Here is a 57671-nt window from a genome sequence, read left to right on the forward strand (position 1 = left end):
GATCGTTATCACTGTCGTCGTTGCGGCTGACATCCGATTCCCAGTTCACACTCAGGTTGAAATATTTGAAGGTTTGCGACCATGAAGAGACGAAACGGCGGCTATTGTTCTCGCTGTTCCATCTCTCGTTGCGGTAGTAGCTAAGGGAGAAGCGGCCAAGCGTGGTGTTGGACCAGTTAATACCTATGTTGGTGTCGTATTTGGTTTGCGACATATCGTCGTCTTCATCGTAAAGCTCCGTCATTTCACGGTAATCCGGCGTACCGTAGCTGCCGCCCATCGAAATGCCGATGCCCCACGGCAGCGCATAGCCTACATCCAGCGTCGTTTTGTTGCCCTTCGTTTGCGTCTGGTTGTCTAACGACGCCAGAAAACCGAGCGAGGCATACAGGTTCTGCGTCGGCGTGGTATCGAGGTTGCCGGAGAAACCGTAATAGCGGTTATCCGCCATCACCATACCGGCGACGACATTCATGCGCCTGTTGATAGACCAGCCGTTATTGGCCGAGACCACCCACGGTTTTTCGAGGCGCGATTCCATGTCGCTTTCAACACGGCCTACCGCCATGCTAAAGCCCGGTGCGCGCCCCACGTGGCTGCTGCGAAAGGTACTCGCCGCCACGGTAAAGCGGTTTTCGCTGCCGTCGGTCTCGGTCACCGTGACGTTCAGGTCGGTGTTGAGGTTAGCCAGCGGTACGTCGTCTAGGCTAAACGGCCCGGCAGGCACCAGCGTCGAATAAATCAGCTGTCCGCCCTGGCGAATATCGACACGCGCCTGAGGATTTCGGGCGATCCCGTTCACTTCCACGCCCGTCCCCGTCTGAGGCGAAAGCGCGTTATCTGGCATCATCTGTACACCGTAAATAACCGGAATACTGAAGCGACTATTGGCCACGTTAATCTGACCGCCCTGCACCATCACGCCATAATCGGTAAAGGTACGCTGGGCGTAGGTATTGAGTGAGGAAAAGTCAAAGCGCTGATCGCTGCCGTCGCTAATAAACTGCGTGCTGCGTACAATCCAGTCCCCGGCGTTAAAGCCCAGTTCTAACGTAGACTGGAAACGGTCGGAATTATCACCGTCATACTGGTTGTGGGTGCCGAACATGGAATAATTCAGCATTGCCGCACGGCCACCCTGCACTTCTACTAATTGACGTCCGAAATCAGGGTCCAACGCCTCTGGTGGAACCACGACCGATATTTCTTCAATATCCGGGGAAGACTGAAGAGTCGAACCAGACCAGTATTGTTCAATTTTAGGGCAGGTGTCTTGTGTGTCTTTTTTAATCAGCCCCGCATTTTTTAGAAACTCGTCATCAATACAGGGGTTACCTTCTTCATCAAATTTCACCGGCATAAGAATACGCTGCGTACCGTTAACATTCACAGTCACGTTATGGTTGCCGGGAGTAAAACGGGGAGCCATGGAATAATATTCAGCAATGGAGGGGTCAAGACCGTGGGATGTTAACGCTTCAACATCAAATTTCGCCCGGTCTGACGCCATTGGTTCATTCGCTGTCGGATTTATTTCTGCCCGAATACTAAAAGCGAGCGCCGTCAAGCAAAACGCCAGCATTCCCTTTTTACAGGAAACTGTTAACATGACTACTCCATGCGCTATTAAATGAGTGGTTATTCTTGTAGATCTGTCAGATAACTTTGCACTTGATAGCCATAACGGGAGACAGGATATATTTCAATCTGTTTTTCTGCCGAAGTTATTTTCTCTTTCGCACTCGCCGAAATTTTTTCACCCGGCAAAATATACGCCTTAGCGAATTGAACGGTCTTACCTGATGGCAATAATTTTGCTTTTTGCTCCATACGAACAACGTAAGGGGTTTTATTCTCGACAGTGACGTTGCCGTTATTCATTTGCCATTTTAAGTCTTTCCAGGGTTCGAGATTGACTGCCAATCCGGCCGGGCGAATAATAACGGGCAGGTTTTGGCTGAATGCGACTTTTACTTTATTTTTTTCACGCTGCGGGATAGCGGTAAAAATGACGCGCTTGATGTGTTCCACCTTCAGCGGCTCTGCGCTGCTTTTCAGTACAAAGCGCACGCGCTGGGTTTTGCCCGCGTCAACACGTACAACCGGCTGTGTCACAATCAGGCCAGGCTTTGGATCATCGGGTAGGTCAACCAGTTTGGTATACAGCAATTGGGCATCGGCATCCGTGTTTTTGACGTCCATACTGGCACCCTGCTCATCTTCTTTAACGATCAGCAATGGAGTTTCTGGCACCATTCCAGCAGCCAGGGCATTAAACGAGGTTAACAGGCAGGTACAAATCAGCGTTCTTTTCAAAAACAACATAATATTAGTCCATTAATATTTAAATAACACTCCACAGATGTGGAGTGTTTACTTTGAGGCTATTACAGATAAACCAGCTCAATGTTGGTTAAACCGTCCAGCGTTAATTCGTCGCTAATATCCAGCTCACTCGCTGGGTTAATCTGCGCCACGATGCCGATGTTGAAATTAACTTGTTTCAGCACGGCAGGTCGATCATTAACGGTATCGTTGGCGAAACCGTATGTCTCACTTTTATCCGTAACAACTTGCAGATAATGAAGCCCGTTTTTTGCGTGCCAATCCGTAGTCGCGGTAGCATCCTTCGAATATACTGGATGCAGCGACGCACCCGTATCGTCTGTCGCGGTACCCTTATCCCTCTGAATACCCATGGCATAAGCGCCAATCTTCTTACCGTTAAACATGCCCAACCCTGCTGTACTTGCAGGGCTTAATAAAAATTCCAGATCGCTAAACGCGGTAGACAAGTATTCGGTTGGCGCGGAGTCAGCGTGCGCATCGTTAAACGTCACACCAAAACGCGTAGGAGTTTCGCAGGTAATGGAAATAGAGACAACTTTCGTACCCGGAAGAGATGTTACCGTGTTGTAGTTTAACTCAGTTGCTTTAACCGTACCAAAATCAGCATTACCGCTGCCGCCTACAACAGAAGGCGTACAGGAGGATGGAACAACTTTACCGCTCACCTGCAGATCAAGGCTGGTTCCCGCTATTGCCGAAGACGCCGCGACAGCCAGCACGGAGGCCAGCACCCCTTTTTTAAACATCGCGTTCATTTTATTTCCTTATGTGAGTGAAATAGAAAACAAACCAAATAATGAATATCTGGTCTGGATATCAGCACTACAAAATTTGCGTCTGGAAAATAGCACCACAAATTAACGCGAACAATAATTCAAAATGATTTTAGGATTTGCGCCTGAGGAAATCCTAAGAGTTGAACATTACACATATTTTTATTGAATATATAATTGATAAATATATGCAGGGATCTGGTCTGACCCTATATTAAAACTGTGTATTATTATGATTAATTTCAAACAAAAGTAACCAAAGAAGGGAGATTTTTACAGTTATTGTTTCGTTAATAAGAAAATGCCTGGAAGATGTGCGGGAGAATCGAGGAAGGAGTCGTGGGTGTAAACCTGTCCCGGCTCCGAAGAGCAGGGACAGCGGCAATATCACTTATTTGTTCAGTTCGGCGGTCATGTGAACGCGGTTACCCGAGAACGCCTGAGTAATTTTGTAAGATGATGCACCCGCTTCCTGAGCCTGAGCCGCGATTTTCGCTTCTGCGCCGTCAATGGTAGAGGCGGTTGCAGTCACGGTCTGCGCAGCGAAAGAACCGAAAGAAGCAGCCAGAGCGATTACAGCGACAAAAGTTTTGATGCTTTTCATGATTTAAACCCTTTCATTAAGTTGTTTAGATAAGGCACCGTGCCTTGATGTGATAAATACTAGACCTCATCACGAACAACTAAAAGCGGAAGGATTTGCTATTATCATTCAAAATTACTGATCAACTATTAATCGCTGTGGATGGGTATAAATGGTTGCCCTTCCCGGCTTGCAGAAGCCCACCAGCGTCAGGTTGCAGCGCTCCGCCACCTTTACCGCCAGCGTGGTTGCCGCCGATACGGCAAACAGGATCTCCACCCCGCACATCGCCGATTTTTGCACCATCTCATAGCTGGCGCGGCTGGAAACAAGTGCCGCGCCCTGCTGCCAGACCTCACTTTCCCGCGCACGACGACCCAGCAGCTTATCCAGCGCCACGTGGCGGCCAACGTCCTCATGTCCCCCGGCAATATCGCCCGACGGCAATACCCACGCTGCTGCGTGCGTGCAGCCGCTCAGCTGGCCGATGGGCTGAACATCGTTGAGATGCTCAAGCGCATAGTCGAGGTGTGCCAGATTAAAGGTCTGCGTGAACGGCAGAGGTACAACAGGCTTGCCAATATCGTTGAGCTGCTCAACACCACACACGCCGCAGCCGGTGCGCCCGGCCAGTGCGCGACGGCGCTCTTTTAACCCCATAAAGCGGCGGCTGGAGAGTTCGATTTGCACCTCAAGGCCGTTGCATGCCTGCACCACGTCCATGCCGTAGATCTCCTGCGGGTGCTCAATGATGCCTTCCGAAAGGGAGAATCCTGTCGCGAACAGTTCGAGATCTTTTGGCGAAGCCATCATCACCACATGCGAGATGCCGTTGTAAACGAGTGCAACAGGCACCTCTTCCGCCAGATAATCAGGCGTGGCGTGGGCAATGTGGGGCGGCCTGTGTACCGACAATTCCACAATGCCGGCAGGCAGGGGTGATGAATGGGGGGCACGATTTTGTTTAGACACAGCGCTATTCCTGAACAACCACGAAGGTAAGCCTGCTATTGCAGCACAAACCACAGGCTTTACGCATAGTATGGATCAACTATTCGGCAACCATTCTCCTACTCATTCAGAAGGGGTGCAACCTGGCGCCCGCTACACCGCTTTAACATGCAGCGCTGTTAATGTGATCAATATCACACTTTATAATCAGCATGGTGATAATACGTTCACTTTGTATTAACGCCATTAGAACAGCGGTACCAACATTGTGGTATTCTGATGATATCCCTCGTGGAATTGAGGGATTAACGCAAATTTTTTCCTTTGCGGTCCTTCTTCAACCGCGAAGTCAAAACACTATATGTAAGCAATGTCGAAACAAGGAGTGACCCATGCAGGTCAGCAGAAGGCAGTTCTTTAAGATCTGCGCTGGCGGTATGGCAGGCACCACGGCAGCGGCACTGGGCTTTGCGCCCGGCGTAGCGCTGGCGGAAACGCGGCAGTATAAACTGCTACGCACCCGCGAAACCCGTAATACCTGTACGTACTGCTCTGTCGGTTGCGGGCTGTTGATGTATAGCCTCGGCGACGGTGCTAAAAACGCCAAAGCGTCTATTTTCCATATCGAAGGCGACCCGGATCATCCGGTCAACCGCGGCGCGTTGTGCCCGAAAGGGGCGGGTCTGGTGGACTTTATCCACTCCGAAAGCCGCCTGAAATTCCCTGAATATCGCGCGCCTGGCTCCGACAAATGGCAGCAAATCAGCTGGGAAGAGGCGTTCGACCGCATCGCTAAACTGATTAAAGAAGACCGCGATGCCAACTTTATTGAGAAGAACGCCGACGGCGTTACGGTCAACCGCTGGCTCTCCACCGGGATGCTGTGCGCCTCTGCTTCCAGCAACGAAACCGGTTATTTAACCCAGAAATTCACGCGCGCACTCGGTATGCTCGCGGTCGACAACCAGGCGCGTGTCTGACACGGACCAACGGTAGCAAGTCTTGCTCCAACATTTGGTCGCGGTGCGATGACCAACCACTGGGTCGACATCAAGAACGCCAACCTCATTGTGGTGATGGGCGGTAACGCCGCTGAAGCGCACCCTGTCGGGTTCCGCTGGGCGATGGAAGCCAAAATCCACAACGGTGCGAAACTGATTGTGATCGATCCCCGCTTTACGCGTACTGCGTCGGTGGCGGATTTCTACACCCCTATTCGTTCAGGTACTGACATCACTTTCCTGTCAGGCGTCTTGCTGTACCTGATGACCAACGAAAAATATAACCGCGAATACACCGAAGCCTATACCAACGCCAGCCTGATCGTGCGTGAGGATTACCACTTCGAAGATGGTCTGTTCAGCGGTTATGACGCCGAAAAACGCAAATACGACAAAACCAGCTGGAACTACGAGCTGGACGAGAAAGGCTTTGCGAAGCGCGATACTACCCTGCAACACCCGCGCTGCGTGTGGAACCTGCTGAAAGAGCACGTCTCCCGCTACACGCCGGAAGTTGTCGAGAACATCTGTGGTACACCGAAGGCGGACTTCCTGAAGGTGTGCGAGCTTATCGCCGAAACCAGCGCGAAAGATAAAACCGCGTCGTTCCTGTACGCCCTCGGCTGGACGCAACACTCCATCGGCGCACAGAACATCCGTACCATGGCGATGGTTCAATTGCTGCTCGGTAACATGGGGATGGCAGGCGGTGGCGTGAACGCCCTGCGCGGTCACTCCAACATTCAGGGCCTGACCGACCTCGGCCTGCTGTCTCAAAGCCTGCCGGGCTATATGAACCTGCCAAGCGAGAAACAGACCGACCTGCAAACCTACCTGACCGCCAGCACGCCTAAACCGCTGCTCGAAGGCCAGGTGAACTACTGGGGCAACTATCCGAAGTTCTTCGTCTCGATGATGAAAGCCTTCTTCGGCGACAAAGCGACGGCGGAAAACAGCTGGGGCTTTGACTGGCTGCCGAAGTGGGACAAAGGTTACGACGTTCTGCAGTATTTCGAGATGATGCACCAGGGCAAAGTGAACGGCTATCTGTGCCAGGGCTTTAACCCGGTTGCGTCGTTCCCGAACAAGAACAAGGTTGTTGAGTCGCTGTCGAAACTGAAGTTCCTGGTGACGATTGACCCGCTCAATACCGAGACCTCAACGTTCTGGCAGAACCACGGTGAATCGAACGATGTCGACCCATCGAAGATTCAGACCGAAGTGTTCCGCCTGCCATCGACCTGCTTCGCGGAAGAGAACGGCTCTATCGTCAACTCCGGACGCTGGCTGCAGTGGCACTGGAAAGGCGCGGACGCCCCAGGTATCGCCATGAACGACGGCGAAATCCTGGCCGGCATCTTCTTACGCCTGCGTAAGATGTACGCGGCAGAAGGCGGCGCGAACCCGGAACCGGTCCTGAACATGACCTGGAACTACTCAACGCCAGAAAATCCAGCGCCGGAAGAAGTGGCGATGGAGAGCAACGGTAAGGCGCTGGCGGACGTTATCGACCCGGCCACCGGCACCGTGCTGGCGAAGAAAGGCGATCAGCTCAGTACCTTCGCGCACCTGCGTGATGACGGTACCACCTCCAGCGGCTGCTGGATCTTTGCCGGTAGCTGGACGCCGAAAGGCAACCAGATGGCAAACCGCGATAACGCCGACCCGTCGGGCCTGGGCAATACGCTGGGCTGGGCATGGGCATGGCCACTCAACCGCCGTATCCTCTATAACCGCGCATCCGCTGACCCACAGGGCAACCCGTGGGATCCGAAGCGTCAGTTGCTGAAATGGGACGGCGCGAAATGGGGCGGCGTGGATATTCCGGACTACAGCACTGCACCTCCGGGTAGCGATGTCGGGCCGTTTATTATGCAGCCTGAAGGGATGGGACGTCTGTTTGCTATCGATAAGATGGCGGAAGGGCCGTTCCCGGAACACTACGAGCCGTTTGAGACGCCGCTGGGCACCAACCCGCTGCACCCGAACGTGGTCTCTAACCCGGCAGCCCGTATCTTCAAGGGCGATTTCGACGCGCTGGGGAAAAAAGACAAGTTCCCGTATGTGGGCACCACTTATCGTCTGACCGAACACTTCCACTACTGGACCAAGCACGCGCTGCTTAACGCCATCGCGCAGCCGGAACAGTTTGTGGAGATCGGAGAGAAGTTGGCGAACAAGCTCGGCATTGCCCATGGCGATACCGTTAAGGTCTCTTCTAACCGTGGCTACATCAAAGCCAAGGCCGTAGTGACCAAGCGTATTCGCACGCTGAACGTTCACGGCCAGCAGGTGGATACCATCGGTATTCCGATCCACTGGGGTTATGAGGGCGTGGCGAAGAAAGGGTTCATTGCGAACACCCTGACGCCGTTCGTCGGCGATGCGAACACGCAGACGCCGGAGTTTAAGGCCTTCCTCGTGAACGTGGAAAAGGTGTAACGGAGACGACTTATGGCTTATCAATCTCAGGACATTATCCGTCGTTCCGCGACTAACAGTTTCACGCCCGCGCCTCAGGCGCGGGACCACCAGCAGGAAGTGGCTAAGCTCATCGACGTGACCACCTGTATTGGCTGTAAAGCCTGTCAGGTGGCGTGCTCGGAGTGGAACGACATCCGTGACGAAGTGGGTCATAACGTCGGGGTGTACGACAACCCGGCGGATCTGACCGCCAAGTCCTGGACGGTAATGCGTTTCTCTGAAGTGGAGCAGAACGACAAACTGGAATGGCTTATCCGCAAAGATGGCTGTATGCACTGCGCGGATCCAGGCTGCCTGAAGGCGTGCCCGTCAGAAGGGGCTATCATTCAGTATGCGAACGGTATCGTCGACTTCCAGTCTGAGCAGTGCATTGGCTGCGGCTACTGCATCGCGGGCTGTCCGTTCAACGTGCCGCGACTGAACCCGGAAGACAACCGCGTCTACAAATGTACGCTGTGCGTCGACCGCGTTAACGTCGGTCAGGAGCCTGCCTGCGTGAAGACCTGCCCAACCGGCGCTATCCACTTTGGTTCAAAAGAGGATATGAAAACGCTGGCGGCAGAGCGCGTGGGCGAGCTGAAAACCCGTGGTTACGACAACGCAGGCCTGTACGATCCGGCCGGGGTTGGCGGTACACACGTGATGTACGTGCTGCATCACGCCGACAAGCCGAATCTGTATCACGGCCTGCCGGAGAACCCGGAGATCAGCGCCACCGTGAAATTCTGGAAAGGCATCTGGAAACCGCTGGCAGCGGTTGGTTTTGCTGCCACCTTCGCAGCGAGCATCTTCCACTACGTCGGCGTCGGGCCGAACCGCGCGGAAGAGGAAGACGACAACCTGCATGAAGAGAAAGACGAGGTGCGCAAATGAAAAAACGTGACACCATCGTGCGCTACACCGCGCCGGAACGCATCAACCACTGGATCACCGCCTTCTGCTTCATGCTGGCGGCGATAAGCGGGCTGGGGTTCTTCTTCCCCTCCTTCAACTGGCTGATGCAGGTACTGGGAACGCCACAGCTGGCGCGCATCCTTCACCCGTTCGTGGGTGTGGTGATGTTTGCCTCGTTTATCATCATGTTTTTCCGCTACTGGCACCATAACCTAATCAATCGGGATGATATCTTTTGGGCGAAGAATATTCGTAAGATCGTCGTCAACGAGGAAGTAGGTGACACCGGGCGTTATAACTTCGGCCAGAAATGCGTATTCTGGGCGGCGATTATCTTCCTGGTCCTGTTGCTGGTCAGCGGCGTGATCATCTGGCGTCCGTACTTTGCGCCTGCTTTCTCAATCCCGGTGATCCGATTCGCGCTGATGCTGCATTCATTTGCCGCAGTGGCGTTAATTGTGGTTATCATGGTGCATATCTACGCCGCCCTTTGGGTAAAAGGCACCATTACCGCGATGGTGGAAGGCTGGGTAACCAGCACGTGGGCGAAGAAACATCACCCGCGCTGGTACCGAGAAGTTCGCCAGAAACAGGAAAAGTCATCTGAATGAGTATTCGCATAATCCCGCAAGATGAGCTGGGGTCGAGCGAGAAACGCACGGCGGAATATATTCCGCCGTTGTTATTCCCCAGACTCAAGAACCTCTACAACCGCCGCGCAGAGCGTCTGCGCGAGCTGGCCGAGAACAACCCGCTGGGCGATTTTCTGCGTTTTGCCGCGCTGGTTGCCCATGCGCAGGAAGTGGTGCTGTACGACCATCCGCTGCAAATGGATCTGACCGCGCGCATCAAAGAAGCCAACGCGCAGGGCAAGCCGCCGCTCGATATCCACGTCCTGCCGCGCGACAAGCACTGGCATAAGCTGCTGCATTCGCTGATTGCCGAGCTGAAGCCTGAGATGAGCGGTACCGCGCTGGCGGTCATCGAGAATCTGGAGAAAGCGTCCGAGCAGGAGCTGGAAGAGATGGCGAGCGCGCTGTTCGCGTCCGACTTCTCACAGGTCAGCAGCGATAAAGCGCCGTTCATCTGGGCTGCGCTGTCGCTTTACTGGGCGCAAATGGCAAGCCTGATCCCCGGCAAAGCTCGCGCCGAATACGGTGAAGCGCGTCAGTTCTGCCCGGTGTGTGGCTCCATGCCGGTCTCAAGCATGGTACAAATTGGCACCACCCAGGGGCTACGTTACCTGCACTGCAACCTGTGTGAAACCGAGTGGCATGTGGTGCGTGTGAAATGCAGCAACTGCGAGCAGACCCGCGATCTGAACTACTGGTCGCTGGAAAACGAAGACGCGGCGGTGAAAGCCGAAAGCTGCGGTGACTGCGGGACCTACCTGAAGATTCTGTATCAGGAAAAAGACCCGAAAGTTGAAGCGGTCGCTGACGATCTCGCCTCGCTGATTCTGGATGCGAAAATGGAGCAGGAGGGCTTTGCCCGCAGCTCTATCAACCCGTTCCTGTTCCCGGGTGAAGGGGAGTAATTCCCTGTGACAGTGCCGGGCGGCGTGTGCTTGCCCGGCCTACAGTTGATAAGGTAAAACTACTCCGGCGATCCCCTGAAAGTCTTTGGTATTCCGAGTGATTAACGGGCAATTTCTGCTTTGAGCCGTCGCTAAAATAATGGCATCCGGAAGCTTCATGCCATGCCGCTCGCGGAGCATTACGCTTCTTTCTGCGATATCTCGGTTTACCTCAATAATCTCAAAAGCGCCCATTAACGCCGCTGTTTTCGCTTCATGGCCATACTTGCGTGCCCCCACCATGACTTCCATCCAGGTGATGAGACTGATCGCTCGGTGCGATGCAGCGCTTTCGATTGTATTTGCTGCCTCGACACGATTATTGAAAAGGTCGATCAGGATATTGGTATCAAACACCGCCATGTGTTCCATACCTACCACTCCTCACGCAACTTACGTTCATACTCAAGCCCATCTTCCTGCTGGTTTCCCCACAAGCCAAGCGCATCGCGAATAATCGAAGAACTCTGCTGGTCGAGATACTGCTCAATTGCTTCACGCAGTAATTCGGCACGAGGTTGGTTACGTAGCTGTTTGAGGTTATCGAGACGCTGAATAACGTCATCCGACAAATCGATCAGGATCCTGCCCATGTTAAGCTCCGCCAGCAAACTCATATATCACCTTAGTATATCATTATTGTCCATTTTTAAGGCAACATACGCTTTCTGTAATCCGGATTAAAGCACCAGCCAGGCTTTTCCCTGGTATTTGCGAGCCGCTTTCCAGATCAATGAGTTCACAAAATTTGTTGTTTTCATCCGCATGAAACCAGGCTATAAACTGTATATTAATACAGTGAAAAGAACGTTACTATGGCAATCGCCTGGCGGATCAACTCCGCCCGGTGATAACATCGGGGAACCTTACTCCTCCTCGTTCCCACCCTCTTCATACGCGCCAAAAGGCTTCGCCGGAAGAACGATATAGGTGCCTTCAAACACCGCGCCCGGTGTTTTATCGCCAAACAGCTCAACCTGCATCTGTACGCGGGCCTTGCGACCGCGTGCCAGACGGTCCAGATCGCCACCCAGTGAACCCAGATCGGCCACGGCGCTCGGCTTGCCGCTTATCGGAGCGCTATAACGGATGTGCGCATCGGCAAGAATGATCGTGCCGCCCAGATGGCGCTCGCGCAGCATTAGCCAGATAAGCCCCCAGCCGGTGAGCGTGGCGAGCGAAAAGAGGCTGCCGGCAAACAGCGTGTGGTGCGGGTTCTGATTGCCGGTTTCCGGCATGGTGGTAATGAATTTTTGCCCGGTGTACTGCTGAATACGCACGCCCATTTTTTCACTGAGCGGAATGTGCTGATACCAGGCCTGCTGGAGCTGTCCGCACCAGTCGGCGCGATGGAGGATATCGTCCAGCGTGGCGATGGGTTTAATCATCAAAAAATGGCGAATTGGCGTGGTTTGCGGGGTCGTGATCTCCCCCTGATTCACAAAACCGAGCTTGGCAAAGAACTCGACAGCATCTTCACGGGCGCTACAGGTGACGCGCTTAACGCCTTCCTGGCGGGCAACGGACTCCAGGGTCATCGCCATCAGCGTTCCCAGACCTTTGTCCTGCACGGAGGGATGAACCGCCATAAAGCGAATAGAGGCTTCGTTATCGGCGTTGATATACAAACGCCCGACGGCGACGAGGTTCCCCTCTTCGTCCATCACCATCTGATGGTGGGCCATCGCGTCCCAGGCGTCACGTTCAGACCCTTTAGGCTGATGTAATGGCTTGCGCAGCATTTCCCAGCGGAACTGGTAATAAGCTTCTAACTCTTCTTCCGTTTGCGGTACTCGAAGGTGATACATAGCTGTACTCTCTCTTGTTACCCGCGGCCACGCCGCCAGCTGGCTCATACCTGGAGCCAGAATGTGACGGGGCCATCGTTCACCAGCGAAACCTGCATATCTGCAGCGAATCGTCCGGTTTGCGTATTCATTTCCTGCTGGCGACAACGCTCAACAAAGTATTCATAAAGTGCTTCTGCACGATCCGGCGCGGCGCCTTTAGAGAAACTCGGGCGCATGCCGCGCTCGGTATCAGCGGCCAGCGTAAACTGGGAAACCACCAGCACGCTGCCCCCCGCCTGCTGGACGTTCAGGTTCATCTTGCCTTCCGCATCGCTGAAAATACGGTAGCCCAGCACGCGCTCACACAAGCGGTTGGCTTTTTGTTCGTCATCATCCTTTTCGACACCTAACAACACCAAAAGTCCTGGGCCAATTTCACCCGTCACCTCTCCCTCCACGGTGACGCTGGCACGGGTTACGCGCTGTATCAATGCAATCATGGTTGGTCTGCTTCTTGTTGTTTTTCAGCTTCTGCTGCTTTTTTAAGTTCGCGGTATACGCCGAGAGTGACAGTTATTTCCGCACCAAGCAAGACGATACACCAGGTCCAGTAAACCCAGACAAACAAAATAGGGATCACCGCCAGCACGCCATAAATCAGCTGATAGGAGGGAAACATGGTGATGTAAAGGGCGAACCCCTTCTTGCCCAGTTCAAAGAGTACCGCCGCCACCAGCGCCCCGACAACGGCATCACGGTTAGGCACGCGGGTGGTCGGCACCACGCTGTAGAGCAGCCAGAAAGAGAGCCACGATAAAATCAGGGGAAAGATACGCAAGACGTTATCGATGGCACCGTTGAGATCGCTGGCCCAACGCAGTGAAAGCAGATACGAACTGATCGCCAGACTCGCCCCGGCCAGCAACGGCCCAAGCGTAAGGATCATCCAGTACACGGCAAAGGAATACACCTTTGGCCGTGTCTTTTTACTCCGCCAGATAGTGTTCAGCGCGTTATCAATGGCGTACATCAATAACAGTGCCGTCACGATAAGGCCGCACGCCCCCACTGCCGTCATCTTGCTGGAGTTAGCCACAAACTGCTCAATGTAGTTCTGTATGACATCCCCGGTTGCGGGAATGAAATTGGCGAAGACAAAATGGCGAAGCTGCAGGCTGACGTCGGCAAACATCGGAAAAGCGGAAAACAGGGCAAAAATAACCGCCACCAGCGGCACTAACGAGAGCAACGACACGTAGGCGAGGTTACCTGCCAGCGTGGTCATGTTGTCCTCATCAATGCGGTGCCAGAGCAGTTTCAGCCAGGCCCTGAGCGGGCGAGTATGGTGCGTGGCTTTTTGATGAACGGTTTTTAGCATAACTGCTTCGCAAAGTAGTTTGGTATCGTCTCTTTTCCGGTCACCAGAACAGACGTGATACCCAACTGGTTAGCTCCCTCTATATTATCGGCATTGTCGTCGAAAAAGACCGCATCGGCCGCGGTAAATCCTTCCGCCTGGAGAACAGCCTGATAAATTCGCGCTTCAGGTTTACGCATCCCCATCTCCTGAGAGAGGTAGATTTTGTCTGCGGCGGCCTTAACCTCAGGGTACTCCTCAGGCCAGAACGTGGTGTGCAGGCGGTTGGTATTCGACAGCACAACCACCCGGTGGCCCTGCTCGCGCAATTTATGCATGATGTCGATCACCTCAGGCCGTATGGCGACAAAAACCGCCTGCCAGCCGTGGGAAAACTGCTCGTAGCTTAACGGTAGATCCATCTCCTGGCAGAAACGTTCCGCGAATTCTTCATCGCTGATCTCACCGCGCTCATGCTGGTGGAAGGTCTCGCCCATTGTGAAATTCTGCTTTAACGTCGCCAGCGGAACACGGCTAAAATCGCTCCATGCGCCCAGCACCCGATTGAAATCGATATCGACGATTACGTTTCCTAAATCAAAGATATAAAGCATGTTTATCTCCTGCTCGCCGTGGAAAAGTAACTGTAGCGGGAAAGATAAGGTTTGGCTATGAAGTCCACGCCGGGTTGAAAAAGAAAAACCCCGCCACAAGGACGGGGTTTTGTTGACCAGAGAGGAGTGAATTACTCTTCTTTCGCACCGCGCATTGCACGTTTACGATCGTTCTCGGTCAGGTGACGTTTACGGATACGGATAGACAGTGGCGTCACTTCTACCAGTTCGTCGTCGTCGATGAATTCCAGAGCCTGCTCCAGGGTCATCTTGATCGGTGGAACCAGAACCGTTGCTTCGTCAGTACCGGACGCACGCATGTTGGTCAGTTTCTTACCGGTCAGGCAGTTTACAGTCAGGTCGTTAGAACGACTGTGAATACCGATGATCTGGCCTTCATAAACTTCAGCACCGTGACCCAGGAACAGCTTGCCGCGATCCTGCAGACCGAACAGCGCAAACGCAACCGCCTTACCCTGACCGTTGGAGATCAGTACGCCGTTGTTACGCTGGCCAACTTCACCCGGACGCACGTCGTCGTAGTGGCTGAAGGTAGAGTACAGCAGACCGGTACCAGAGGTCATGGTCATGAATTCAGAACGGAAGCCGATCAGGCCACGGCTTGGGATCACGTAGTCGAGACGTACGCGGCCTTTGCCATCTGGATTCATGTTTTTCAGGTCACCTTTACGCTCACCCAGCGCCTGCATCACAGAACCCTGGTGCTGCTCTTCAACGTCCAGCGTCACGTTTTCGAACGGCTCTTGTTTACGGCCGTCGATTTCGCGGAAGATAACTTTCGGACGGGAAACCGCCATTTCGAAACCTTCACGACGCATGTTTTCGATCAGAACAGACAGGTGCAGCTCGCCACGACCAGAAACGCGGAATGCATCAGCGTCTTCGGTTTCTTCAACGCGCAGCGCAACGTTGTGCACCAGCTCTTTGTTCAGGCGGTCAAGGATCTGACGAGAGGTAACGAATTTACCTTCTTTACCACAGAACGGAGAGGTGTTGACGTTGAAGAACATGGTAACGGTTGGTTCATCAACAGACAGGGCTGGCAGCGCTTCCACGTTCTGCGGATCGCAGATGGTGTCAGAGATGTTCAGCTCGCCCAGACCGGTGATAGCGATGATGTCGCCCGCTTCAGCCAGATCGCTGTCGATACGCTCCAGACCCAGGTGAGTCAGCACTTTGCCGACTTTACCGTTACGGGTTTTGCCTTCGCTATCGATGATAGTAACCTGCTGGTTTGGCTTCACTTTACCGCGTTTGATACGGCCGATACCGATGACGCCAACGTAGTTGTTGTAGTCCAGCTGGGAGATCTGCATCTGCAGTGGACCATCCAGATCAACATCCGGTGCCGGTACGTGATCGACAATCGCCTGATACAGCGGGGTCATGTCTTCCGCCATATCTTCGTGATCCAGACCCGCGATACCATTCAGCGCCGAAGCGTAAATGATAGGGAAGTCCAGCTGTTCGTCGGTCGCGTCGAGGTTAACGAACAGGTCGAATACCTGATCAACAACCCAGTCAGGACGTGCGCCAGGACGGTCAACCTTGTTGATAACAACAATAGGTTTCAGGCCATGGGCAAATGCTTTTTTGGTCACGAAGCGCGTTTGCGGCATAGGGCCGTCAAAGGCGTCAACCACCAGCAGCACGGAATCCACCATGGACATCACGCGCTCAACTTCACCACCGAAGTCGGCGTGCCCTGGGGTATCAACGATGTTGATACGGTAGTCATTCCATTTAATAGCGGTGTTTTTCGCGAGGATGGTAATCCCACGCTCTTTCTCCAAATCGTTGGAGTCCATCACACGCTCTTGAGTTTCGGCACGCGCATCAAACGTACCGGATTGCTGCAGCAGCTTATCAACCAGGGTAGTTTTACCATGGTCAACGTGCGCGATGATGGCGATGTTACGCAAATTTTCGATCACAACTTTGCCTCAGGCATTAGAAATAGCGCGTTATTGTACACGGATTAATCGCACTACAAAACAGGATCACAAACATCCTCCGCAAACAAGTATCGCAGAGATGCTTTGTGATCGCTTTCACGGAGCGAAAAAGGACACTTTAACGAAAATTGCACCAATATGGTGCTCGGTGTTCACACTAAAGCACTATACTGGTGCAACATAACCATTGTGGTGCAGCCCTTTTGCACTATGGTGCGCATGATAACGCCTTTTTGGGGTGTTTTAAAAGTTGGCACAGATTTCGCTTTATAAAAAATACATGGCAACAGCCAGTACAAACAGAAACTGAAGACCTCGTTACCACGACGACAATGACCAATCTGGAGAGTTAAGTATGTCCGCTGAACACGTTTTGACGATGCTGAACGAACATGAAGTGAAGTTTGTTGATCTGCGCTTCACCGATACCAAAGGTAAAGAACAGCACGTCACAATCCCTGCTCATCAGGTGAACGCCGAATTCTTCGAAGAAGGCAAAATGTTTGACGGCTCCTCCATTGGTGGCTGGAAAGGCATTAACGAATCCGACATGGTTCTGATGCCAGATGCAACCACTGCGGTCATTGATCCGTTCTTCGAAGAACCAACTCTGATTATCCGTTGCGACATCCTCGAGCCAGGCACCCTGCAGGGCTACGACCGCGACCCACGTTCTATCGCGAAACGCGCTGAAGAGTACCTGCGTTCTACCGGCATCGCAGACACCGTTCTGTTCGGGCCAGAGCCAGAATTCTTCCTGTTCGATGACATCCGTTTCGGCGCGTCTATTTCTGGTTCCCACGTTGCTATCGATGACATCGAAGGCGCATGGAACTCTTCCACCAAATACGAAGGTGGTAACAAAGGTCACCGTCCTGGCGTGAAAGGCGGCTATTTCCCGGTTCCTCCGGTCGACTCTGCACAGGACATTCGTTCCACCATGTGTCTGGTGATGGAAGAGATGGGCCTGGTTGTTGAAGCGCACCACCACGAAGTGGCAACTGCTGGTCAGAACGAAGTGGCTACCCGCTTCAACACCATGACCAAAAAAGCGGACGAAATTCAGATCTACAAATACGTTGTGCACAACGTTGCGCACCGTTTCGGTAAAACCGCGACCTTCATGCCAAAACCGATGTTTGGCGATAACGGTTCCGGTATGCACTGCCACATGTCTCTGTCCAAGAACGGTACCAACCTGTTCTCTGGCGACAAGTATGCCGGTCTGTCTGAGCAGGCGCTGTACTACATTGGCGGCGTAATCAAGCATGCTAAAGCGATCAACGCCCTGGCGAACCCAACCACTAACTCCTACAAGCGTCTGGTCCCGGGCTACGAAGCGCCAGTGATGCTGGCTTACTCTGCGCGTAACCGTTCTGCTTCTATCCGTATCCCGGTGGTGGCGTCTCCTAAAGCGCGTCGTATCGAAGTTCGCTTCCCGGATCCAGCGGCTAACCCATACCTGTGCTTCGCAGCACTGCTGATGGCGGGTCTGGATGGTATTAAGAACAAGATCCACCCAGGCGAAGCGATGGACAAAAACCTGTACGACCTGCCGCCAGAAGAAGCGAAAGAGATCCCACAGGTTGCTGGCTCTCTGGAAGAAGCCCTGCAGGCGCTGGACGCAGACCGCGAGTTCCTGACTGCAGGTGGCGTATTCACTGACGACGCTATCGATGCTTACATCGCCCTGCGTACCGAAGAGAACGACCGCGTGCGCATGACTCCGCATCCGGTTGAGTTCGAACTGTACTACAGCGTTTAATTAAGTTGTTTTACTCGGCGTGACAAGCGCCGGGAGTAGTTGCCGTGGAAACTTTTAGCCCATCTCCGGATGGGCTTTTTTCTCCACCAACAACCTGATCTCACGCGCTTTTTACGCCGAAAACGCTATACTGCACTAAATTAGTGCAAACAACTCCAGGAGACTGCTGAATGGCAACTGGCACGCTGCCCGATGCTGGGCAGATCCTCAATTCTTTGATTAACAGCATTTTGCTGGTCGATGACGAGCTGGCCGTGCATTACGCCAACCCGGCGGCGCAGCAGCTGCTTGCCCAAAGCGCGCGTAAACTGTTTGGCACCCCGCTTCCGGAACTCCTGAGCTATTTTTCACTGAATATTGGCCTGATGCAGGAAAGTTTGCAGGCGGGCCAGGGGTTCACCGATAACGAAGTGACGCTGGTGATCGACGGGCGCTCGCATATTCTGTCGCTTACCGCGCAACGTCTTCCTGAAGGATTGATCCTGCTGGAAATGGCGCCGATGGATAATCAGCGTCGACTGAGCCAGGAACAGCTTCAGCATGCGCAGCAAATTGCCGCCCGCGATCTGGTGCGGGGCCTGGCGCATGAAATCAAAAACCCGCTGGGTGGGTTACGCGGCGCAGCGCAGCTTCTGACCAAGGCGCTGCCCGACCCTGCGCTGGCGGAGTACACCAACGTCATCATTGAGCAGGCAGACCGTCTGCGTAATCTTGTTGATCGTCTTCTCGGGCCGCAACAGCCGGGAATGCATGTCACAGAAAGCATCCATAAAGTGGCTGAACGGGTGGTGAAACTCGTCTCTATGGAGCTGCCTGAGAACGTCACGCTGGTGCGTGATTACGACCCAAGCCTGCCGGAACTGGCGCATGACCCGGACCAGATAGAACAGGTCCTGTTGAACATTGTGCGCAATGCGCTGCAGGCGCTGGGGCCGGAAGGAGGCGAGATTATTTTACGCACCCGCACCGCTTTCCAGTTGACGTTACATGGCGTGCGCTACCGTCTGGCAGCCCGAATCGACGTTGAGGATAACGGGCCCGGTATTCCCTCGCATCTGCAGGATACCCTGTTCTACCCGATGGTCAGCGGGCGCGAAGGCGGGACCGGCCTGGGATTATCCATTGCCCGCAGTTTGATCGACCAACACTCTGGAAAAATTGAATTTACCAGTTGGCCGGGACATACCGAGTTTTCGGTTTTCCTGCCGATTAAAAAATAAAGGTGACGTTTATGCAACGAGGGATAGTCTGGGTAGTCGATGACGATAGCTCCATCCGTTGGGTGCTTGAACGCGCGCTCACAGGGGCAGGATTAAGCTGCACGACGTTTGAGAGCGGCAGCGAAGTGCTCGACGCACTCACCACTAAAACGCCGGACGTGCTGCTTTCGGATATTCGTATGCCGGGTATGGACGGGCTGGCGCTGTTAAAGCAGATCAAACAACGCCACCCCATGCTTCCGGTCATCATCATGACGGCACACTCCGATCTGGATGCTGCGGTGAGCGCCTATCAGCAAGGGGCGTTCGATTACCTGCCCAAACCGTTTGATATCGACGAAGCCGTGGCGCTGGTTGAGCGCGCGATTAGCCATTATCAGGAGCAGCAACAGCCGCGCCATACGCCCGATTTTGGTCCAACGACAGACATCATCGGCGAAGCGCCGGCGATGCAGGATGTGTTTCGCATTATTGGCCGTTTGTCCCGCTCATCCATCAGCGTATTGATTAACGGTGAATCAGGAACCGGTAAAGAGCTTGTAGCGCATGCATTACATCGCCACAGCCCGCGGGCAAAAGCGCCGTTTATTGCTCTGAATATGGCGGCAATCCCGAAGGACCTGATTGAGTCCGAACTGTTCGGCCATGAAAAAGGGGCATTTACCGGTGCGAATACCATTCGCCAGGGGCGCTTCGAACAGGCTGACGGCGGCACGCTGTTCCTGGATGAGATCGGCGATATGCCGCTGGATGTCCAGACCCGTCTGCTGCGCGTGCTGGCCGACGGGCAGTTTTATCGCGTGGGCGGTTATGCGCCGGTGAAGGTGGATGTGCGTATTATTGCCGCGACCCACCAGAACCTGGAGCAGCGGGTGCAGGAAGGTAAATTCCGTGAGGATTTATTCCATCGCCTGAACGTGATTCGCGTTCATCTGCCACCGCTGCGTGAACGTCGTGAAGATATCCCTCGCCTGGCGCGTCATTTCCTGCAGGTGGCCGCCCGTGAGCTGGGCGTGGAGGCCAAACAGCTTCACCCGGAAACCGATGCCGCGCTTACGCGTCTGGCGTGGCCAGGCAACGTACGTCAGCTGGAAAATACCTGCCGCTGGCTCACCGTGATGGCCGCCGGGCAGGAAGTATTGATTCAGGATTTACCGGCTGAGCTGTTTGAAGCCACGGCCCCCGAAAGCAGTACCGGGCACGCGCTGCCGGACAGCTGGGCGACGCTGCTGGCACAGTGGGCCGACCGTGCGCTGCGTTCCGGTCATCAAAACCTGCTTTCTGAAGCTCAGCCAGAGATGGAACGTACGCTGTTAACCACCGCGCTTCGTCATACCCAGGGCCATAAGCAGGAAGCCGCTCGCCTGTTGGGGTGGGGGCGTAATACCCTGACGCGCAAGCTTAAAGAGCTGGGTATGGAATAATATCCGCTCTTGTGTAAAGGTTATTAATTGAGCGCAAATTGCCGTAATTTTGCGCTTTACTGTTTCATTGAGTTTTGTATGATCGTGCCCGGAAATTGGGGGTGAACATCATGCTGGAAACATTGGTGAATATGCTCTCTAGCGGAGCCGCTGAAAGCCACACGCCACAAACCGCCGTTGCGGCTGTGCTGTGTGCGGCGCTGGTTGGGCTGTTTAGCTAACGAGCTGTCAATGAAAAGCCGGGTGGCGGCTACGCCTTACCCGGCTTACCTTTCGTGCTTTTGCCGCTTAAATCACCCGCGAGAACTGCTGCAAACGCGCTTTCTGCCGCAGGTAGGCGTCAAAACACATGCAAATATTACGAATCAACAGACGCCCTTTCGGCGTGACCTCAATCGCACTCTCCGATACCGCCACCAGCCCGTCTTTCGCCAGCGGTGCCAGAAGATTCAGGTCCTCTGCAAAATAATCGCTGAACTGCAGATCCCACTGCGACTCAACATCGCTGAAATCGAGGCGGAAATTGCAGAGCAGTGCCTTAATCACATCACGACGAATGCAGTCGTCACGTGTTAACGCTATACCGCGCCACAGCGCGTTTCCGGTCTCATCCACCTGCTGATAGTACAGCTTCAGCTCTTTCTGGTTCTGCGCGTAACAGTCGCCAATCATGCTGATGGCGGAGACGCCCATCCCCAACAGATCGGTATCGCCCTGGGTCGTATAGCCCTGGAAGTTACGGTGCAGTACCCCGTCGCGCTGAGCAATAGCCAGCTCGTCATCCGGACGGGCAAAGTGATCCATACCAATAAACTGATAGCCGGCCCCGGTCAGCGAGGTGATGGTCTCCTGCAGGATATCCAGCTTCTGTTGGGCGGAAGGGAGATCGGCGTCTTTGATTTTGCGCTGAGCCGCAAAGAGCGTCGGCAGATGCGCATAGTTAAAGACGCTCAGACGGTCCGGGTTGAGTTCTGACACGCGCTTCAGCGTGAAGGCGAAGCTTTCCGGCGTTTGCTTTGGCAGGCCATAAATCAGATCGATATTGGTCGAAGTGAAGCCAATGTCACGCGCATGGTTGAGTAAGGCAAAGATAAATTCTTCGTCCTGCTCGCGGTTGACCAGACGCTGGACCTCTTTGTTGAAGTCCTGCACACCCATACTCAGGCGATTGAAGCCTTCGGCGCGTAAATGATCCAGCACATCCAGCTCAATTTCGCGGGGATCGACCTCGATCGAGATTTCAGCATCATCGTTAAAATGGAAGTGCTCGCGCAGAAGCGTCATCAAACGGCTGATCTGCGCTTTATTCAGATAGGTTGGCGTGCCGCCGCCCCAGTGAAGTTGGCTGACGTGACGACCGGCAAACAGCGGCGCGCGATGCACAATTTCTTGTTCGAGCGCATCAAGGTATTGGTCGGCTTTGTGCTGCTGACGGGTCACAATTTTATTGCAGCCGCAGAAGTAGCAGAGCTTGTGGCAGAACGGAATATGGACGTAGAGCGACAGCGGACGCTCAGGATAGCGCGCGACAGCCTGCTGAAAATCATCCTCGCCGAAGGCGTCGGAAAACTCCAGCGCGGTAGGGTACGACGTATAACGCGGCCCGGAATAGTTATATTTCTGGATCAGGGCCAAATCCCAGTCGATAGATGGTACAGACATGCTCACTCCTTCCGTTGGTGTCGCGTTCGTATACGGCGGCCCGTTCTGACCCCATTGCGGGCCATCAATCGGGTGCGCAGCCACTTCTGTCGCCGCGACAACCGCCGTAGTTTAACGAATAACCACACCAGATAACATACAACCGGAAGGGTTATAAGCAGGACTATCGTTCCTGCCGGGTGCAAATGTTAGTTTCCACCCTTCAGAAGACGCATCATATCTTCCTGCTTTTCTTCTTCTTCATCTTCGTCATCGTCGTATGACAGGCCCAGCTTCTGCATCAGCTCGTCGATGCGATCCAGTTTAGCATCCACCCATGACTGCTCTTCCGCAGTCAGGGTTTCCCCCTCTTCAAGACGTTCCAGCAGCGCGTCCAGGCGCTCATCGTTCTCCAGCAAATCCAGCTCAGCCTGCGGTGAAAGCATAGGTTTCTCGCTCTTTGGTTTGTGCTGCTTAGTAACCGGGGTGTCTGTCACGCCCAGTGGAATGGGAGTTTTACTGCCGATACGTGGATCTTTCTGCGGCTTATTTTTCGCAGAAGCACCTGCTGTACCGCCACCGTTTGCACGGCTACCCGCCGCATGACCGCGATGTTTTTTATCGCGTTTGCGATCGCGCGCTTCCTGGTTCAGTTCTTCGCGCGTTTTGCGGCGTGCTTTGGCAGGGCGTTTAGCGCCCGCTGCGGAGGTCGGTTTTTTCATGATGTTTTATCTTTAAGTCGTTTTCTTCAGTATAGAATTGCGGCGAAATCTAGCAGAAAGCAAGCAAAGAAAAAAGGCGACAGAGCAATCTGTCGCCTTTTTTCCTGACTCACAACCCTTAGCGGGTCAGACATTCCTTGTTTGCCAACAACAAACCCTGTTTATCCCTTGGCTACTACCGTCCGTGATACGGTTCCCTTTCCTGTTAAAACGCCTCCAGGCGTTTGTCATCCTGACAATCCTGCGTCTTCGCCTCCTGGCGCTCCTGACCCTTATCCTTAAGTCATTGTCCTGTTGGCTTCCTCGCCTTGCCGCATACTTTACCGTGTTCGCTTAAACTAACAAGCAACGAAACGGTACAAAAACGGATTTTCAGATAATTACCCGGAAATAAGATTATGATTTAAAACAGTTTGTCTTTTTTTACCCCTGCGATTTCTCTGAAATCTCCCATAGTACTTATAGCCGATCTCTCACAGCGGCCAGGGCTTAAGCCTACAGGCGGAGTGCAATGAAAAAAGTCTTTTGCCCGCATTCAGGTATAATCCCCCGCAGATTACGATTTTTGGAGACGACCACGTGACTACCTGGAACTACCAACAGACGCATTTTGTCACCAGTGCGCCCGATATTCGCCACCTGCCTTCTGATACCGGTATCGAAGTGGCCTTTGCTGGCCGTTCAAACGCGGGAAAATCCAGCGCACTGAATACGCTGACCAATCAGAAGAACCTGGCGCGTACCTCAAAAACACCTGGCCGTACCCAGCTGATTAACCTGTTTGAAGTGGCCGATGGCAAACGCCTGGTCGACTTACCGGGTTACGGTTATGCCCAGGTACCGGAAGAGATGAAGATCAAGTGGCAGCGTGCGCTCGGTGAATACCTGGAAAAACGCATGTGCCTGAAAGGTCTGGTGGTGCTGATGGATATTCGCCATCCGCTGAAAGACCTCGATCAGCAGATGATCGACTGGGCTGTCGCAAGTGATATTGCCGTTCTGGTGCTGCTGACAAAAGCGGATAAGCTGGCGAGCGGTGCGCGCAAAGCGCAGGTGAATATGGTTCGCGAAGCGGTGCTGGCCTTCAACGGTGACGTACAGGTTGAGCCGTTCTCCTCGCTGAAAAAGCAGGGCGTGGACAAGCTGCGTCAGAAGCTCGACACCTGGTTTAGCGAGCTGGAACCCGCGACGGAAGCGGAAGAAGAGTGATACCGGGCGCGGCAATGGCCGCGCTTTTTTTTACCTGAATTTTTCTTTGCCACAATAAAAAACGCCCCAGTCATTACTGACTGGGGCGGCTAAAATATTCAGCCAAATCCGATTACGTGAAGTAAAAGGTCTGAAAGATAGAACATCTTACCTCTGTACCCTACGTCGCTAACTCTACCCCTTTTTTTGCCGCAGAAAAAGCACTTTTTGTAGTTTTTTTTCATTCTTTACATAGGGAATTCTAATGATCGTCACAAAACGCACATCGTTATGTTGCTAACTTACATAAAAAGCGCGTTATTGCCCGAACCGTTAGTGAGCCTGATCCCAGTTTTCACCACTTCCCACTTCCACCAGCAACGGCACGTCAAGTGTCATGCTGCTTTCCATCAGTTCGTGGATCTTCTTCGACACGGTATCAAGATCGTCTTTGTGCACTTCGAATACCAGTTCATCGTGTACCTGCATGATCATTTTCACGCGTGGCTTCTCCTGTTCCAGCCACGCATCCACCGCGATCATGGCGCGCTTGATAATGTCCGCTGCGGTTCCCTGCATCGGGGCGTTGATTGCTGCACGTTCTGCGCCCGCACGACGTGCCGCGTTGCTGGATTTAATGTCCGGTAAATAGAGACGACGGCCATCCAGGGTTTCAACGTAGCCTTTCTCCTTCGCCTGAGCACGGGTGCGTTCCATATAGTCCAGTACGCCCGGATAACGCTCAAAGTAGAGATCCATATACTTCTGCGACTCTTTGCGTGGGATATTAAGCTGGCGAGAAAGACCAAATGCACTCATGCCGTAAATCAGCCCGAAGTTGATCGCTTTCGCGCTGCGGCGCTGTTCGTTTGTCACGCTCTCCAGTGGCAGACCGAAGACTTCCGCCGCGGTCGCCCGGTGGATATCCTTCCCTTCGGCAAACGCCGTCAATAGCCCCTTGTCACGGGACAGGTGCGCCATAATACGCAGCTCAATTTGCGAGTAGTCTGCAGAAACAATCAGATAGTCATCGGGTGCAATAAAGGCCTGGCGAATACGGCGGCCTTCTTCGTTACGTACCGGGATGTTCTGCAGGTTTGGATCGGTTGACGAGAGACGACCCGTTGCCGCGACAGCCTGATGATAGGAGGTGTGTACACGACCCGTTTTCGGGTTGATCATCAGCGGCAGCTTATCAGTGTAGGTCGATTTCAGCTTCGCCAGACCGCGGTACTCCAGAATCACTTTTGGCAGCGGATAATCCAGCGCCAGCTCTTCCAGAACCTCTTCTGAAGTTGATGGCGCGCCACCAGGGGTTTTCTTCAGCGGTTTGATCCCCTGCTTTTCAAACAGAATGGTTTGCAGCTGTTTCGGAGAGGAGAGATTAAACGGCTCACCGGCAAGCTCATGCGCCTTTTGCTCAAGCTCGGTCAGGCGCTGTGCAAGCTCCCCGGAGTGGTTATGCAGTACCGTCGGGTCGATTTTGACACCGTTACGTTCGATGCGTGAAAGCACGGGAACCAGCGGCATCTCAATGTTCTGGAATACGTTCAGCGGCCCTTCATGCTTCTGCAGTTTTGGCCACATCTTCAGGTGTAGCTGCAGCGTGACATCAGCGTCTTCCGCAGCGTAGCGTCCGGCTTCTTCGAGAGCAATCTGGTTAAAGGTAAGCTGATTTTTCCCTTTACCGGCAATCTCTTCAAACGTGATGGTTTTGTGCTTAAGCCAGCGGTCAGACAGGGAATCCATATCGTGGCGGCCCGCGACGCTATCCAGAATGTAGGATTCAAGCATAGTGTCAAAGGCAATTCCACGCAGTTCAATGCCATAGTTTTGCAAAATGCCGCGGTCATACTTGAGGTTCTGCCCGACCTTCAGCGCCTTTTCGTCTTCCAGGATTGGCTTCAGCAACTCAAGCACACGGTCGCGCGAGATTTGCTCCGGCGCATCCAGATAATCATGCGCCACAGGAACATAGGCCGCAACACCCGGCTCTGTCGCAAAGGAGAGGCCCACCATATTGGCAGAGATGTTATCGAGACTGTCCGTTTCGGTGTCAAAGGCGAAGACAGGTGCCTTTTTGAGTTTCTCAATCCAGGCGATAAGCTGCGATTCTTCAAGAATGGTTTCATAGTTGTCGAAGGAAAGCGCCACAGCTTCTTCTTCCGCCTGCTCTTCGGCATCAATAACAATGGTTTCCTTCGGCTTTGCAGCAGGTTTAGCCCCTTTTGCCTGCAGCCATTTACCGGCCTCCACGTCAGTGGTCCAGCGTTTAAATTCGTATTTCTTAAACAGGCTCAGCAGCGCGTCAGCGGAAGGCTGTTGTACCTCCAGCTGTTCACAGCCCAGTTCCAGTTCGACATCGGTTTTGATGGTCGCCAGCTGATAAGAGAGATAAGCCACCTCTTTGTTTTCTTCCAGTTTTCCGGCCATGGTTTTTGCCCCACGGAAGGAGAGCCCGGCGATTTTATCCGACTCCGCGTAGAGCGTATCCAGCCCGCCCAGCCCCTGCAGCAGCGCCTGTGCTGTTTTTTCACCGACGCCCGGCACACCAGGGATGTTATCCGAGGAGTCGCCCATCAACGCGAGGAAATCGATAATCAGCTCTGGCGGCACGCCATACTTTGCGACCACCTCTTCCGGCCCCAGAATGGTGTTGGTCATGGTGTTAATCAGGGTGATCCCTGGCGTCACCAGCTGCGCCATATCTTTATCACCGGTGCTGATCAGTACCGGACGACCCATCTTTTCTGCTTCACGCGCCAGCGTACCGATGACGTCATCCGCTTCAACGCCTGAGACGGCCAGCAGCGGCAGACCCATCGCTTTCACCATGGCGTGCAGCGGCTCAATCTGCGCACGCAGATCGTCAGGCATTGGCGGACGGTGGGATTTGTAATGCTCAAACAACTCATCGCGGAACGTTTTACCTTTCGCATCGAAAACGACGGCCGCATGGGTTGGCTGATACTGAAGGATCAGGCTGCGCAGCATATTCAGCACGCCGTACATTGCGCCGGTAGGTTCCCCTGCGCTGTTGGTCAGAGGAGGAAACGCATGGTACGCCCGATACAGGTAAGAAGAGCCATCGACGAGAATAAGAGGGTTTTCTGGGATCTGAACCATAATGTCCGTGCCTTTAATCAATTTATGCCTAAAGGATGCCACAGAAGGATGAAAACATCAGGTATTAGCGCCAGATACAGGAAAAGATTTTGCGATCGTCAGGATCGCTCGCAAAAATAAAACTGTGGATAAGTTTGTGTATATTTTCACTTCATATGAATAACAGACGCAAAAAAGACATATGCGATGATATTTAGATCTTAATAATCATATTGTTAGTGCGTTGGATCCTATCTATAGGGTCAACTGATGACAATTTAGTCTATGTGGATATAAGCCTTGATAAGCGAAGAATCATAGAGAAATCTTCTGCGGCAGGGTAAAAGCGGCCCATTCCTGACATGAAAGCGCCATTACTTTGTCTGTTTTCTGGTAAAATCAGCGCCCAGCGCCAAATAGCCGGCCGCTCAATTAAAGCTAACTACCTGAAAAGACTCATCATGTCGAGATTGCTCGCTGCAATAACTTTACTGTTAAGCATCATTTTAACTATCCTGGTGACTATCGCCTGCTCTGTGCCGATCATTATCGCCGGGATCATTAAACTGCTGCTGCCTGTCCCTGTGGTGTGGCGAGCCGTATCCGCATTTTGTAACTTCATGATGTACTGCTGGTGCGAAGGTCTGGCGATCCTGCTGCGCCTGAACCCGCATCTGAAGTGGGACGTCGAAGGGCTGGAAAACCTTAATAAAAAGAACTGGTATCTGCTGATCTGTAATCATCACAGTTGGGCTGATATCGTGGTGTTGTGTGTGCTTTTCCGCAAGCACATCCCCATGAACAAATACTTCCTGAAACAGCAGCTCGCGTGGGTGCCTTTTATCGGACTGGCCTGCTGGGCGCTCGATATGCCGTTTATGAAACGCTATTCGCGCAGCTATTTGATTCGTCATCCAGAACGTCGCGGTAAGGACGTGGAGACAACACGCCGTTCCTGTGAAAAATTTCGCGCGCATCCCACCACCATCGTGAACTTCGTTGAAGGCTCCCGGTTTACACAAGAGAAGCGCCAGCAAACGCGCTCCCCTTATCAGAACCTGCTGCCGCCAAAGGCCGCGGGCATAGCGATGGCGCTGAATGTGCTGGGCGCACAGTTCGATAAACTGCTGAACGTCACGCTCTGCTATCCGGAAAACGATAAGACGCCGTTCTTCGATATGCTCAGCGGCAAACTGACGCGCATTGTTGTCCGTGTTGAGCTGGTGCCGATAGACGCTGAACTGCACGGTGACTACGTAAACGATAAGAATTTCAAACGTCGTTTCCAGCAGTGGCTTAATACGCTCTGGAAAGAGAAAGACGAACAGATAGACAATATAAAAACTTCATACAAAAACGCCGGTCAGTGACCGGCGTTTTCACATCAGTGAGATTACTTCTTCTCAACCAGGTATTTCACGGTATCGGCATACTGCTGTACAAAGATATCCATGCTGCTGGTGTCCATGCCCTGCATGTTCAGCTGATATTTGCCGTTAACAAACATCGCCGGAACGCCCTGAAGCTGGAGGTCAGCCGCCGCTTTTTCCTGCTGGGCAACCAGTGATTTCACTACGAAGCTGTTCCATGCAGCATCGTACTCTTCACCTTTCACGCCGGCATCAACGAACACTTTGCGGATATCCGCAGTGGTCTGAACGGTCTGGGTTTTCTGTACGGCTTCAAACATTGGCGACGTGATCTTATCTTCCACGCCCAATGCCATAGCCACCGCCCATGCCTGAGTCAGGTCTTTGCCCAATGGACCCAGGAACTCAACATGGTACTTGGTCATTTTGGTGCCTTCCGGCAGTTTTTTCTTCACGTTGTCAGAAACATGCAGCACCTGCTCAAACTGATAGCAGTGTGGGCAATAGAACGAGAAGAACTCCAGAACCTGTGGCTCGCCAGCGACCGGTTTGTCCAGCGTGATGTACTGTTTGCCGTCGGTAAACTGCGCAGCAGAAGCGCTAAATGCCAGAATCATACCTGCCAGCGCCAGCCAAATTTTTTTCATGATTAACTCTCTCCTGGGTGTGTCCAATTAATACATCGGCGTTAATTGCAGAGGGGGCTCCTGAAGAACCTTGACCTGCTCAGTAAATGTAGATATCTGGCTACGCCAGTAATCCTCTCCGGTAAGCCACGGGAAATTTCGAGGAAATGCGGGATCGTCCCAACGCCTGATTAACCATGCGAGATAATAAACAAAACGCATAGCACGTAAAGGCTCAATCAGGGCAATTTCGTCTGAATTAAATGGGCTAAATTCTTCATAGGCTTCAATAATGGTTTCAAGCTGCATGCGTTGCTCAGCTTTGTCGCCATTGAGCAGCATCCACAGGTCCTGAATCGCAGGCCCCATACGTGCATCATCAAGATCGACAAAGAGCGGGCCATCGCGCCAGAGAATATTTCCGGCGTGACAATCGCCATGCAGGCGCAGGACGGAAATATCGTCACGCCAGCAGGTTTTCACCACAGCAATAAGCTTATCGGTAGCGTTGAGGAAATCATCCTTTAGCGCAGTGGGGATCATGGCAGATGTTTCGAATATGCCACGTGGTTCAAGAAGGTATTCCTGAATGCCGATAGTCGGACGGGCAATAAAGGCTTTTTTACGCCCCGTCTGATGTATGCGCCCCAGATAGCGAGCCACCCACTCCATCTGATCGATATTATCCGCTTCAAACTGACGACCGCCCAGACTCGGGAATATCGCGTAATAAAACCCTTCGTGCGTCAGGAGCGTTTGGTTATTGAATTTTAGCGGTGCGGCAACGGGGACATCGTCATCCAGCAGATCGTGGGCAAACTGATGTTCTTCCTGAATCTGTTCTGCGGACCAGCGTTCAGGACGATAGAACTTTACGACGAAGCGCTGACGATCCTCGTCCTGGAATTGATAGACGCGGTTTTCGTAGCTGTTTAACGGTGTTAGCCCGGAATCCACCCGAATGCCCTGTTCAAACAGGGCATCCATAATGGTGTCCGGGTGTAATGTCTGGAAAGTAAAAGCCTGGTCGTTCATCCGATCATCCGGAAATTATACGAATGATTCAGGATATCATCTTGTGGCGATTTCGGTGCCGCCGCTTACAAGCTTTTACTCTTTAATTACGCCTCGGGCGCGCAACAGCGCAGTCTTAAAATCTTCCTCATAATCTTTCTGAATACCAGGAATAACAGCATCTTTGGCAGAGTCACGCATTTTAAGATGATAGATCAGGATGTCGTCAGAAAGGTCTGCCAGTTCGCCGTCAAAACCTGACTCTTTCGCCAGTTTCTGTAAAAATTGCATCAGATTCAGCTCTGGCTCTTTTTGCCAGGCGGGCTGGAGGAGTTCAATAACTTCATTCAGACGTTTACATTTCATGGTGATGCTCCTTTCATTTAGAGTGACACGTTAGCAGGGTCAATCCCACAATAAAAGAGGCGATATTCGTGAATCTTAACCAGGAAATCATTGGGGTCGTTCTGGCTGGCGGTAGGGCGACACGAATGGGTGGGAAAGATAAGGGGTTACAATGTCTGAACGGCAAACCTCTATGGCAATGTGTCGCAGATATACTCGCAGACCAGGTGACAACAATGGTCATCAGTGCGAACAGGCATATCGACACTTACCAGCGCAGCGGGTATGCCGTTTACCCGGATAACCTGAAAGATTATCCGGGACCGCTGGCCGGTATGCTTTCCGTTATGCAACAATCTCAGGGCGAGTGGTTTATCTTCTGCCCCTGCGATACGCCCTTTATTCCGTCCTGTCTTGTCGAGCGGCTGTTCCGGCTTCGCGGTACAGCACCCGTGGTTTGGGTACACGACGGGGAGCGTGACCATCCTGCTATTGCGTTGATGCACCGATCGCTCGCACCTGCCCTGCAGGAGTACCTCACGGCAGGCGAACGCAGAGTGATGGTCTTTATGCGCGAGTCTGGCGGCCATTCCGTTGATTTTAGCGATGTGAAAGCAGCGTTTGTGAACGTGAATACGTGTGAAGAGTTGCAGATGATGCAGGAGAAAAGATGAGACCTGTTCTGGCTATTTCCGCCTGGAGTGGCACCGGGAAAACCACGTTGTTAAAAAAGCTCATTCCTGCGCTGTGTGCCAGAGGTATCCGCCCCGGACTGATTAAGCACACCCACCATAATATGGATGTCGATAAACCGGGCAAAGATAGCTATGAGTTGCGTAAAGCGGGTGCAGCGCAAACGATGGTGGCAAGTTCTCAGCGCTGGGCATTAATGACAGAAACGCCGGATGAAGCGCCTCTGGATCTCGCGTACCTGGTGAGTCGAATGGATCATTCCACGCTGGATCTGGTGCTGGTTGAGGGGTTTAAGCATGAGGCCGTGCCAAAGATCCTGCTGTTCAGAAGCGACGCCGGGCATGATGTCAGCGAATTAACGCTTGATGAGCATGTGATTGCCGTCGCCAGTGATGTTATGTTGCCGCTTGAGGTTCCGGTACTGAATTTAAATGATGTGGATGGGATTGCGGAATTTATTGTGGCGTGGAGTGCGGCCTGACTAGCCGGGTGGCGGCTTTGCCTTACCCGGCCTACAAAATTCATTGGTTCAGAAACGCAAAAAGGCCATCCTTCGGATGGCCTCTTCACGTGTTTGATGCCTGGCAGTTCCCTACTCTCACATGGGGAGACCCCACACTACCATCGGCGCTACGGCGTTTCACTTCTGAGTTCGGCATGGGGTCAGGTGGGACCACCGCGCTAAAGCCGCCAGGCAAATTCTGTTAATCTGTATCAAAGCTGAAACTTGTGTCGTCTCTTCGCCAAAACATCTTCGGCGTTGTAAGGTTAAGCCTCACGGTTCATTAGTATCGGTTAGCTCAACGCATCGCTGCGCTTACACACCCGACCTATCAACGTCGTCGTCTTCAACGTTCCTTCAGGAGCCTTAAAGGCTCAGGGAGAACTCATCTCGGGGCAAGTTTCGTGCTTAGATGCTTTCAGCACTTATCTCTTCCGCATTTAGCTACCGGGCAGTGCCATTGGCATGACAACCCGAACACCAGTGATGCGTCCACTCCGGTCCTCTCGTACTAGGAGCAGCCCCCCTCAATTCTCCAGCGCCCACGGCAGATAGGGACCGAACTGTCTCACGACGTTCTAAACCCAGCTCGCGTACCACTTTAAATGGCGAACAGCCATACCCTTGGGACCTACTTCAGCCCCAGGATGTGATGAGCCGACATCGAGGTGCCAAACACCGCCGTCGATATGAACTCTTGGGCGGTATCAGCCTGTTATCCCCGGAGTACCTTTTATCCGTTGAGCGATGGCCCTTCCATTCAGAACCACCGGATCACTATGACCTGCTTTCGCACCTGCTCGAGCCGTCACTCTCGCAGTCAAGCTAGCTTATGCCATTGCACTAACCTCCTGATGTCCGACCAGGATTAGCTAACCTTCGTGCTCCTCCGTTACTCTTTGGGAGGAGACCGCCCCAGTCAAACTACCCACCAGACACTGTCCGCAACCCGGATTACGGGTCTACGTTAGAACACCAGCCATTAAAGGGTGGTATTTCAAGGACGGCTCCATGCAGACTGGCGTCCACACTTCAAAGCCTCCCACCTATCCTACACATCAAGGACCAGTGTTCAGTGTCAAGCTATAGTAAAGGTTCACGGGGTCTTTCCGTCTTGCCGCGGGTACACTGCATCTTCACAGCGAGTTCAATTTCACTGAGTCTCGGGTGGAGACAGCCTGGCCATCATTACGCCATTCGTGCAGGTCGGAACTTACCCGACAAGGAATTTCGCTACCTTAGGACCGTTATAGTTACGGCCGCCGTTTACCGGGGCTTCGATCAAGAGCTTCGCGTTACCGCTAACCCCATCAATTAACCTTCCGGCACCGGGCAGGCGTCACACCGTATACGTCCACTTTCGTGTTTGCACAGTGCTGTGTTTTTAATAAACAGTTGCAGCCAGCTGGTATCTTCGACTGATTTCAGCTCCACCCGCAGGGGCTTCACCTACATATCAGCGTGCCTTCTCCCGAAGTTACGGCACCATTTTGCCTAGTTCCTTCACCCGAGTTCTCTCAAGCGCCTTGGTATTCTCTACCTGACCACCTGTGTCGGTTTGGGGTACGATTTGATGTTACCTGATGCTTAGAGGCTTTTCCTGGAAGCAGGGCATTTGTTACTTCAGCACCGTAGTGCCTCGTCATCACACCTCAGCGTTAAAAAGGTACCGGATTTACCTGGAACCTCCGCCTACATGCTTAAACCGGGACAACCGTCGCCCGGCTAACATAGCCTTCTCCGTCCCCCCTTCGCAGTAACACCAAGTACAGGAATATTAACCTGTTTCCCATCGACTACGCCTTTCGGCCTCGCCTTAGGGGTCGACTCACCCTGCCCCGATTAACGTTGGACAGGAACCCTTGGTCTTCCGGCGAGCGGGCTTTTCACCCGCTTTATCGTTACTTATGTCAGCATTCGCACTTCTGATACCTCCAGCAACCCTCACAGGCCACCTTCAACGGCTTACAGAACGCTCCCCTACCCAACAACGCATAAGCGTCGCTGCCGCAGCTTCGGTGCATGGTTTAGCCCCGTTACATCTTCCGCGCAGGCCGACTCGACCAGTGAGCTATTACGCTTTCTTTAAATGATGGCTGCTTCTAAGCCAACATCCTGGCTGTCTGTGCCTTCCCACATCGTTTCCCACTTAACCATGACTTTGGGACCTTAGCTGGCGGTCTGGGTTGTTTCCCTCTTCACGACGGACGTTAGCACCCGCCGTGTGTCTCCCGTGATAACATTCTTCGGTATTCGTAGTTTGCATCGGGTTGGTAAGCCGGGATGGCCCCCTAGCCGAAACAGTGCTCTACCCCCGAAGATGAGTTCACGAGGCGCTACCTAAATAGCTTTCGGGGAGAACCAGCTATCTCCCGGTTTGATTGGCCTTTCACCCCCAGCCACAAGTCATCCGCTAATTTTTCAACATTAGTCGGTTCGGTCCTCCAGTTAGTGTTACCCAACCTTCAACCTGCCCATGGCTAGATCACCGGGTTTCGGGTCTATACCCTGCAACTTAACGCCCAGTTAAGACTCGGTTTCCCTTCGGCTCCCCTATACGGTTAACCTTGCTACAGAATATAAGTCGCTGACCCATTATACAAAAGGTACGCAGTCACACCCGAAGGTGCTCCCACTGCTTGTACGTACACGGTTTCAGGTTCTTTTTCACTCCCCTCGCCGGGGTTCTTTTCGCCTTTCCCTCACGGTACTGGTTCACTATCGGTCAGTCAGGAGTATTTAGCCTTGGAGGATGGTCCCCCCATATTCAGACAGGATACCACGTGTCCCGCCCTACTCTTCGAGTTCACAGCCTGTGTGTTTTCGTGTACGGGACTATCACCCTGTACCGTCGGACTTTCCAGACCGTTCCACTAACACACAAGCTGATTCAGACTCTGGGCTGCTCCCCGTTCGCTCGCCGCTACTGGGGGAATCTCGGTTGATTTCTTTTCCTCGGGGTACTTAGATGTTTCAGTTCCCCCGGTTCGCCTCGTTAACCTATGTATTCAGTTAACGATAGTGTGTCGGAACACACTGGGTTTCCCCATTCGGACATCGCCGGGTCAAAGGTTCATATCACCTCGCCGGCGCTTTTCGCAGATTAGCACGTCCTTCATCGCCTCTGACTGCCAGGGCATCCACCGTGTACGCTTAGTCGCTTAACCTCACAACCCGAAGATGTTTCACTTCTGATTGCGAAAATTTGAGAGACTCGAACACACATAACATGTGTGTCGTTTCAATTTTCAGCTTGATCCAGATTTTTAAAGAGCAAATATCTCAAACATGACTCGTAAGTCAGTTTTGAGATATGACGGCAGGTGACTTTCACTCACGAACCAGCAAGTGGCGTCCCCTAGGGGATTCGAACCCCTGTTACCGCCGTGAAAGGGCGGTGTCCTGGGCCTCTAGACGAAGGGGACGTGTCAGTCTCAATCGCAAGACGCCTTGCTTTTTACTTTTCATCAGACAATCTGTGTGAGCACTACAAAGGCAGGTTCTTTAAGGTAAGGAGGTGATCCAACCGCAGGTTCCCCTACGGTTACCTTGTTACGACTTCACCCCAGTCATGAATCACAAAGTGGTAAGCGCCCTCCCGAAGGTTAAGCTACCTACTTCTTTTGCAACCCACTCCCATGGTGTGACGGGCGGTGTGTACAAGGCCCGGGAACGTATTCACCGTAGCATTCTGATCTACGATTACTAGCGATTCCGACTTCATGGAGTCGAGTTGCAGACTCCAATCCGGACTACGACGCACTTTATGAGGTCCGCTTGCTCTCGCGAGGTCGCTTCTCTTTGTATGCGCCATTGTAGCACGTGTGTAGCCCTACTCGTAAGGGCCATGATGACTTGACGTCATCCCCACCTTCCTCCAGTTTATCACTGGCAGTCTCCTTTGAGTTCCCGGCCTAACCGCTGGCAACAAAGGATAAGGGTTGCGCTCGTTGCGGGACTTAACCCAACATTTCACAACACGAGCTGACGACAGCCATGCAGCACCTGTCTCAGAGTTCCCGAAGGCACCAATCCATCTCTGGAAAGTTCTCTGGATGTCAAGAGTAGGTAAGGTTCTTCGCGTTGCATCGAATTAAACCACATGCTCCACCGCTTGTGCGGGCCCCCGTCAATTCATTTGAGTTTTAACCTTGCGGCCGTACTCCCCAGGCGGTCGACTTAACGCGTTAGCTCCGGAAGCCACGCCTCAAGGGCACAACCTCCAAGTCGACATCGTTTACGGCGTGGACTACCAGGGTATCTAATCCTGTTTGCTCCCCACGCTTTCGCACCTGAGCGTCAGTCTTTGTCCAGGGGGCCGCCTTCGCCACCGGTATTCCTCCAGATCTCTACGCATTTCACCGCTACACCTGGAATTCTACCCCCCTCTACAAGACTCTAGCCTGCCAGTTTCGAATGCAGTTCCCAGGTTGAGCCCGGGGATTTCACATCCGACTTGACAGACCGCCTGCGTGCGCTTTACGCCCAGTAATTCCGATTAACGCTTGCACCCTCCGTATTACCGCGGCTGCTGGCACGGAGTTAGCCGGTGCTTCTTCTGCGGGTAACGTCAATCGCTGTGGTTATTAACCACAACGCCTTCCTCCCCGCTGAAAGTACTTTACAACCCGAAGGCCTTCTTCATACACGCGGCATGGCTGCATCAGGCTTGCGCCCATTGTGCAATATTCCCCACTGCTGCCTCCCGTAGGAGTCTGGACCGTGTCTCAGTTCCAGTGTGGCTGGTCATCCTCTCAGACCAGCTAGGGATCGTCGCCTAGGTGAGCCGTTACCCCACCTACTAGCTAATCCCATCTGGGCACATCTGATGGCAAGAGGCCCGAAGGTCCCCCTCTTTGGTCTTGCGACGTTATGCGGTATTAGCTACCGTTTCCAGTAGTTATCCCCCTCCATCAGGCAGTTTCCCAGACATTACTCACCCGTCCGCCACTCGTCACCCGAGAGCAAGCTCTCTGTGCTACCGTTCGACTTGCATGTGTTAGGCCTGCCGCCAGCGTTCAATCTGAGCCATGATCAAACTCTTCAATTTAAAAGTTTGATGCTCATTGAATTAAACTTCGTAATGAATTACGTGTTCACTCGTTGAGACTTGGTATTCATTTTTCGTCTTTCGACGTTAAGAATCCATGTCACTTTGAGTGCCCACACAGATTGTCTGATAAATTGTTAAAGAGCAGTGCCGCTTCGTTTTCGCTGCGGCGCGGGGTGTGCATATTACGCTTTCCCGCTTCAGAGTCAAGTGATTATTTTCGCTTTTCTCTGCTGACCCGGCGGCGTGTGTGCCGTTGTTCCGTGTCAGTGGAGGCGCATTATAGGGAGTTATTCCGACGTGACAAGAGGAAATTTAAAAAAAGTTTCTATCCGTGTTTTTTTTCACCAACAGAGGTGAAATCAAGCTACAAATTGTTCTATTTGATGTATCTGCAACCACAATCACATCCGAGATGGCATAATTATCAGCATGAATCCTTAAGGAATAAAAGCGATGCCATTAAGCGCGCAACAGCTGGCCGCCCAAAAAAACCTCTCTTATGTGCTGGCCGAAAAGCTGGCTCAGCGGATTTTAGCGGGTAAATATGCCCCGGGAAGCATCCTGCCGGGTGAAATGGAGCTGGGTGATCAGTTTGGGGTGAGCCGTACCGCCGTGCGCGAAGCGGTGAAAACCCTGACGGCAAAAGGTATGGTGCTTCCACGCCCTCGTATTGGCACACGCGTGATGCCACAAAGTAACTGGAATTTTCTCGATCAGGAGCTGCTCTCCTGGTGGATGACGGAAGACAACTTTCATCAGGTGATCGATCACTTTCTGGTAATGCGCAGTAGCCTTGAACCTCAGGCATGTCTGCTTGCCGCCACGCTTGGCACGGCTGAGCAGAAAGCGCAGCTTAACGCGTTGATGGAAGAGATGGTGTTCCTGAAAAAACACTTCAACCGCGAACGCTGGGTTGAGGTCGACATGGCATGGCATGAACATATCTATATGATGAGCGCCAATCCGTTCCTCACCTCTTTTGCTTCTTTATTCCATTCGGTGTACCACACTTACTTTACCTCTATTACCCAGGACGAAGTGGTAAAACTGGATCTGCATCAGGCGATAGTGGATGCCATTCAGGAAAGCGACGGGCAGCAAGCCCTGAGTGCGTGTCAGGCATTACTGGCCGCACCAACCCACCAGCAGGTAAATAAATGACGAAGAAAAAAGCGCGCAGCATGGCCGGATTGCCGTGGATTGCAGCCATGGCGTTTTTTATGCAGGCACTGGATGCCACCATCCTCAACACCGCGCTTCCCGCTATTGCGCAAAGCCTCAACCGTTCCCCACTGGCAATGCAGTCCGCCATCATCAGCTACACCCTGACGGTTGCGATGTTGATCCCGGTAAGCGGCTGGCTGGCCGACCGCTTCGGCACCCGCAGAGTTTTCATGCTGGCCGTGACGCTGTTTACGCTCGGCTCTCTGGCCTGTGCGCTCTCCACATCCTTAACGGAGCTGGTGATCTTCCGCGTATTGCAGGGTATTGGCGGCGCGATGATGATGCCTGTGGCACGCCTTGCCTTGCTGCGAGCCTACCCTCGAAGTGAACTGCTTCCCGTGCTCAATTTTGTCACCATGCCGGGCCTGGTCGGTCCGATACTTGGTCCGGTGCTCGGCGGCGTGTTTGTCACATGGGCCAGCTGGCACTGGATCTTCCTGATTAATATTCCGATTGGCGTTGCGGGGCTGCTGTATGCCCGCAAATATATGCCGAACTTCACCACGCCAAGACGCAGTTTCGATATGGGTGGTTTTTTCCTGTTTGGCCTGAGTCTGGTGCTCTTCTCCAGCGGGATGGAGCTGTTTGGTGAGAAGATTGTGGCAACGTGGATTGCACTCTCGGTTATCCTCGCCGGCGTTCTGCTGTTTCTTCTCTATATACGTCATGCGCACCGCCACCCGACACCGTTAATCTCCCTGGGGCTCTTTAACACCCGAACATTTTCCGTCGGGATCGCGGGCAACATTGCCTCGCGCCTGGGGACGGGTTGCGTACCGTTCCTGATGCCGCTGATGCTCCAGGTCGGTTTCGGCTATCCGGCTCTGATTGCTGGCTGCATGATGGCGCCCACGGCAATGGGCTCGATTCTGGCAAAATCAACCGTTACGCAAGTGCTGCGCTGGTTTGGCTATCGTAAGACGCTGGTTGGTGTGACGGTCTTTATCGGCCTGATGATTGCGCAGTTCTCGCTGCAATCCGCCTCTCTTCCCGTCTGGATGTTGATCCTGCCGCTGTTTGTACTGGGCATGGCCATGTCAACGCAGTTCACGTCAATGAACACCATCACCCTTGCCGATCTGACTGACGAGAACGCCAGTAGCGGCAACAGCGTGCTGGCCGTAACGCAACAGCTGTCGATAAGCTTAGGGGTTGCCGTGAGTGCAGCGGTACTGCGGTTTTATGAAGGTTTTGACAGCGCGAACACCGTTGAGCAGTTCCACTATACCTTTATTACCATGGGTGCGCTCACCGTGGTTTCGGCGCTGGTCTTTATGCTGTTAAAACCGAAAGACGGACGCAACCTGATCAAAGAACGCCACAAAACAAAGGCTAAACCGAACCCCGTTCCATCAGAACAGGAGTAAGCTGCAGACGTTGCTGCTGCAGTGTGGGCTGTGCCATCCGGTGGATCAACACATCGATGGCCAGTTCACCCAGTTCATCCTTCGGCTGATGGATTGTGGTCAGCGGGGGAGTCATGTAGCTGGCCAGTTCGATATCATCGTAGCCAATTATCGCCATATCGTCCGGAACACGTAGTCCCGCCTGGTACAACGCCTTATAGGCCCCAAATGCCATGGCATCGTTACCAATAAAGACCGCTTGTGGGCGCTGCGCTTGCGCCAGCAATGTCTGCATCGCCTCGAAGCCGCCATGAAATTCAAAATCACCGGTAATACGGTAGCCTTCAGGAACAGAAAGCCCCGCCCGCGCCATTGCGGCAAGATACCCCTCCAGACGCAAACGCGCGGGGGTTTTGTCCAGTGGACCAGTAATGCAGGCAATGCGGGTATGGCCTTTATCGATCAGATACTGGGTGGCCATGTCGCCCCCCAGCAGAGAGTTATCCTGAATCAGATCGCTGGTGCCGTCGAACGGCGCCCAGTCCATCATCACCGTAGGGATAGAAGGGTAGCGCTGAATGATCTCTTTCGAGGGCTGATGCGTTTCGGTACAGAGCAGCAGTAACCCGTCGACGCGTTTTTGCATTAGCGTTTCCAGATTACGGTTCATGCGCTGCTCGTCCCCTTCGGTATTACACAGCACCAGACTGTAGCCACGCTCGAAGCAGCTGCGCTCTACGCCGCGAACCAGTTCAGAATAAAAGGGGTTGGTACTGGCGGTGATCAGCATACCGATGGTACGCGTCTGGTTCAGCTTGAGGCTGCGCGCCAGCGCCGACGGCGCATAGTTTAGCTCTTTAATGGCAGCGTCGACTTTCTCCCGAATCGCCTCGCTGACGAAGCGATCGTTATTAATCACGTGAGAGACTGTCGACGTAGAAACGCCCGCCAGGCGGGCGACATCTTTCATTGTGGCCAAGCGTTACCCCTGCTGACTTAAGAATTCATCGATCTCTTTACGCCACGGAACGGAAGGCTGGGCACCTTTGCGCGTAACGGCGATAGCCGCGGCAGCATGTGCGAAGCGGATCGCATCATCCAGGTTTTTGCCTTCCAGCAGCGCGGTCACCAGTGCACCATTGAAGGTGTCTCCCGCCGCGATGGTATCAATCGCTTTCACCTTAAAGCCCGGCACGCGACGGCCTTCGCCGTTTACGCTTGCCCACACCCCACGGCTGCCGAGGGTGATAATCACGGTACCAATGCCTTTGTCGTGCAGCGCCTGCGCGGCACGCGCTGCGTCGTCATCATTTTCAACACGAATGCCCGTCAGTTTTTCGGCTTCAGTTTCGTTGGGTGTGATGATGTCCACCAGCGCCAGCAATTCGTCTGATAATACACGGGCAGGCGCAGGATTAAGTACGACAGTGGTATGATTTTCATGCGCTATTTTAGCGGCCGCCAGGACGCTTTCGACCGGCGATTCCAGCTGCATCAGTAACGCTTCAGCATTTGCGACACGCTCACGTTGCGCCTCAACACGCTCAGTGGTTAATGCAGCGTTAGCACCAGCATGAATACCGATGACATTCTCACCTTCTGCGTTGACGAAAATCAGCGCCACACCGGTAGATTCCCCAGCAACTACGCTCACTGGCGCGATATCGATGTTATCGCCTGCCAGCTGCTTGCGGACACGCTCGCCGGTATCGTCATCACCCGTGCAGGCGATAAACGCGATATTCGCCCCACTGCGCCCCGCAGCAACGGCCTGGTTTGCACCTTTACCGCCAAATGCCACCTGATACTGGTTACCGGTGACGGTTTCGCCCGGCGTCGGGAATGATTCAAGGTTAAGAATGTGATCGGCATTGATACTGCCAAGGACGACGAGGTTGCCTGCGGTTTTCATGGTTGGGTTGTCCATCTGAGAGCGCCACCGGAGTTACCCGGTGGCGTATGCCACACTTTTCTTTATTGGTGTCCCTCAGGCAGCCAGCGACTGCCTGAATCGCCTTTTACTGCTTAATAACCAGTTTCAGGTCAACAGGGTATTTGGCCTGAACTTTTTCGCCCTTCAGCACTTTGTCAGCAGTCTGCACGCCAGTCGCGCCAATCTGCTCAGGCAGCTGAGCGATGGTTGCAGCCAGTTTGCCATCATTTACCGCTTTTTCACCATCCGGCGTGCCGTCAAATCCGACAACCATCACATCAGATTTACCGGCAGTCTGCAGGGCACGCAGCGCGCCCAGCGCCATTTCGTCGTTCTGTGCGAACACAGCCTGCACGTCAGGGTGGGCGGTCAGCAGGTTCTGCATGACGTTCAGACCTTTAGTACGGTCGAAGTCAGCTGGCTGGCTGGCCAGTACGTTGAATTTATGCGCTGCCACCGCCTGCTGGAAGCCTTCGCCGCGCTCGCGGGCGGCAGACGTACCGGCAATCCCCTGCAGTTCGATCACTTTCGCGCCTTCACCGGCTTTCTTCGCGATGTAGTCACCGGCGATTTTACCGCCCAGCACGTTGTCAGACGCGATATGGCTCACCACGTCACCTTTGGTTGCCTGACGGTCCAGGGTGATCACCGGGATTTTCGCCTGGTTTGCCATCTTAACGGCGTTACCGACGGCGTCAGAATCGGTTGGGTTGATCAGCAGGATTTTGGTGCCGCGAACGGTTAAGTCCTGAACGTTAGCCAGCTCTTTCGCCGGGTTGTTCTGGGAATCCAGCACCACCAGGTTGTAACCCAGTTTATCTGCTTCTTTCTGCGCACCATCCTTGAGGGAGACAAAGAACGGGTTGTTCAGCGTGGAGATAACCAGCGCGATGGTGTCTTTCGCCATGGCGTTAGCACTTACGGTTGCGCTCAGCGCGACAGCAGAAACCAGGGTAGCCAGTTTTTTCATGTTCATATCTAAGATGTCCTGTAGTGTCGTCAGTTACTGTTTTTTGTTGTCTACCAGTACCGCCAGCAAAATCACCACTGCCTTAACGATCATCTGGTAATAGGAGGAAACACCTAACAAATTCAAACCATTATTCAGGAAACCAAGAATCAGTGCGCCGATCAATGTCCCAACAATGCGACCTTTACCGCCCGCAAGACTCGTACCGCCCAGCACCACTGCCGCAATGGCATCCAGCTCATAACCCGTCCCCGCCGTTGGCTGCGCGGAGGAGAGGCGCGCCACTTCGATGATACCCGCCAGAGAAGCCAGCAGACCACACAGGGAGTAAACGATAACTTTGACTTTATTCACGCTAATCCCGGACAGACGCGTTGCCGCCTCGTTACCGCCCAGGGCATAGATATAACGACCCAGACGAGTGTGATGCAGCATGTACCACGCCGCCAGGAAGACGATAGCCATGATCCAGACCGGAGTAGGGATACCCAGCGGACGACCAATACCGAACCAGCCAAACAGATCGGCATTATCAGTAAAACCGGTATTCACCGGACTGCCGTTGGTATAAACCATGGTCACACCGCGCAGCAGCAGCATCATCACCAGCGTCGCGATGAACGCCTGGACGCGGCCTTTCGCCACAATCACGCCGGTCACGGCACCAATTGCCGCCCCTGCCGCCAGCGCTGCCGCCACGGCCACCAGCGCATTGACTTCAATTCCGACAAGGGAAGCGGCGATCGCACCGGTGAGCGCCAGCAAGGAACCGACGGACAGATCGATCCCTGAGGTCAAAATCACCAGCGTCATCCCGACCGCCATAATGGCGTTCACGGAGGTCTGCTGCAGAATGTTGAACAGGTTATTAACGGTGAAAAAGTTCGGGCTCATGGTCGACACAATCGCGATCAGCACCAGCAGGGCAATCAGCGATTTTTGTTCCATCAGCCATGCCTTTGTGAAATAACGGCGACCAGAGACAGCCTGGGTAGTCATCTTCTTACTCCTGATTCACGCGATTAAGCTTGCCCACAGCGGCAGCCATCAGAACTTCCTGGGTGGCCTGCTCGCGAGTGAATTCACCGCCGAGATGCCCTTCATGCATGACGATAATGCGATCGCTCATGCCTAATACTTCTGGCATCTCGGAAGAGACCAGAATGATGCTCAGCCCGTCGGCCTTGAACTGGTTAATCAGCTGATAGATCTCTTTCTTCGCCCCCACGTCTACGCCGCGGGTCGGCTCGTCAAGGATCAACACTTTCGGGCGCGTCATCAGACCGCGCGCAATCGCCACTTTCTGCTGGTTCCCGCCGGACAACAGGCCGATGGCCTGCTCCATCGACGGTGTTTTGACGTTAAAGAGACGGATAAAATCGCTGACCGCCTGCTGTTCGTCTTTGTGTTTCAGCGTACCGCCGCTATGGCTGAAATAGCGCAGCGCAGTAAGCGACATGTTCTCTTTCACCGACATACCGAGCACTAAGCCGTCGCGCTTGCGGTCTTCGGAGATATAGACGATGCCGTTCGCGAGACCATCCTGAGGCGAACGGGTCACCACTTCACGACCGTCGAGGGTGACATACCCGCTGGTGCGCGGCAGCGCGCCGTAAAGCACTTTCATCAGCTCGGTACGGCCGGCGCCCATCAGGCCCGCCACGCCCAGGATCTCGCCCTGGCGCAGGGTAAAGGTCACGTCGTTCACACCCGGACCGCAGAGATTGTCCACCTTCAGGCGGATCTCGCCCGGCGCTTTATCCAGGTGCGGGTATTGATCTTCAAGTTTGCGTCCCACCATCATTTCGATGAGCGTATCTTCGGTCAGCGTGGCCACTTCGCGCTCGGCAATAAACTGCCCGTCGCGAAAAACGGTAACGTCATCGCAGATCTCGAAGATCTCTTTCATGCGGTGAGAAATATAGACAATCCCGCGGCCCTGCGATTTCAGCTCGCGGATGACGCGGAACAGGGATTCGGTTTCGGTATCCGTCAGGGCGTCGGTCGGCTCATCCATAATGATGACCTTCGACTCAAAGCTCAGCACCTTCGCGATTTCCACCATCTGCTGATCGCCGATAGAGAGATCGCCGACCAGACGGTCGCTCTTAAAGCGCAGGTTCAGCTTCGCCAGCAATTTGTCCGCTTCGGCATACATGGTTTTCCAGTCGATTTTGCCAAACCGGTTCACAAATTCACGGCCAAGGAAGATGTTCTCCGCAATGGTAAGCTGCGGGATCAGGTTCAGTTCCTGGTGAATGATACCGATACCGGCTTCCTGTGAGGATTTCGGGCCGTTGAAGGTGGTCTCTTTACCCAGCCAGATGAGTGAACCGGCATCGCGTTGATAGATACCGGTCAGCACTTTCATCATGGTGGATTTGCCAGCGCCGTTCTCACCCACCAGCGCCATCACGCGCCCGGGGTAGACGTTCAGCGCCGCACCGGAGAGGGCTTTTACGCCCGGGAACGATTTATCGATCCCTTTGAGTTGCAGTAATGCGTCCATGATGGCCTCAGAAGGTGACACCAGCACAGAGAATAATATTCGCATACGGGGAACACTCCCCGCTGCGAATCACCGCCTGACTGTCTGCGGTTTGTTGTTTAAATTGTTCGTGCGTTGTGTAACGAATTTCTATGGTGTTTCCCTGGTGTTGTTGCAGCTGCTCAAGGTGACTGAGCAACGTTTCGTGGAGTTGCGGATTATGTTGTTTGATTTCCGCGGCGAGAATGGCTGCCTCAACCTGCATCTCCGCGGTCACAACATCCAGTACCTGCATAAACGAGGGCACGCCCTGGGTTAATGCCATATCAATACGGGTTGTGCTGCGCGGAACCGGTAAGCCTGCATCGCAAACCACCAGCGTATCGGTATGCCCAAGACGGGAAATAACCGACGAGATTTCTGAGTTGAGAACCGTGCCTTTCTTCATTTTCTTGCTCCACTAGCGAAACGTTTCGCTGATATCAGTTTAGTCTTAAGAGTGTTCAGAAAACCACCGTGACGTAACAGATTTGTGATCAACGTCGAAACGTTTCGCTAAGTGAAATGGAGGGGGGGTAAATGCAAAACGGTAACCGTCAGGTTACCGTTTTTTATGTTTGCGCCCTCTCCCGTGGGAGAGGGTCGGGGTGAGGGCATCAGGCCGCACGAAGACTTAAATCTCGACCTGCGTTCCCAGCTCAATCACGCGGTTAGGCGGGATCTCGAACTGGTCAGGCGCACGCAGGGCGTTACGCTGCAGGATAAGGTACAGCTTGCCGCGCAGGCGCAGATACCACGGGCGTTTGCCGATGATCAGCGACTCGTGCGACATAAAGAATGACGTCTCCATCATCCGGCAACTCAGCCCTTCCAGACCACAGCGGTGGAATACCTCTTCCACGTTTGGCGTTTCACGCCAGCCGTAGCTCGCCACCACGCGCCAGAAGGTCGGTGACAACTGCTCGATCTGCACCCGGCGAACGTTATGTACATACGGCGCATCTTCGGTGCGCAGTGTCAGCAGAATGACGCGTTCATGCAAGACCTTGTTGTGCTTGAGGTTATGCATCAACGCAAACGGGATCACGTTCAGGGCTCGAGACATGTATACCGCGGTACCTGGTACGCGGACCGGCGGTGATTTTTCCAGTGAAGCAATCATCGCCTCAAGAGAATTGCCGTGCTCATGCATACGGCGCAGCAGACGGAAACGCTCGCTCTTCCATGTGGTCATAACGATGAACATCACCAGACCCAGCGTCAGCGGCAGCCAGCCACCGGAAACAATCTTGTCGAGGTTTGCCGAGAACAGCGGCACATCGATACAGAGGAAGCCCACCAGAATCATTGCCACAAGAAATTTATTCCAGTGCCAGTTTCGGTACGCCACCGTGGTGGAGAGCAGGGACGTCAGCACCATGGTTCCCGTTACGGCGATACCGTACGCCGCCGCCAGGTTGCTGGAGTGCTCGAAGCTGACGATCACAATCACTACCGCGAAATAGAGCAGCCAGTTAACGAACGGGATGTAGATCTGACCCGACTCCATCTCTGAGGTATGGATAATGCGCATCGGTGAGAGGTACCCCAGACGCACAGCCTGGCGCGTCAGCGAGAACACCCCGGAAATCACCGCCTGAGAGGCAATGACTGTCGCCAGCGTCGCCAGGATTAGCATCGGTACCAGCGCCCAGTCTGGCGCCAGCAGGAAGAACGGGTTCTTAATCGCTTCCGGGTTTTTGAGCAACAGCGCCCCCTGACCGAAATAATTCAGCACCAGCGACGGTAGCACCACGATAAACCATGCCACACGAATAGGCAGTTTCCCAAAGTGCCCCATGTCGGCATACAGCGCTTCAACGCCAGTGATGGAGAGCACAACCGCCCCCAGCGCAACGAAGGAGACCACTTTGTACTCGAGGAAGAAATGCACCGCCCAGTAGGGGTTCAGCGCATGCAACACTTCCGGGTTAGCGATAATGCTGCGTAAACCAAGCGCTGCCAGGATCAGGAACCAGGCCAGCATAATCGGTGCGAACAGTTTCCCTACCAGCCCGGTACCGTGTTTCTGGATCACAAACAGCAGCGTCAGAACGATGATTGCCAGCGGAACCACCCACGTATCGAGCTGCGGCGCGATAATCTCCAGCCCCTCTATTGCCGAGAGCACCGAAATAGCCGGCGTTATCACCACTTCCCCGTAGAAGAAGCTGCCGCCAATCAAACCGATAATAACCAGCACAGAGGTCATTCTGGCCGAGGTGTTGCGCCCGGCCAGCGACATCAACGTCAGGATCCCACCTTCACCTGCGTTATCCGCCCGCATCACGAAGGAGAGATATTTAACAGAAACCACCAGGATCAGCAGCCAGAAGATGAGGGACAGGAAGCCAAATACGGCATCGCGTTCAACACCAAAGCCAAACTGGCCGGACAAACATTCACGAAGCGTATAAAGCGGGCTGGTGCCGATATCACCGTAGACAACCCCGATCGCCGCAAGCGTTATTGCGGGTAATGATTGCTTATTATCAGTGCTCATAGACTAGTCTTTTCGTTTGAATAACAAATGTGTTCCTGGTCCCTTGGTCCACAAAAAGCGCACAGTATGCACGATTCGTTGCAAAATCGAACCCCTAAATGCAACCGCATTAATGTAGCGCAAAGAAAATTGCGCCGCACTTCAGTCTATTACCAGCCCTGACTGAAACGTCTATACTCGCTTCAATTGGCCGCCACGACGGCGAAAGGATGCAAAACTATTATGGCTCACTCACATTTATTAGCAGAAAGAATTTCCCGCCTCAGCAGCGCGCTGGAGAAAGGCCTTTTCGAGCGTAGCCACGCCATCCGCCTCTGTTTGCTGGCGGCGTTGAGCGGGGAAAGCGTGTTTCTGCTCGGCCCCCCTGGCATTGCCAAGAGCCTGATAGCCCGCAGGTTAAAGTTTGCTTTTCAGAATGCCCGCGCCTTCGAATACCTGATGACCCGATTCTCCACCCCTGAAGAAGTTTTCGGCCCGCTCTCCATCCAGGCGCTGAAAGATGAGGGGCGTTATCAGCGTTTGACCGAGGGGTATCTTCCGGAGGCGGAGATTGTTTTCCTCGATGAGATCTGGAAAGCGGGACCGGCGATTCTGAACACCCTGCTCACAGCGATAAACGAACGTCGGTTCCGCAACGGCGCCAGCGAAGAGAAAATCCCGATGCGCCTGCTGGTGGCAGCCTCAAACGAACTGCCTGAAGCCGACAGCAGCCTGGAAGCGCTGTATGACCGTATGCTGATCCGTCTGTGGCTGGACAAAGTGCAGGATAAATCCAATTTCCGTTCCATGCTGGTCAGCCAGCAGGATGAGAATGAAAACCCGGTTGCCCCTTCACTGCAGGTGACGGATGAGGAGTATCACCAGTGGCAGCAGGACATTGGCAAAATCAAACTGCCGGACGCGGTCTTTGAGCTGATCTACCTCCTGCGTCAGCAGCTCGATCTCCTTCCCTCCGCGCCCTATGTCTCCGATCGCCGCTGGAAAAAAGCAATCCGCCTGCTGCAGGCCAGCGCCCTGTTCAGCGGGCGTGATGCCGTTGCGCCCATCGACCTGATCCTGCTGAAAGATTGCCTCTGGCACGATGCAGAAGGCATGAACCTGATGCAGCAGCAGCTTGAGGTTTTGATGACCGGACACGCCTGGGGGCAGCAGGCGATGCTCAACCAGCTGGGGGCCATCGCCCAGCGGCGCATTCAGCTCCAGCAGCAGCAAAGCGATAAAACCGCGCTGAAGGTGAATCGTCTGGGGGGAATGTTCGCCCGTAAACCGCACTATGAGTTACCCGCTGAACTGACCAGCCCGACGCTGACGCTGTTGCTTCAGCAGCCGCTCAAGCTGCATGACATGCAGGTCGTGCACATTACGCTTGAGCGTGAGGCGCTGGCCCAGTGGCTGGATAAGGGCGGAGAGATCCGGGGAAAACTCAACGGCATCGGTTTCGCGCAGCCGCTTAATATGGAAGTGGACAGTAGCCAGCACCTGGTGATCCGCGACGTCAGCCTGCAGGGATCGCGTCTTGCGCTTCCTGGCACCGCCTCAGACAGCGTTCCCGAAGAGATTAAGCAGCAGCTGGAAGCGCTGGATACAGAATGGCACCAGCAGCACACCCGCTTCAGCGAGCAGCAAAAATGCCTCTTTATTCATAGCGACTGGTTAGGTCGCATCGAAGCCAGCCTGCAGGATGTCAGCGCGCAGATCAAACAGGCGCGTCAATGCTAACTCTGGATACGCTTAACGTCATGCTGGCCGTCAGCGAGGAAGGGTTGATCGAAGAGGTGGTGATTACCCTTCTGGCTTCGCCGCAGCTGGCAGCCTTCTTTGAAAAATTTCCGAAGCTTAAAAAAGCGATGACGGACGATCTCCCACGCTGGCGGGAAAACCTGCGTCAGCGGTTTAAAGAGACCGAAGTGCCTCCTGAGTTAACGGAAGAGGTAGCCTGTTACCAGCAGTGCCAGCGGCTCTCCACGTCGCAGTTTATCGTTCAGCTCCCGCAAACCCTGACGCTGCTCGATAACGTTCACTCGCCGTTCGCCAGCCAGGCCCGGGCGCTGGTCACGGATAACGCCACCTTTACCCCTGCTCTGCACACGCTCTTTTTACAGCGCTGGCGCCTCAGCCTGGTGGTGCAGGCCACAACCCTCAACCAGCAGTTGCTGGATGAAGAGCGTGAGCAACTGCTCAGCGAAGTGCAGGAACGCATGACCTTAAGCGGCCAGCTGGAGCAGGTGCTGGTGGAAAATGAGAACGCCGCCGGACGACTCTGGGATATGAGCGCCGGTCAGCTGCGGCGCGGGGACTATCAGCTGATCGTCAGGTACGGGGATTTTCTGGCGCAGCAGCCCGAGCTGATGAAGCTTGCAGAACAGCTGGGCCGCTCCAGGGAGGCAAAATCGGTCCCAAAGAAAGATGCCCCAATGGAAACTTTCCGCACCCTGGTGCGCGAACCGGCTACCGTGCCCGAGCAGGTCGACGGGCTCCAGCAGAGCGATGACATTTTGCGTCTGCTGCCGACGGAGCTGAGCACACTCGGGATGACCGAGCTGGAGTATGAATTTTACCGTCGGCTGGTGGAAAAGCAGCTGCTTACCTATCGCCTGCACGGCGAAGCCTGGCGTGAGAAAGTCAGCCAGCGGCCGGTCGTTCATCAGGATTTTGATGAACAGCCGCGCGGGCCATTCATTGTTTGCGTGGATACATCCGGATCGATGGGCGGGTTTAACGAGCAGTGTGCGAAGGCGTTCTGTCTGGCACTGATGCGCGTGGCGCTGGCCGATCGCCGTCGCTGCTTCATCATGCTTTTCTCCAGCGAAGTGGTGGGTTATGAACTGACGAACCAGCAGGGGCTCGAACAGGCGATCCGCTTTTTAAGCCAGCGTTTTCGCGGCGGTACCGATCTGGCCAGCTGTTTTCGCAGCATTGTGGAACGCATGCAGGGTGGCGACTGGTACGACGCTGACGCGGTGGTGATTTCTGATTTTATTGCCCAGCGGCTGCCGGATGATGTGGTCAGTAAAGTGAAGGAGTTGCAGCGGGTACATCAGCATCGTTTCCACGCTGTGGCCATGTCCGCCCATGGAAAACCCGGCATCATGCGCATCTTCGATCATATCTGGCGCTTTGATACCGGGTTACGTAGCCGCCTGCTCAGACGCTGGCAGCGTTAATTACAGAAGAGAGCCGACGCTTTCGCGAACCTGCTGCGGCCAGACCCCGCACTGAACCTGACCGATATGCGGCAACTGAAGCAGCAGCATAGTCAGGCGGGACTGGCCGATACCGCCGCCGATGGTCTGCGGCATTTCGCCACGCAGCAGCGCCTGATGCCACTCTAATGTGAGACGATCTTCATCACCGGTCACCGCCAGCTGACGCTTGAGCGCGTCAGCATCCACGCGGATCCCCATAGAAGAGAGCTCGAACGCGTCTTCCAGCACCGGGTTCCAGACCAGAATATCGCCGTTCAGACCGGCATAGTCGCGCTCGCCCGGGGTGCTCCAGTCATCATAATCCGGCGCACGCACGTCGTGGCGTTTACCATCAGACAGTTTGCCGCCGATACCGATAAGGAACACCGCGCCCAGCTCTTTGGCGATCGCCCGTTCACGGCCTTTGGCATCCAGATCCGGGAAACGGCTCAGCAGTTCCTGGCTGTGAACAAAGTGGATCGACTCCGGCAGAAACGGTGCCAGACCAAACTCTTTGCTTACGGCCGCTTCGGTGGCTTTGATCCCGGCGTAGATCGCTTCTACGGTAGATTTAAGCGTCCCCACGTGACGCTCGCCATCCCCCATGACGCGTTCCCAGTCCCACTGGTCAACGTAAACGGAATGAATGGGAGACAGGCGGTCTTCATCGGGACGAAGGGCTTTCATGTGCGTGTAGAGCCCTTCGCCCGCGCTAAAGTCGTGTTGTCCCAGGGTTTGACGCTTCCATTTCGCAAGGGAATGAACCACTTCGAACTGGGCATCTGGCAGTGTTTTCACTTTTACCTGTACCGCTTTTTCGCATCCAGAGAGGTTATCCTGGGTCCCGTCACCCACGCGGCTAAGGATTGGAGCCTGGACTTCTATCAGCCCAAGCTTCTCTTCCAGCTGGCGGGAAAAATGGGATTTAACGAAACTGATCTGGCGTTGTTTTGCGATATAAGCGGTTTTCATTATTTATACTCCTGCGTCCTGTTGGTATTGATTAAGCAACAGAAATGCCACCTTATTCAATAACCCATCAACAAAAAGCCCCCTTCACTTTTGATTCGTCAAAATAAGACGCTAGAATAGAGGGAATCATTAATCTTCATAAGAAAAAGCTATGGAAAATTATCAGATCGACAATCTCGACCGCGGCATTCTGGAGGCGTTAATGGCTAATGCCCGTACCGCCTACGCCGAACTGGCGAAACAGTTTGGCGTCAGCCCCGGCACCATTCATGTTCGCGTAGAAAAGATGAAACAGGCGGGGATCATTACCGGCGCGCGTATTGACGTCAGCCCTAAGCAGCTGGGTTATGACGTGTGCTGCTTCATTGGCATTATTCTTAAAAGCGCCAAAGACTATCCTTCAGCACTGGCGAAGCTGAACGCGCTGGATGAAGTCACCGAGGCCTACTACACCACCGGGCACTACAGCATCTTTATTAAAGTCATGTGCCGATCCATCGACGCCCTCCAGCAGGTACTTATCAACAAGATCCAAACAATCGATGAAATTCAGTCCACTGAGACACTGATCTCACTGCAAAACCCGATCATGCGTACCATCCGCCCGTGATCGGGCAAATTCATTCCCACATTTTCCACAGGTAGATCCCAGCTCGTTCACAGCGTACAATGGCCGTCTCTTTATCTGAGCGAGCGATCAATGGCGGACATTACCCTTATCAGCGGCAGCACCCTTGGCGGTGCGGAATACGTAGCGGAACATCTGGCTGAAAAGCTGGAAGATGCGGGCTTTTCCACACAACCCCTGCACGGCCCGTTGCTTGAAGATCTCCCGACTGACGGGGTCTGGCTGCTGATTACCTCCACGCACGGCGCGGGCGATCTGCCGGATAACCTGCAACCTTTATATGACGAACTGCTGGAACAACAGCCTGACCTGTCAAACGTCCGTTTTGGCGCAGTGGGGATCGGCAGCCGTGAATATGACACTTTTTGCGGGGCTATCGAGAAAGTTGAAGCCGCTGTTACCGCTTGTGGGGCAAAACAGTTGGGTGAAACCCTCAAGATCAACATCCTCGATCATGACATTCCGGAAGATCCGGCTGAGATCTGGCTCGCGGAATGGAAAAATTTACTCAAAAACGATTAAAGATCGCGCGAACGGATGTGGATAACTCTGGTTAAAAGCTCGTATTAACCCGTAGTTATCCAAAGAACAACCGTAGCGTCGATTTTGACCTGTGCATAAAGTCGCGATCTGATCCCAGCTTATACTGGCCAGGATCACCGATCATTCACAGCAAACGATCCTTTCTAACTGCATGATCTTCTTTATGAGATCGGACTTATCCACACAGGTTCGCGATCCTAATAAGAGATCACAATAGAACAGATCTCTAAATAAAAAGATCTTCTTTTTAATAGCCCAGGATCCCAATGCTTTCTCGAAAGACTAAAGTTGAGTAGAATCCACGGCCCGGGCTTCAATCCATTTTCATACCGCTTTACGCGAGGCAGACCACCATGTTTTATCAGGATCCTTTTGACGTCATCATCATTGGCGGGGGTCACGCAGGCACTGAGGCCGCAATGGCCGCAGCGCGTATGGGTCAGCAGACCCTGCTTTTGACACACAATATCGACACGCTGGGACAAATGTCCTGTAATCCGGCGATTGGCGGCATTGGGAAAGGACACCTGGTAAAAGAAGTGGATGCACTTGGCGGCCTGATGGCGAAAGCGATCGATCATGCAGGCATCCAGTTTAGGATACTAAACGCGAGCAAAGGTCCCGCTGTGCGCGCGACCCGTGCGCAGGCAGACCGCGTGCTCTACCGTCAGGCGGTACGAACCGCCCTGGAGAACCAGCCGAATCTGATGATCTTCCAGCAGGCTGTTGAAGATCTTATCGTCGAGAACGATCGCGTCGTTGGCGCGGTGACCCAGATGGGCCTCAAATTCCGCGCGAAGGCCGTGGTGTTGACCGTGGGGACATTCCTTGATGGTAAAATACATATCGGTCTGGATAACTACAGCGGTGGCCGTGCCGGCGATCCGCCCTCTATCCCGCTGTCTCGCCGTCTGCGTGAACTGCCGCTGCGCGTCAGTCGCCTGAAAACCGGTACGCCTCCGCGTATTGATGCACGCACCATTGATTTTAGCGTGCTGGCGCAACAGCACGGTGATAACCCAATGCCGGTCTTCTCGTTTATGGGCAATGCGGCGCAGCATCCGCAGCAGGTGCCGTGCTACATCACGCACACCAACGAGAAAACCCACGATGTGATCCGCAATAACCTCGATCGCAGCCCAATGTATGCCGGCGTGATCGAAGGGATCGGCCCGCGCTACTGCCCGTCGATCGAAGACAAAGTGATGCGCTTCGCCGATCGTAACCAGCATCAGATCTTCCTTGAGCCTGAAGGGCTCACCTCGAACGAAATTTACCCGAACGGTATCTCCACCAGCCTGCCATTCGATGTTCAGATGCAAATTGTTCGTTCAATGCAGGGGATGGAGAACGCAAAAATCGTTCGCCCTGGCTACGCTATTGAGTACGATTTCTTCGATCCACGTGACCTGAAGCCAACCCTGGAGAGCAAATTCATCCACGGTCTGTTCTTCGCGGGCCAGATTAACGGTACCACCGGTTACGAAGAAGCGGCGGCACAGGGCCTGCTTGCCGGTCTGAACGCTGCACGTTTCTCAGCCGAGAAAGAGGGCTGGGCGCCAGGCCGTTCTCAGGCCTATCTGGGCGTGCTGGTTGACGACCTCTGCACCCTGGGTACCAAAGAGCCGTACCGTATGTTTACTTCTCGCGCGGAATATCGCCTGATGCTGCGTGAAGATAACGCCGACCTGCGTCTGACCGAAATCGGCCGTGAGCTGGGTCTGGTGGATGACGAACGCTGGGCACGCTTCAACGAGAAACTGGAGCGTATCGAGCAGGAACGTCAGCGCCTGAAAACGACATGGGTTAATCCGCAGGCGGAAACAGCAGCTGAAGTGAACGCTCACTTAACTGCGCCGCTCTCTCGCGAAGCCAGCGGCGAAGATCTGCTGCGTCGCCCGGAAGTGACCTATGAAAATCTGGTGAAACTCACCGCGTTCGCGCCAGGCCTGGAAGACGCTGAAGCGGCAGAGCAGGTTGAAATTCAGGTGAAATACGAAGGTTACATCGCGCGTCAGCAGGATGAGATTGAAAAACAGCAGCGTAACGAAAATACGCTTTTGCCGGAAATGCTGGACTACCGTCAGGTGACAGGCCTTTCCAACGAAGTGATCGCCAAGCTGAACGATCATAAGCCGGTGTCGATCGGCCAGGCATCCCGTATTTCCGGTGTCACCCCCGCCGCGATTTCGATCCTGCTGGTGTGGCTGAAAAAGCAGGGCATGCTGCGCCGCAGCGCGTAACGTTTGAACATCGCCCGGTGGCGCTGCGCTTACCGGGCCTACTGAACCCGTAGGGCGGGTTAGCGAAGCGCCACCCGCCAGTTAGCATCTCAACAGGTATTCACCGTGCTCAATAAACTCTCTCGTCTGCTGGATCAGGCAGGTATTTCGCTCACCGATCACCAGAAAACTCAGCTGGTGGCCTATGTCGATATGCTGAACAAATGGAACAAAGCGTACAATCTGACGTCTGTTCGGGACCCTAACGAGATGCTGGTTCGCCATATTCTCGACAGCATCGTGGTGGCGCCGTATCTGAACGGTGAGCGTTTTATCGATGTGGGCACGGGCCCGGGTCTGCCGGGGATTCCGCTGTCGATTGTTCGTCCTGATAGCCATTTCACGCTACTGGACAGCCTTGGCAAGCGCGTGCGCTTTTTACGTCAGGTACAGCATGAGCTGAAGCTTGAGAACATCACGCCCGTGCAGAGCAGGGTAGAGGAGTTCCCGGCGGAGCCGCCGTTTGACGGGGTTATCAGCCGTGCCTTTGCTTCTCTTAATGACATGGTGAGCTGGTGTAAGCACTTACCGGCAGAGCATGGCCGTTTTTATGCGCTTAAAGGACAGTTACCTGGCGAGGAAATTGAACAGCTTCCGGACGGTTTTGCGGTCGAGTCTATTGAGAAATTACACATTCCTCAGCTCGAAGGGGAGCGTCATCTGGTGATAATTAAGCCAAACAATTTTTAAAAATTTAATAAAAAATGTGGAATTAGTGCTGTTCTGACCATGTTAAAAAACAGCACAAGTCATAGGGATTTATCGGTGAGCCGTTAACCTCTTTTTCACTAAGGTTTTTCTTACGGTTAACGTGGCGGCGGTTATTTTCCGTGAAGATAGTCATCTGTGAAAATATAAGTCTGCTAAAAGTGGAAGGCAGTAACCAGAATGCAATGTTAATTATTTATTAAGAATGTCAATAAAAGGTTTTTATTGTGTACCGGGCTGTTTTGAAAATAGTTACGGTATTTTGCGTTTAATTTCATAAAGATAAATTTTCACGATTTGCGCCTTTGATAAATACAACCTTATCGCAAATGTGTGTTTTGTGATCCCGTGCACGCTTTATCGCCAACGTTTTCGCGCTGTTTGCAGTTTTGGTCGAAGGTTGGTGCTTTGCGCGAAAGTTAAAAAATAGCGGTGGGGAAAAATATTTAAACATTTATTCACCTTTTCGCTACTTAATGTTTGAAATCACGGGTGCGCACCGTATAATTTGACCGCTTTTTGATGCTTGACTCTGAGCCTTAAAGGACGTTTTATACGACACGCGGCATACCTCGAAGGGAGCAGGAGTAAAAACGTGATGTCTGTGTCGCTCTTGAGTAGAAACGTTGCTCGTAAGCTTCTGTTCATTCAGTTTCTGGCTGTGATAGCAAGTGGACTGCTGTTTAGCCTCAAAGACCCCTTCTGGGGCATCTCCGCCGTGTGCGGGGGTTTGGCGGTTGTGCTGCCAAACGTGTTGTTTATGATTTTTGCCTGGCGTCATCAGGCGCATACACCCGCCAAAGGCCGCGTGGCCTGGTCCTTCGCTCTCGGCGAAGTGTGTAAGGTGTTGCTGACCTTTGCTCTACTGGTGATGGCGCTGGCGGTTTTGAAAGTGGTCTTCATGCCGCTGATAGCAACGTGGGTTTTGGTGCTGGTGGTACAAGTTCTGGCTCCAGCTGTAATCAATAACAAAGGGTAAAAGGCATCATGGCTTCAGAAAATATGACGCCGCAGGATTACATAGGTCACCATCTGAATAACCTTCAGCTGGACCTGCGTACATTCTCGCTGGTGGATCCACATAACCCCCCGGCCACCTTCTGGACGATCAACATCGACTCCATGTTCTTCTCGGTGGTTTTGGGTCTTCTGTTCCTGGCCATGTTCCGCGGTGTTGCTAAAAGAGCGACCAGCGGTGTACCAGGGAAATTCCAGACATTCATCGAAATGATCATCGGCTTCGTCCATGGCAGCGTCAAAGACATGTACCATGGTAAGAGCAAGCTGATTGCTCCGCTGGCCCTGACCGTGTTCGTTTGGGTCTTCCTGATGAACCTGATGGACCTGCTGCCAATCGATCTGCTGCCGTTTATCGGCGAGCACATCTTCGGCCTGCCTGCGCTGCGTGTTGTACCGTCTGCTGACGTGAACATCACCCTGTCGATGGCGCTGGGCGTGTTTATCCTGATTCTTTTCTACAGCATCAAAATGAAAGGCGTAAGCGGCTTTGTGAAAGAGCTTACCTTGCAGCCGTTCAACCACTGGGCGTTTATTCCGGTCAACCTGATCCTGGAAGGCGTTAGCCTGCTGTCCAAACCTGTTTCTCTGGGTCTGCGACTGTTCGGCAACATGTATGCGGGTGAGCTGATTTTCATTCTGATCGCGGGTCTTCTGCCGTGGTGGTCACAGTGGGTTCTGAATGTGCCGTGGGCCATTTTCCACATCCTGATCATTACGCTGCAAGCCTTTATCTTCATGGTTCTGACGATCGTCTATCTGTCGATGGCGTCTGAAGAGCACTGATTTTTTACCAACACTACTACGTTTTAATTGA

At 53.5% G+C, this 57671-nt stretch carries 49 protein-coding genes, 1 tRNA gene and 3 rRNA genes (1 of these 53 only partly in view); 22 read left to right on the forward strand and 31 right to left on the reverse strand.

Annotated elements, in window-relative coordinates:
* The 5 genes from C1N69_RS22340 to fdhD form a co-directional block, all read right to left on the reverse strand.
* Window positions 1–1609: the 5' portion of a fimbrial biogenesis usher protein gene (locus C1N69_RS22340; protein WP_155031882.1), read on the reverse strand. It extends 818 nt beyond the left edge of the window; 1609 of the gene's 2427 nt are visible here — the first part of the coding sequence; its start codon is at window positions 1607–1609; the stop codon falls past the left edge of the window.
* A gap of 29 nt (window positions 1610–1638) precedes the next feature.
* Window positions 1639–2325: a fimbria/pilus chaperone family protein gene (locus C1N69_RS22345; protein WP_059386312.1), complete on the reverse strand. Its 687-nt coding sequence runs from the start codon at window positions 2323–2325 to the stop codon at window positions 1639–1641.
* 62 nt (window positions 2326–2387) lie between these two features.
* Complete coding sequence (locus C1N69_RS22350; RefSeq protein WP_059386313.1) at window positions 2388–3104, reverse strand: DUF1120 domain-containing protein; 717 nt, start codon at window positions 3102–3104, stop codon at window positions 2388–2390.
* Between the two features lie 409 nt (window positions 3105–3513).
* Entirely contained in the window at window positions 3514–3726 is a 213-nt protein-coding gene (locus C1N69_RS22355; RefSeq protein WP_021242795.1) for a YdgH/BhsA/McbA family protein, read from the reverse strand.
* A gap of 114 nt (window positions 3727–3840) precedes the next feature.
* Window positions 3841–4677, reverse strand: coding sequence for a formate dehydrogenase accessory sulfurtransferase FdhD (gene fdhD, locus C1N69_RS22360; RefSeq protein WP_155031883.1), 837 nt, complete (start codon window positions 4675–4677; stop codon window positions 3841–3843).
* A 371-nt stretch (window positions 4678–5048) separates the two neighbouring features.
* Here fdhD and fdnG point away from each other — a divergent pair, with 371 nt between their 5' ends.
* The 4 genes from fdnG to fdhE are packed head-to-tail and all read left to right on the forward strand — an operon-like array spanning window position 5049 to window position 10572.
* Window positions 5049–8099 carry a formate dehydrogenase-N subunit alpha gene (fdnG, locus tag C1N69_RS22365; RefSeq protein ID WP_094919434.1) on the forward strand — a complete coding sequence of 1017 codons (3051 nt, stop codon included), beginning with the start codon at window positions 5049–5051 and terminating at the stop codon, window positions 8097–8099.
* A gap of 12 nt (window positions 8100–8111) precedes the next feature.
* Entirely contained in the window at window positions 8112–9014 is a 903-nt protein-coding gene (fdxH, locus tag C1N69_RS22370) for a formate dehydrogenase subunit beta (RefSeq protein ID WP_025759554.1), read from the forward strand.
* A complete protein-coding gene (fdoI, locus tag C1N69_RS22375; protein WP_045285696.1) occupies window positions 9011–9646 on the forward strand; it encodes a formate dehydrogenase cytochrome b556 subunit in 636 nt (211 codons plus the stop codon). The genes fdxH and fdoI overlap by 4 nt, the downstream gene beginning before the upstream one ends.
* A complete protein-coding gene (gene fdhE, locus C1N69_RS22380) occupies window positions 9643–10572 on the forward strand; it encodes a formate dehydrogenase accessory protein FdhE (RefSeq protein ID WP_025759557.1) in 930 nt (309 codons plus the stop codon). Before fdoI ends, fdhE begins: the two co-directional genes overlap by 4 nt.
* 39 nt (window positions 10573–10611) lie before the next feature.
* Here fdhE and C1N69_RS22385 read toward each other — a convergent pair whose 3' ends face one another.
* The 7 genes from C1N69_RS22385 to typA all read right to left on the reverse strand — a co-directional run bounded on the left by C1N69_RS22385 (window position 10612) and on the right by typA (window position 16327).
* Window positions 10612–10983, reverse strand: coding sequence for a type II toxin-antitoxin system VapC family toxin (locus C1N69_RS22385; protein WP_059386316.1), 372 nt, complete (start codon window positions 10981–10983; stop codon window positions 10612–10614).
* Between the two features lie 2 nt (window positions 10984–10985).
* Window positions 10986–11228: a ribbon-helix-helix protein, CopG family gene (locus C1N69_RS22390; RefSeq protein ID WP_059386317.1), complete on the reverse strand. Its 243-nt coding sequence runs from the start codon at window positions 11226–11228 to the stop codon at window positions 10986–10988.
* A gap of 249 nt (window positions 11229–11477) precedes the next feature.
* On the reverse strand, window positions 11478–12419 hold the full coding sequence (gene fabY, locus C1N69_RS22395) for a fatty acid biosynthesis protein FabY (protein ID WP_025759561.1): 942 nt from the start codon (window positions 12417–12419) through the stop codon (window positions 11478–11480).
* Window positions 12420–12463: 44 nt separating this feature from the next.
* Complete coding sequence (gene dtd, locus C1N69_RS22400; RefSeq protein WP_008501836.1) at window positions 12464–12901, reverse strand: D-aminoacyl-tRNA deacylase; 438 nt, start codon at window positions 12899–12901, stop codon at window positions 12464–12466.
* Complete coding sequence (locus C1N69_RS22405; protein ID WP_045285692.1) at window positions 12898–13779, reverse strand: virulence factor BrkB family protein; 882 nt, start codon at window positions 13777–13779, stop codon at window positions 12898–12900. The genes dtd and C1N69_RS22405 overlap by 4 nt, the downstream gene beginning before the upstream one ends.
* Window positions 13773–14372: a glucose-1-phosphatase gene (yihX, locus tag C1N69_RS22410; protein WP_047959731.1), complete on the reverse strand. Its 600-nt coding sequence runs from the start codon at window positions 14370–14372 to the stop codon at window positions 13773–13775. The genes C1N69_RS22405 and yihX overlap by 7 nt, the downstream gene beginning before the upstream one ends.
* A gap of 131 nt (window positions 14373–14503) precedes the next feature.
* Window positions 14504–16327 carry a ribosome-dependent GTPase TypA gene (gene typA / locus C1N69_RS22415; protein ID WP_008501854.1) on the reverse strand — a complete coding sequence of 608 codons (1824 nt, stop codon included), beginning with the start codon at window positions 16325–16327 and terminating at the stop codon, window positions 14504–14506.
* A gap of 376 nt (window positions 16328–16703) precedes the next feature.
* On the opposite strand from typA, the gene glnA reads away from it, so the two are divergent.
* The 4 genes from glnA to C1N69_RS22435 all read left to right on the forward strand — a co-directional run bounded on the left by glnA (window position 16704) and on the right by C1N69_RS22435 (window position 20978).
* Complete coding sequence (glnA, locus tag C1N69_RS22420; protein WP_008501856.1) at window positions 16704–18113, forward strand: glutamate--ammonia ligase; 1410 nt, start codon at window positions 16704–16706, stop codon at window positions 18111–18113.
* 170 nt (window positions 18114–18283) lie between these two features.
* Entirely contained in the window at window positions 18284–19333 is a 1050-nt protein-coding gene (gene glnL / locus C1N69_RS22425) for a nitrogen regulation protein NR(II) (protein ID WP_008501857.1), read from the forward strand.
* Between the two features lie 11 nt (window positions 19334–19344).
* Window positions 19345–20757 (forward strand): nitrogen regulation protein NR(I), encoded by a 1413-nt coding sequence (glnG, locus tag C1N69_RS22430; RefSeq protein WP_020883985.1) that lies wholly within the window; start codon window positions 19345–19347, stop codon window positions 20755–20757.
* Window positions 20758–20867: 110 nt separating this feature from the next.
* Window positions 20868–20978 (forward strand): YshB family small membrane protein, encoded by a 111-nt coding sequence (locus C1N69_RS22435; protein WP_032670298.1) that lies wholly within the window; start codon window positions 20868–20870, stop codon window positions 20976–20978.
* A gap of 67 nt (window positions 20979–21045) precedes the next feature.
* Here the strand turns inward: C1N69_RS22435 and hemN are convergent, their stop codons facing one another.
* Entirely contained in the window at window positions 21046–22419 is a 1374-nt protein-coding gene (gene hemN / locus C1N69_RS22440) for an oxygen-independent coproporphyrinogen III oxidase (RefSeq protein ID WP_155031884.1), read from the reverse strand.
* A 188-nt stretch (window positions 22420–22607) separates the two neighbouring features.
* Window positions 22608–23120, reverse strand: coding sequence for a Der GTPase-activating protein YihI (gene yihI, locus C1N69_RS22450; RefSeq protein WP_025759565.1), 513 nt, complete (start codon window positions 23118–23120; stop codon window positions 22608–22610).
* Window positions 23121–23699: 579 nt separating this feature from the next.
* Here yihI and yihA point away from each other — a divergent pair.
* Window positions 23700–24329, forward strand: coding sequence for a ribosome biogenesis GTP-binding protein YihA/YsxC (yihA, locus tag C1N69_RS22455; protein ID WP_045285688.1), 630 nt, complete (start codon window positions 23700–23702; stop codon window positions 24327–24329).
* A gap of 98 nt (window positions 24330–24427) precedes the next feature.
* On the opposite strand, the gene spfP is transcribed toward yihA, so the two are convergent.
* Window positions 24428–24475 carry a small protein SpfP gene (gene spfP, locus C1N69_RS23200; RefSeq protein WP_071892919.1) on the reverse strand — a complete coding sequence of 16 codons (48 nt, stop codon included), beginning with the start codon at window positions 24473–24475 and terminating at the stop codon, window positions 24428–24430.
* A 166-nt stretch (window positions 24476–24641) separates the two neighbouring features.
* Window positions 24642–27434 (reverse strand): DNA polymerase I, encoded by a 2793-nt coding sequence (gene polA, locus C1N69_RS22460; RefSeq protein WP_025759567.1) that lies wholly within the window; start codon window positions 27432–27434, stop codon window positions 24642–24644.
* A gap of 440 nt (window positions 27435–27874) precedes the next feature.
* Here polA and C1N69_RS22465 point away from each other — a divergent pair, with 440 nt between their 5' ends.
* Window positions 27875–28783, forward strand: a complete 909-nt coding sequence (locus C1N69_RS22465) for an acyltransferase (RefSeq protein ID WP_155031885.1) — start codon at window positions 27875–27877, stop codon at window positions 28781–28783.
* Window positions 28784–28806: 23 nt separating this feature from the next.
* Here the strand turns inward: C1N69_RS22465 and dsbA are convergent, their stop codons facing one another.
* The 3 genes from dsbA to C1N69_RS22480 all read right to left on the reverse strand — a co-directional run bounded on the left by dsbA (window position 28807) and on the right by C1N69_RS22480 (window position 30789).
* Entirely contained in the window at window positions 28807–29430 is a 624-nt protein-coding gene (gene dsbA / locus C1N69_RS22470) for a thiol:disulfide interchange protein DsbA (protein WP_045285687.1), read from the reverse strand.
* A gap of 27 nt (window positions 29431–29457) precedes the next feature.
* Window positions 29458–30444, reverse strand: coding sequence for a serine/threonine protein kinase (locus C1N69_RS22475; protein WP_155031886.1), 987 nt, complete (start codon window positions 30442–30444; stop codon window positions 29458–29460).
* A 75-nt stretch (window positions 30445–30519) separates the two neighbouring features.
* Window positions 30520–30789: a YihD family protein gene (locus C1N69_RS22480; RefSeq protein ID WP_003861904.1), complete on the reverse strand. Its 270-nt coding sequence runs from the start codon at window positions 30787–30789 to the stop codon at window positions 30520–30522.
* Between the two features lie 68 nt (window positions 30790–30857).
* On the opposite strand from C1N69_RS22480, the gene mobA reads away from it, so the two are divergent.
* Window positions 30858–31442, forward strand: a complete 585-nt coding sequence (gene mobA / locus C1N69_RS22485; RefSeq protein ID WP_155031887.1) for a molybdenum cofactor guanylyltransferase MobA — start codon at window positions 30858–30860, stop codon at window positions 31440–31442.
* Window positions 31439–31942, forward strand: coding sequence for a molybdopterin-guanine dinucleotide biosynthesis protein MobB (mobB, locus tag C1N69_RS22490; RefSeq protein WP_025759572.1), 504 nt, complete (start codon window positions 31439–31441; stop codon window positions 31940–31942). Before mobA ends, mobB begins: the two co-directional genes overlap by 4 nt.
* A gap of 98 nt (window positions 31943–32040) precedes the next feature.
* Here the strand turns inward: mobB and rrf are convergent.
* The 4 genes from rrf to C1N69_RS22510 form a co-directional block, all read right to left on the reverse strand.
* Window positions 32041–32156, reverse strand: a 5S ribosomal RNA gene (rrf, locus tag C1N69_RS22495).
* A gap of 69 nt (window positions 32157–32225) precedes the next feature.
* Window positions 32226–35130, reverse strand: a 23S ribosomal RNA gene (locus tag C1N69_RS22500).
* 182 nt (window positions 35131–35312) lie between these two features.
* Window positions 35313–35388, reverse strand: a tRNA-Glu gene (locus C1N69_RS22505).
* Between the two features lie 85 nt (window positions 35389–35473).
* Window positions 35474–37013: ribosomal RNA gene (locus tag C1N69_RS22510) — 16S ribosomal RNA — on the reverse strand.
* The 16S, 23S and 5S rRNA genes sit together here with 1 tRNA gene alongside, the layout of an rRNA operon.
* A 456-nt stretch (window positions 37014–37469) precedes the next feature.
* Between C1N69_RS22510 and C1N69_RS22515 the strand changes: the two genes are divergently transcribed.
* Window positions 37470–38177, forward strand: a complete 708-nt coding sequence (locus C1N69_RS22515; protein ID WP_155031888.1) for a FadR/GntR family transcriptional regulator — start codon at window positions 37470–37472, stop codon at window positions 38175–38177.
* A complete protein-coding gene (mdtD, locus tag C1N69_RS22520) occupies window positions 38174–39607 on the forward strand; it encodes a multidrug transporter subunit MdtD (protein ID WP_155031889.1) in 1434 nt (477 codons plus the stop codon). Before C1N69_RS22515 ends, mdtD begins: the two co-directional genes overlap by 4 nt.
* Here the strand turns inward: mdtD and rbsR are convergent.
* The 7 genes from rbsR to kup form a co-directional block, all read right to left on the reverse strand.
* The gene (gene rbsR, locus C1N69_RS22525; protein WP_025756948.1) at window positions 39573–40565 is read right to left on the reverse strand and encodes a ribose operon transcriptional repressor RbsR; all 993 of its coding nucleotides are present in this window, start codon (window positions 40563–40565) and stop codon (window positions 39573–39575) included. The two genes, mdtD and rbsR, sit on opposite strands and share 35 nt — an antisense overlap.
* A 3-nt stretch (window positions 40566–40568) precedes the next feature.
* A complete protein-coding gene (gene rbsK / locus C1N69_RS22530; protein ID WP_155031963.1) occupies window positions 40569–41498 on the reverse strand; it encodes a ribokinase in 930 nt (309 codons plus the stop codon).
* A gap of 106 nt (window positions 41499–41604) precedes the next feature.
* Window positions 41605–42495 carry a ribose ABC transporter substrate-binding protein RbsB gene (rbsB, locus tag C1N69_RS22535; RefSeq protein ID WP_013099394.1) on the reverse strand — a complete coding sequence of 297 codons (891 nt, stop codon included), beginning with the start codon at window positions 42493–42495 and terminating at the stop codon, window positions 41605–41607.
* 27 nt (window positions 42496–42522) lie between these two features.
* Window positions 42523–43488, reverse strand: coding sequence for a ribose ABC transporter permease (gene rbsC, locus C1N69_RS22540; protein WP_025756950.1), 966 nt, complete (start codon window positions 43486–43488; stop codon window positions 42523–42525).
* A 4-nt stretch (window positions 43489–43492) separates the two neighbouring features.
* Complete coding sequence (rbsA, locus tag C1N69_RS22545; protein ID WP_045285351.1) at window positions 43493–44998, reverse strand: ribose ABC transporter ATP-binding protein RbsA; 1506 nt, start codon at window positions 44996–44998, stop codon at window positions 43493–43495.
* Window positions 44999–45005: 7 nt separating this feature from the next.
* Window positions 45006–45425, reverse strand: a complete 420-nt coding sequence (gene rbsD / locus C1N69_RS22550; RefSeq protein ID WP_008503495.1) for a D-ribose pyranase — start codon at window positions 45423–45425, stop codon at window positions 45006–45008.
* Between the two features lie 225 nt (window positions 45426–45650).
* Window positions 45651–47519 carry a low affinity potassium transporter Kup gene (kup, locus tag C1N69_RS22555; RefSeq protein WP_008500202.1) on the reverse strand — a complete coding sequence of 623 codons (1869 nt, stop codon included), beginning with the start codon at window positions 47517–47519 and terminating at the stop codon, window positions 45651–45653.
* 222 nt (window positions 47520–47741) lie between these two features.
* Between kup and ravA the strand changes: the two genes are divergently transcribed.
* Together ravA and viaA are read left to right on the forward strand one after the other, a co-directional pair.
* The gene (ravA, locus tag C1N69_RS22560) at window positions 47742–49238 is read left to right on the forward strand and encodes an ATPase RavA (RefSeq protein ID WP_025756953.1); all 1497 of its coding nucleotides are present in this window, start codon (window positions 47742–47744) and stop codon (window positions 49236–49238) included.
* On the forward strand, window positions 49232–50683 hold the full coding sequence (gene viaA, locus C1N69_RS22565) for an ATPase RavA stimulator ViaA (RefSeq protein WP_025756954.1): 1452 nt from the start codon (window positions 49232–49234) through the stop codon (window positions 50681–50683). Before ravA ends, viaA begins: the two co-directional genes overlap by 7 nt.
* On the opposite strand, the gene asnA is transcribed toward viaA, so the two are convergent.
* A complete protein-coding gene (gene asnA / locus C1N69_RS22570) occupies window positions 50684–51676 on the reverse strand; it encodes an aspartate--ammonia ligase (protein WP_045285348.1) in 993 nt (330 codons plus the stop codon).
* A 151-nt stretch (window positions 51677–51827) separates the two neighbouring features.
* Between asnA and asnC the strand changes: the two genes are divergently transcribed.
* From asnC to atpB, 6 genes are all read left to right on the forward strand, one after another.
* The gene (gene asnC / locus C1N69_RS22575; protein ID WP_008500198.1) at window positions 51828–52286 is read left to right on the forward strand and encodes a transcriptional regulator AsnC; all 459 of its coding nucleotides are present in this window, start codon (window positions 51828–51830) and stop codon (window positions 52284–52286) included.
* Between the two features lie 90 nt (window positions 52287–52376).
* A complete protein-coding gene (gene mioC / locus C1N69_RS22580; RefSeq protein WP_155031890.1) occupies window positions 52377–52826 on the forward strand; it encodes an FMN-binding protein MioC in 450 nt (149 codons plus the stop codon).
* Window positions 52827–53200: 374 nt separating this feature from the next.
* Window positions 53201–55090: a tRNA uridine-5-carboxymethylaminomethyl(34) synthesis enzyme MnmG gene (gene mnmG / locus C1N69_RS22585; RefSeq protein WP_045285347.1), complete on the forward strand. Its 1890-nt coding sequence runs from the start codon at window positions 53201–53203 to the stop codon at window positions 55088–55090.
* Window positions 55091–55195: 105 nt separating this feature from the next.
* Window positions 55196–55819 carry a 16S rRNA (guanine(527)-N(7))-methyltransferase RsmG gene (gene rsmG / locus C1N69_RS22590; RefSeq protein WP_025756957.1) on the forward strand — a complete coding sequence of 208 codons (624 nt, stop codon included), beginning with the start codon at window positions 55196–55198 and terminating at the stop codon, window positions 55817–55819.
* A 616-nt stretch (window positions 55820–56435) separates the two neighbouring features.
* Window positions 56436–56816 (forward strand): F0F1 ATP synthase subunit I, encoded by a 381-nt coding sequence (gene atpI, locus C1N69_RS22595; RefSeq protein ID WP_008500194.1) that lies wholly within the window; start codon window positions 56436–56438, stop codon window positions 56814–56816.
* Window positions 56817–56824: 8 nt separating this feature from the next.
* Window positions 56825–57640, forward strand: coding sequence for a F0F1 ATP synthase subunit A (gene atpB, locus C1N69_RS22600; RefSeq protein ID WP_008500193.1), 816 nt, complete (start codon window positions 56825–56827; stop codon window positions 57638–57640).
* The last annotated feature ends 31 nt before the right edge of the window (window positions 57641–57671 follow it).

Origin of the sequence: Enterobacter sichuanensis, assembly GCF_009036245.1 — a bacterium.
GTDB classification, from domain to species: domain Bacteria; phylum Pseudomonadota; class Gammaproteobacteria; order Enterobacterales; family Enterobacteriaceae; genus Enterobacter; species Enterobacter sichuanensis.

Bases quoted from the DNA above. Each gene is read 5' to 3' on its own strand.
- C1N69_RS22345 (WP_059386312.1), bottom strand. From the start codon at position 2,325: ATGTTGTTTTTGAAAAGAACGCTGATTTGTACCTGCCTGTTAACCTCG.
- C1N69_RS22350 (WP_059386313.1), bottom strand. From the start codon at position 3,104: ATGAACGCGATGTTTAAAAAAGGGGTGCTGGCCTCCGTGCTGGCTGTC.
- C1N69_RS22355 (WP_021242795.1), bottom strand. From the start codon at position 3,726: ATGAAAAGCATCAAAACTTTTGTCGCTGTAATCGCTCTGGCTGCTTCT.
- fdxH (WP_025759554.1), top strand. From the start codon at position 8,112: ATGGCTTATCAATCTCAGGACATTATCCGTCGTTCCGCGACTAACAGT.
- fdoI (WP_045285696.1), top strand. From the start codon at position 9,011: ATGAAAAAACGTGACACCATCGTGCGCTACACCGCGCCGGAACGCATC.
- fdhE (WP_025759557.1), top strand. From the start codon at position 9,643: ATGAGTATTCGCATAATCCCGCAAGATGAGCTGGGGTCGAGCGAGAAA.
- C1N69_RS22385 (WP_059386316.1), bottom strand. From the start codon at position 10,983: ATGGAACACATGGCGGTGTTTGATACCAATATCCTGATCGACCTTTTC.
- C1N69_RS22390 (WP_059386317.1), bottom strand. From the start codon at position 11,228: ATGAGTTTGCTGGCGGAGCTTAACATGGGCAGGATCCTGATCGATTTG.
- fabY (WP_025759561.1), bottom strand. From the start codon at position 12,419: ATGTATCACCTTCGAGTACCGCAAACGGAAGAAGAGTTAGAAGCTTAT.
- dtd (WP_008501836.1), bottom strand. From the start codon at position 12,901: ATGATTGCATTGATACAGCGCGTAACCCGTGCCAGCGTCACCGTGGAG.
- C1N69_RS22405 (WP_045285692.1), bottom strand. From the start codon at position 13,779: ATGCTAAAAACCGTTCATCAAAAAGCCACGCACCATACTCGCCCGCTC.
- yihX (WP_047959731.1), bottom strand. From the start codon at position 14,372: ATGCTTTATATCTTTGATTTAGGAAACGTAATCGTCGATATCGATTTC.
- glnA (WP_008501856.1), top strand. From the start codon at position 16,704: ATGTCCGCTGAACACGTTTTGACGATGCTGAACGAACATGAAGTGAAG.
- glnL (WP_008501857.1), top strand. From the start codon at position 18,284: ATGGCAACTGGCACGCTGCCCGATGCTGGGCAGATCCTCAATTCTTTG.
- glnG (WP_020883985.1), top strand. From the start codon at position 19,345: ATGCAACGAGGGATAGTCTGGGTAGTCGATGACGATAGCTCCATCCGT.
- C1N69_RS22435 (WP_032670298.1), top strand. From the start codon at position 20,868: ATGCTGGAAACATTGGTGAATATGCTCTCTAGCGGAGCCGCTGAAAGC.
- hemN (WP_155031884.1), bottom strand. From the start codon at position 22,419: ATGTCTGTACCATCTATCGACTGGGATTTGGCCCTGATCCAGAAATAT.
- yihI (WP_025759565.1), bottom strand. From the start codon at position 23,120: ATGAAAAAACCGACCTCCGCAGCGGGCGCTAAACGCCCTGCCAAAGCA.
- polA (WP_025759567.1), bottom strand. From the start codon at position 27,434: ATGGTTCAGATCCCAGAAAACCCTCTTATTCTCGTCGATGGCTCTTCT.
- C1N69_RS22465 (WP_155031885.1), top strand. From the start codon at position 27,875: ATGTCGAGATTGCTCGCTGCAATAACTTTACTGTTAAGCATCATTTTA.
- dsbA (WP_045285687.1), bottom strand. From the start codon at position 29,430: ATGAAAAAAATTTGGCTGGCGCTGGCAGGTATGATTCTGGCATTTAGC.
- C1N69_RS22475 (WP_155031886.1), bottom strand. From the start codon at position 30,444: ATGAACGACCAGGCTTTTACTTTCCAGACATTACACCCGGACACCATT.
- C1N69_RS22480 (WP_003861904.1), bottom strand. From the start codon at position 30,789: ATGAAATGTAAACGTCTGAATGAAGTTATTGAACTCCTCCAGCCCGCC.
- mobB (WP_025759572.1), top strand. From the start codon at position 31,439: ATGAGACCTGTTCTGGCTATTTCCGCCTGGAGTGGCACCGGGAAAACC.
- C1N69_RS22515 (WP_155031888.1), top strand. From the start codon at position 37,470: ATGCCATTAAGCGCGCAACAGCTGGCCGCCCAAAAAAACCTCTCTTAT.
- mdtD (WP_155031889.1), top strand. From the start codon at position 38,174: ATGACGAAGAAAAAAGCGCGCAGCATGGCCGGATTGCCGTGGATTGCA.
- rbsK (WP_155031963.1), bottom strand. From the start codon at position 41,498: ATGAAAACCGCAGGCAACCTCGTCGTCCTTGGCAGTATCAATGCCGAT.
- rbsB (WP_013099394.1), bottom strand. From the start codon at position 42,495: ATGAACATGAAAAAACTGGCTACCCTGGTTTCTGCTGTCGCGCTGAGC.
- rbsC (WP_025756950.1), bottom strand. From the start codon at position 43,488: ATGACTACCCAGGCTGTCTCTGGTCGCCGTTATTTCACAAAGGCATGG.
- rbsA (WP_045285351.1), bottom strand. From the start codon at position 44,998: ATGGACGCATTACTGCAACTCAAAGGGATCGATAAATCGTTCCCGGGC.
- rbsD (WP_008503495.1), bottom strand. From the start codon at position 45,425: ATGAAGAAAGGCACGGTTCTCAACTCAGAAATCTCGTCGGTTATTTCC.
- kup (WP_008500202.1), bottom strand. From the start codon at position 47,519: ATGAGCACTGATAATAAGCAATCATTACCCGCAATAACGCTTGCGGCG.
- ravA (WP_025756953.1), top strand. From the start codon at position 47,742: ATGGCTCACTCACATTTATTAGCAGAAAGAATTTCCCGCCTCAGCAGC.
- viaA (WP_025756954.1), top strand. From the start codon at position 49,232: ATGCTAACTCTGGATACGCTTAACGTCATGCTGGCCGTCAGCGAGGAA.
- asnA (WP_045285348.1), bottom strand. From the start codon at position 51,676: ATGAAAACCGCTTATATCGCAAAACAACGCCAGATCAGTTTCGTTAAA.
- asnC (WP_008500198.1), top strand. From the start codon at position 51,828: ATGGAAAATTATCAGATCGACAATCTCGACCGCGGCATTCTGGAGGCG.
- mioC (WP_155031890.1), top strand. From the start codon at position 52,377: ATGGCGGACATTACCCTTATCAGCGGCAGCACCCTTGGCGGTGCGGAA.
- mnmG (WP_045285347.1), top strand. From the start codon at position 53,201: ATGTTTTATCAGGATCCTTTTGACGTCATCATCATTGGCGGGGGTCAC.
- atpI (WP_008500194.1), top strand. From the start codon at position 56,436: ATGTCTGTGTCGCTCTTGAGTAGAAACGTTGCTCGTAAGCTTCTGTTC.
- atpB (WP_008500193.1), top strand. From the start codon at position 56,825: ATGGCTTCAGAAAATATGACGCCGCAGGATTACATAGGTCACCATCTG.